Source organism: Microbulbifer yueqingensis (genome assembly GCF_900100355.1).
Lineage (GTDB): Bacteria > Pseudomonadota > Gammaproteobacteria > Pseudomonadales > Cellvibrionaceae > Microbulbifer > Microbulbifer yueqingensis.
Window position 1 is genome coordinate 367,995 of sequence record NZ_FNFH01000001.1, and the last position, 57,145, is coordinate 425,139.

General features: G+C 63.4%; 51 protein-coding genes (2 of these 51 only partly in view). 19 read left to right on the top strand and 32 right to left on the bottom strand.

Annotated features, from left to right (window positions below; translation table 11 throughout):
* Positions 1-274, bottom strand: the start of a protein-coding gene (locus tag BLT26_RS01675; RefSeq protein WP_091507186.1) for a VRR-NUC domain-containing protein. The gene continues 1,406 nt to the left of window position 1, outside the view; 274 of the gene's 1,680 nt are visible here — the first part of the coding sequence; the start codon lies at positions 272-274; its stop codon lies off the left edge, out of view.
* Positions 275-1,119: 845 nt separating this feature from the next.
* On the opposite strand from BLT26_RS01675, the gene BLT26_RS01685 reads away from it, so the two are divergent.
* The 3 genes from BLT26_RS01685 (at position 1,120) to nhaA (ending at position 3,827) form a co-directional block, all read left to right on the top strand.
* Positions 1,120-1,668 (top strand): DUF1444 family protein, encoded by a 549-nt coding sequence (locus BLT26_RS01685; RefSeq protein WP_091507191.1) that lies wholly within the window; start codon positions 1,120-1,122, stop codon positions 1,666-1,668.
* Between the two features lie 133 nt (positions 1,669-1,801).
* Positions 1,802-2,155 (top strand): hypothetical protein, encoded by a 354-nt coding sequence (locus BLT26_RS01690; protein WP_091507196.1) that lies wholly within the window; start codon positions 1,802-1,804, stop codon positions 2,153-2,155.
* Between the two features lie 322 nt (positions 2,156-2,477).
* Positions 2,478-3,827 (top strand): Na+/H+ antiporter NhaA, encoded by a 1,350-nt coding sequence (gene nhaA / locus BLT26_RS01695; RefSeq protein WP_091507199.1) that lies wholly within the window; start codon positions 2,478-2,480, stop codon positions 3,825-3,827.
* Between the two features lie 94 nt (positions 3,828-3,921).
* Here the strand turns inward: nhaA and BLT26_RS01700 are convergent, their stop codons facing one another.
* Entirely contained in the window at positions 3,922-4,233 is a 312-nt protein-coding gene (locus BLT26_RS01700) for a DUF3175 domain-containing protein (RefSeq protein WP_091507203.1), read from the bottom strand.
* Between the two features lie 318 nt (positions 4,234-4,551).
* Here BLT26_RS01700 and BLT26_RS01705 point away from each other — a divergent pair, with 318 nt between their 5' ends.
* Genes BLT26_RS01705 through BLT26_RS01715 form a run of 3 tightly spaced genes read left to right on the top strand, consistent with a single transcriptional unit; the run spans position 4,552 to position 8,461 of the window.
* Complete coding sequence (locus tag BLT26_RS01705; protein WP_091507206.1) at positions 4,552-5,472, top strand: HAD-IIB family hydrolase; 921 nt, start codon at positions 4,552-4,554, stop codon at positions 5,470-5,472.
* A complete protein-coding gene (locus tag BLT26_RS01710; RefSeq protein ID WP_091507210.1) occupies positions 5,469-6,692 on the top strand; it encodes a glycosyltransferase family protein in 1,224 nt (407 codons plus the stop codon). The genes BLT26_RS01705 and BLT26_RS01710 overlap by 4 nt, the downstream gene beginning before the upstream one ends.
* A 14-nt stretch (positions 6,693-6,706) precedes the next feature.
* The gene (locus tag BLT26_RS01715; RefSeq protein WP_091507213.1) at positions 6,707-8,461 is read left to right on the top strand and encodes a sugar phosphorylase; all 1,755 of its coding nucleotides are present in this window, start codon (positions 6,707-6,709) and stop codon (positions 8,459-8,461) included.
* 11 nt (positions 8,462-8,472) lie between these two features.
* Here the strand turns inward: BLT26_RS01715 and BLT26_RS01720 are convergent, their stop codons facing one another.
* From BLT26_RS01720 to BLT26_RS01780, 13 genes are all read right to left on the bottom strand, one after another.
* Entirely contained in the window at positions 8,473-9,708 is a 1,236-nt protein-coding gene (locus BLT26_RS01720; protein ID WP_175452995.1) for an MFS transporter, read from the bottom strand.
* Between the two features lie 24 nt (positions 9,709-9,732).
* On the bottom strand, positions 9,733-11,724 hold the full coding sequence (locus BLT26_RS01725; RefSeq protein WP_245720546.1) for a transglutaminase TgpA family protein: 1,992 nt from the start codon (positions 11,722-11,724) through the stop codon (positions 9,733-9,735).
* A complete protein-coding gene (locus tag BLT26_RS01730; RefSeq protein WP_091507220.1) occupies positions 11,724-12,722 on the bottom strand; it encodes a DUF58 domain-containing protein in 999 nt (332 codons plus the stop codon). The genes BLT26_RS01725 and BLT26_RS01730 overlap by 1 nt, the downstream gene beginning before the upstream one ends.
* A 4-nt stretch (positions 12,723-12,726) precedes the next feature.
* Positions 12,727-13,638, bottom strand: a complete 912-nt coding sequence (locus BLT26_RS01735) for an AAA family ATPase (RefSeq protein ID WP_091507223.1) — start codon at positions 13,636-13,638, stop codon at positions 12,727-12,729.
* Between the two features lie 240 nt (positions 13,639-13,878).
* The gene (locus BLT26_RS01740) at positions 13,879-15,063 is read right to left on the bottom strand and encodes an O-succinylhomoserine sulfhydrylase (RefSeq protein WP_091507227.1); all 1,185 of its coding nucleotides are present in this window, start codon (positions 15,061-15,063) and stop codon (positions 13,879-13,881) included.
* Between the two features lie 150 nt (positions 15,064-15,213).
* Positions 15,214-16,701: an amidophosphoribosyltransferase gene (purF, locus tag BLT26_RS01745; RefSeq protein ID WP_091507231.1), complete on the bottom strand. Its 1,488-nt coding sequence runs from the start codon at positions 16,699-16,701 to the stop codon at positions 15,214-15,216.
* Between the two features lie 43 nt (positions 16,702-16,744).
* Positions 16,745-17,239 carry a CvpA family protein gene (locus BLT26_RS01750; RefSeq protein WP_091507235.1) on the bottom strand — a complete coding sequence of 165 codons (495 nt, stop codon included), beginning with the start codon at positions 17,237-17,239 and terminating at the stop codon, positions 16,745-16,747.
* A 164-nt stretch (positions 17,240-17,403) separates the two neighbouring features.
* Positions 17,404-18,024: an SPOR domain-containing protein gene (locus tag BLT26_RS01755; protein WP_175452996.1), complete on the bottom strand. Its 621-nt coding sequence runs from the start codon at positions 18,022-18,024 to the stop codon at positions 17,404-17,406.
* Positions 18,011-19,267 carry a bifunctional tetrahydrofolate synthase/dihydrofolate synthase gene (gene folC, locus BLT26_RS01760; RefSeq protein WP_091507242.1) on the bottom strand — a complete coding sequence of 419 codons (1,257 nt, stop codon included), beginning with the start codon at positions 19,265-19,267 and terminating at the stop codon, positions 18,011-18,013. Before folC ends, BLT26_RS01755 begins: the two co-directional genes overlap by 14 nt.
* A gap of 115 nt (positions 19,268-19,382) precedes the next feature.
* Entirely contained in the window at positions 19,383-20,237 is an 855-nt protein-coding gene (gene accD, locus BLT26_RS01765) for an acetyl-CoA carboxylase, carboxyltransferase subunit beta (protein WP_091507245.1), read from the bottom strand.
* Between the two features lie 152 nt (positions 20,238-20,389).
* A complete protein-coding gene (trpA, locus tag BLT26_RS01770; protein WP_091507249.1) occupies positions 20,390-21,199 on the bottom strand; it encodes a tryptophan synthase subunit alpha in 810 nt (269 codons plus the stop codon).
* Positions 21,200-21,248: 49 nt separating this feature from the next.
* Positions 21,249-22,466, bottom strand: coding sequence for a tryptophan synthase subunit beta (gene trpB, locus BLT26_RS01775; protein WP_091507253.1), 1,218 nt, complete (start codon positions 22,464-22,466; stop codon positions 21,249-21,251).
* Between the two features lie 54 nt (positions 22,467-22,520).
* Positions 22,521-23,141, bottom strand: a complete 621-nt coding sequence (locus tag BLT26_RS01780; protein WP_091507257.1) for a phosphoribosylanthranilate isomerase — start codon at positions 23,139-23,141, stop codon at positions 22,521-22,523.
* A gap of 198 nt (positions 23,142-23,339) precedes the next feature.
* Here BLT26_RS01780 and BLT26_RS01785 point away from each other — a divergent pair, with 198 nt between their 5' ends.
* The 4 genes from BLT26_RS01785 to BLT26_RS01800 are packed head-to-tail and all read left to right on the top strand — an operon-like array spanning position 23,340 to position 28,536.
* Positions 23,340-23,744, top strand: coding sequence for a GntR family transcriptional regulator (locus BLT26_RS01785; protein ID WP_091507260.1), 405 nt, complete (start codon positions 23,340-23,342; stop codon positions 23,742-23,744).
* Positions 23,737-24,645 carry an ABC transporter ATP-binding protein gene (locus BLT26_RS01790; RefSeq protein ID WP_091507264.1) on the top strand — a complete coding sequence of 303 codons (909 nt, stop codon included), beginning with the start codon at positions 23,737-23,739 and terminating at the stop codon, positions 24,643-24,645. Before BLT26_RS01785 ends, BLT26_RS01790 begins: the two co-directional genes overlap by 8 nt.
* A 10-nt stretch (positions 24,646-24,655) precedes the next feature.
* On the top strand, positions 24,656-26,518 hold the full coding sequence (locus BLT26_RS01795; protein ID WP_091507267.1) for a hypothetical protein: 1,863 nt from the start codon (positions 24,656-24,658) through the stop codon (positions 26,516-26,518).
* On the top strand, positions 26,515-28,536 hold the full coding sequence (locus tag BLT26_RS01800) for an alpha/beta hydrolase family protein (RefSeq protein ID WP_091507271.1): 2,022 nt from the start codon (positions 26,515-26,517) through the stop codon (positions 28,534-28,536). The genes BLT26_RS01795 and BLT26_RS01800 overlap by 4 nt, the downstream gene beginning before the upstream one ends.
* Here the strand turns inward: BLT26_RS01800 and truA are convergent.
* The 7 genes from truA to leuC all read right to left on the bottom strand — a co-directional run bounded on the left by truA (position 28,533) and on the right by leuC (position 38,416).
* On the bottom strand, positions 28,533-29,426 hold the full coding sequence (gene truA / locus BLT26_RS01805) for a tRNA pseudouridine(38-40) synthase TruA (protein ID WP_091507275.1): 894 nt from the start codon (positions 29,424-29,426) through the stop codon (positions 28,533-28,535). The genes BLT26_RS01800 and truA overlap by 4 nt on opposite strands.
* Before the next feature lie 75 nt (positions 29,427-29,501).
* Positions 29,502-32,600 carry a FimV/HubP family polar landmark protein gene (locus BLT26_RS01810; RefSeq protein WP_091507279.1) on the bottom strand — a complete coding sequence of 1,033 codons (3,099 nt, stop codon included), beginning with the start codon at positions 32,598-32,600 and terminating at the stop codon, positions 29,502-29,504.
* A gap of 195 nt (positions 32,601-32,795) precedes the next feature.
* Positions 32,796-33,803 (bottom strand): Asd/ArgC dimerization domain-containing protein, encoded by a 1,008-nt coding sequence (locus tag BLT26_RS01815; RefSeq protein ID WP_091507282.1) that lies wholly within the window; start codon positions 33,801-33,803, stop codon positions 32,796-32,798.
* Positions 33,804-33,965: 162 nt separating this feature from the next.
* Complete coding sequence (asd, locus tag BLT26_RS01820; protein WP_091507286.1) at positions 33,966-35,081, bottom strand: aspartate-semialdehyde dehydrogenase; 1,116 nt, start codon at positions 35,079-35,081, stop codon at positions 33,966-33,968.
* 81 nt (positions 35,082-35,162) lie between these two features.
* Positions 35,163-36,236 (bottom strand): 3-isopropylmalate dehydrogenase, encoded by a 1,074-nt coding sequence (gene leuB / locus BLT26_RS01825; RefSeq protein ID WP_091507290.1) that lies wholly within the window; start codon positions 36,234-36,236, stop codon positions 35,163-35,165.
* A 93-nt stretch (positions 36,237-36,329) separates the two neighbouring features.
* Positions 36,330-36,977 carry a 3-isopropylmalate dehydratase small subunit gene (gene leuD, locus BLT26_RS01830; RefSeq protein ID WP_091507293.1) on the bottom strand — a complete coding sequence of 216 codons (648 nt, stop codon included), beginning with the start codon at positions 36,975-36,977 and terminating at the stop codon, positions 36,330-36,332.
* Positions 36,977-38,416 (bottom strand): 3-isopropylmalate dehydratase large subunit, encoded by a 1,440-nt coding sequence (leuC, locus tag BLT26_RS01835; protein ID WP_091507296.1) that lies wholly within the window; start codon positions 38,414-38,416, stop codon positions 36,977-36,979. Before leuC ends, leuD begins: the two co-directional genes overlap by 1 nt.
* Before the next feature lie 151 nt (positions 38,417-38,567).
* Here leuC and BLT26_RS01840 point away from each other — a divergent pair, with 151 nt between their 5' ends.
* Positions 38,568-39,470 (top strand): LysR family transcriptional regulator, encoded by a 903-nt coding sequence (locus BLT26_RS01840; RefSeq protein WP_091507299.1) that lies wholly within the window; start codon positions 38,568-38,570, stop codon positions 39,468-39,470.
* A 97-nt stretch (positions 39,471-39,567) separates the two neighbouring features.
* Positions 39,568-40,305, top strand: a complete 738-nt coding sequence (locus tag BLT26_RS01845; RefSeq protein ID WP_091507305.1) for a TIGR04219 family outer membrane beta-barrel protein — start codon at positions 39,568-39,570, stop codon at positions 40,303-40,305.
* A 73-nt stretch (positions 40,306-40,378) separates the two neighbouring features.
* On the opposite strand, the gene aroC is transcribed toward BLT26_RS01845, so the two are convergent.
* Together aroC and prmB are read right to left on the bottom strand one after the other, a co-directional pair.
* Positions 40,379-41,473, bottom strand: coding sequence for a chorismate synthase (gene aroC, locus BLT26_RS01850; RefSeq protein WP_091507309.1), 1,095 nt, complete (start codon positions 41,471-41,473; stop codon positions 40,379-40,381).
* A 130-nt stretch (positions 41,474-41,603) separates the two neighbouring features.
* On the bottom strand, positions 41,604-42,527 hold the full coding sequence (gene prmB / locus BLT26_RS01855; RefSeq protein WP_091507312.1) for a 50S ribosomal protein L3 N(5)-glutamine methyltransferase: 924 nt from the start codon (positions 42,525-42,527) through the stop codon (positions 41,604-41,606).
* Between the two features lie 166 nt (positions 42,528-42,693).
* Here prmB and folE point away from each other — a divergent pair, with 166 nt between their 5' ends.
* The gene (gene folE / locus BLT26_RS01860; RefSeq protein WP_091508709.1) at positions 42,694-43,233 is read left to right on the top strand and encodes a GTP cyclohydrolase I FolE; all 540 of its coding nucleotides are present in this window, start codon (positions 42,694-42,696) and stop codon (positions 43,231-43,233) included.
* 86 nt (positions 43,234-43,319) lie between these two features.
* Complete coding sequence (locus BLT26_RS01865; RefSeq protein ID WP_091507316.1) at positions 43,320-43,664, top strand: 5-carboxymethyl-2-hydroxymuconate Delta-isomerase; 345 nt, start codon at positions 43,320-43,322, stop codon at positions 43,662-43,664.
* A 139-nt stretch (positions 43,665-43,803) separates the two neighbouring features.
* Here BLT26_RS01865 and BLT26_RS01870 read toward each other — a convergent pair whose 3' ends face one another.
* The 7 genes from BLT26_RS01870 to BLT26_RS01900 all read right to left on the bottom strand — a co-directional run bounded on the left by BLT26_RS01870 (position 43,804) and on the right by BLT26_RS01900 (position 51,357).
* Positions 43,804-44,673 carry an alpha/beta hydrolase gene (locus BLT26_RS01870; RefSeq protein WP_091507319.1) on the bottom strand — a complete coding sequence of 290 codons (870 nt, stop codon included), beginning with the start codon at positions 44,671-44,673 and terminating at the stop codon, positions 43,804-43,806.
* 142 nt (positions 44,674-44,815) lie between these two features.
* The gene (locus BLT26_RS01875) at positions 44,816-45,271 is read right to left on the bottom strand and encodes a SixA phosphatase family protein (RefSeq protein WP_091507323.1); all 456 of its coding nucleotides are present in this window, start codon (positions 45,269-45,271) and stop codon (positions 44,816-44,818) included.
* A gap of 50 nt (positions 45,272-45,321) precedes the next feature.
* Entirely contained in the window at positions 45,322-46,005 is a 684-nt protein-coding gene (locus BLT26_RS01880) for a DUF4389 domain-containing protein (RefSeq protein ID WP_091507326.1), read from the bottom strand.
* Between the two features lie 7 nt (positions 46,006-46,012).
* Positions 46,013-47,053 carry an NAD(P)H-dependent glycerol-3-phosphate dehydrogenase gene (locus tag BLT26_RS01885; protein ID WP_091507329.1) on the bottom strand — a complete coding sequence of 347 codons (1,041 nt, stop codon included), beginning with the start codon at positions 47,051-47,053 and terminating at the stop codon, positions 46,013-46,015.
* 248 nt (positions 47,054-47,301) lie between these two features.
* The gene (htpG, locus tag BLT26_RS01890) at positions 47,302-49,221 is read right to left on the bottom strand and encodes a molecular chaperone HtpG (RefSeq protein WP_091507333.1); all 1,920 of its coding nucleotides are present in this window, start codon (positions 49,219-49,221) and stop codon (positions 47,302-47,304) included.
* A 110-nt stretch (positions 49,222-49,331) separates the two neighbouring features.
* On the bottom strand, positions 49,332-50,528 hold the full coding sequence (locus BLT26_RS01895; protein WP_091508712.1) for a serine hydrolase domain-containing protein: 1,197 nt from the start codon (positions 50,526-50,528) through the stop codon (positions 49,332-49,334).
* A 226-nt stretch (positions 50,529-50,754) separates the two neighbouring features.
* Positions 50,755-51,357: a peroxiredoxin gene (locus BLT26_RS01900; protein ID WP_091507336.1), complete on the bottom strand. Its 603-nt coding sequence runs from the start codon at positions 51,355-51,357 to the stop codon at positions 50,755-50,757.
* Positions 51,358-51,738: 381 nt separating this feature from the next.
* On the opposite strand from BLT26_RS01900, the gene BLT26_RS01905 reads away from it, so the two are divergent.
* The 3 genes from BLT26_RS01905 (at position 51,739) to bfr (ending at position 54,247) form a co-directional block, all read left to right on the top strand.
* Entirely contained in the window at positions 51,739-51,951 is a 213-nt protein-coding gene (locus BLT26_RS01905) for a bacterioferritin-associated ferredoxin (protein WP_091507340.1), read from the top strand.
* A gap of 150 nt (positions 51,952-52,101) precedes the next feature.
* Entirely contained in the window at positions 52,102-53,415 is a 1,314-nt protein-coding gene (locus tag BLT26_RS01910) for a DUF2254 domain-containing protein (RefSeq protein WP_091507344.1), read from the top strand.
* Between the two features lie 352 nt (positions 53,416-53,767).
* Complete coding sequence (bfr, locus tag BLT26_RS01915) at positions 53,768-54,247, top strand: bacterioferritin (protein ID WP_091507347.1); 480 nt, start codon at positions 53,768-53,770, stop codon at positions 54,245-54,247.
* Between the two features lie 346 nt (positions 54,248-54,593).
* Here the strand turns inward: bfr and grxD are convergent, their stop codons facing one another.
* Positions 54,594-54,926, bottom strand: coding sequence for a Grx4 family monothiol glutaredoxin (gene grxD / locus BLT26_RS01920; RefSeq protein ID WP_091507350.1), 333 nt, complete (start codon positions 54,924-54,926; stop codon positions 54,594-54,596).
* Between the two features lie 275 nt (positions 54,927-55,201).
* Between grxD and BLT26_RS01925 the strand changes: the two genes are divergently transcribed.
* Both BLT26_RS01925 and argF read left to right on the top strand, forming a co-directional pair.
* Positions 55,202-56,386, top strand: a complete 1,185-nt coding sequence (locus BLT26_RS01925) for an aspartate aminotransferase family protein (RefSeq protein ID WP_217631353.1) — start codon at positions 55,202-55,204, stop codon at positions 56,384-56,386.
* A 74-nt stretch (positions 56,387-56,460) separates the two neighbouring features.
* Positions 56,461-57,145: the 5' portion of an ornithine carbamoyltransferase gene (gene argF, locus BLT26_RS01930; RefSeq protein ID WP_091507355.1), read on the top strand. It continues 230 nt past the right edge of the window; the window shows 685 of its 915 coding nt (coding positions 1-685); its start codon is at positions 56,461-56,463; the stop codon falls past the right edge of the window.

The window sequence follows — 57,145 nt, forward strand, 5'->3', positions numbered from 1 at the left end:
CACACAGCGCCTCCGCCGCCGCGGGGAGCTGGTCGATTTCCGCGTAGGCCAGCTTGTGCTCGCGGAACAGCGCCCCCGCCGATGACGGCACCCCTTTGCGCGACAGCAGTCGTACATAGAGGCGCTGGCTGTTCGCCTCCAGCGCCCGGAACGTGACATAAAACTGGCGTTCACCCTCGGATAACAGCGGCCGATAGCGCTCGACCACAAAGTCCACGAGAGCGCGGAAATTGGTCAAATAATAATCCGGTGCCAGTTCGACGGGGGTGGCCATTATCTGCTGCTGGTTATTTGCGGAGGATTATGGTGGTATTCCGATGACGCAGGCTCGACAGGGCGTGAGGTATTGCGCCCTGTAGCGTAGCGGCCGGATACTGGATAAGCATACAGAACGCCCTGCGAGTGAACAATCGCCCGGCACGACCGGTCGGCCATCCGGGGTCCCGCTGACCGCTCGTAGAGATACAGTTAACCCGGGGCCGTATAACTAATGGAAAAGGGCTAATCGAAACACAATTTGCAGTTGCTCACCTGCAGGAAGGTTCCCCTCTCATATGAGCTGACCTCCCGCCTTCACTATTTCCAATGCCGCGCGCCGATAACGGATAAACGACTTGAGAACGCTGAGCATTTTGTCACTCCTTTTGGTCCTGCCAGGCTGCAAGGGCCAGTTTCAGGGCACCGTCTACTTTGGCCCCGAGGCCATGTTTTTCGTTCCCTGTGGAGAGGAAACACGCTATTGGCTTGAGACTGAAAGCTTTGATGCACCGGGATGGGACAAGGCACAGCGCGTCCTCAATGCGCAGCCGGAGTGCAGCCTTTCAACCATGCCATGTACGATGCAGCGGGTTGATATCAGGGCCCGGGCATCTTTCGGATTCATCGGGGACTATGGCCACCTGGACCAATATGATCGCAGCATTACGCTCAGGCATGTCTCGGCAGCCGGAGAGGCCGCCCAATGCGGTACGTGATCGATTGGCAGGCTTAAAGAGGGAAAGACGCTTGACGCTCTTCGGTCATTTGAGTGTACTGGCTGCTGGAATTTTAATCGCGGAAAACGTCAGGGTGCTCAAAAACCGGCTTACACCTCTAATGAGATGAGTTCCAGGAAGAGAGATGGATATCAAGAAAGCGATAGCTTATTTCAAACAAATAATACCAGGTGAGGGGCCATTGATTGTCGATATCCCCGACGACGACCAACCCTTTTGCCTGCCATTTTCGGAAGACATATCAATATTCTTCCTGATTGATAATGGCGACAACTATACACTGGTGCAAAACCGCGATTTAGAACGGCAAAACATTTCACCCGCCCAACTTTTCGAAATAGGCATCAACAATCTCGATAACATCAGGGAAAATGAGATTGAAGTCAGCAAACACAACGAAACCCTTATATTTAGCGGCAACGGCAACCTTGAGGCATCGTTGCTCCTGATTCCTGAATTATGGGATATAGGCCTGGAGTCCTTCTGCCCGAATGGTTACGTTGCCGCTATCCCGGCGAGAGATGTACTCGCTGTTTGCGACCGAAATGATTCGGAATCCATCAGTGAGTTACGGGAAATCATTGAGCGCGTATGGCCAGGTGGTGATCACCTGTTATCCAAGACACTGTTCGTACGCGAGAACGGCAGGTGGACGCCATCGGGCGAAATCTAATACGTAACAGCCAGCAGCTCGACTTGCTGCCTGGCTTTTAGGGCTGGAGACAGTTTTGAGATTTTTTGTTTTTTTACTGGCAACAACGCTCACCTGTTCGGCACATGCAGGGGGATCTTCAACGCCAGTAAAGATGCTGCAATTTGCCGTGTACGGAGACAACCAGTACCTGCTGGTAGTGGAACCCCTGGCCCGGAGAGAAGGGCTTGCAAGGGATCGTTTCATCGGCAGCTGTCCCGTGTTCACCGTTATTGGAACTTATGACGGTAAGGGGCTGCTGGAAAAAGGGTATCTTCCGACGGAGCAAGATCACCTTACGGCCATCGGCTACCTCAAGGACACTCCCCGGGAGCTCCGACTGGGGTGGATGGGCAGTGGATTCAAGCCATTGAACCCGGACTATCCCTGTGTCGTAGCCAGCCGGGCGCTGCAGCTGCTCGGGGATGGAGACCATACCCGGGTTATCTCCTGGTACAGCCCGACGTAGTTGACAGCATTCCCCTCTTGCTCGCCCCCAGCCAAATACCCGCCGCAGCTCGTCCCCGGCCTGTTCCAGTACCTGCCACCGATCATAGGGAAGGCTACTGGCGGCGGGATTGATCACAATACCCGAATCCCTGGATTCGCCTGGACTAGAATCGGGTGACCCGCTCGCTGCTCCCCATGTTGGCCATGGCTGGTGGCACTTCCAGAAGAACGAAACCCGGAAGTAGTGCGTGCAGTAACAGCAACAAAGACCACAAAGCCAAGCCGGGCACTCGCGCGCAGGTGTTTGCAAGATAAGCGTTTGTCGGGAAAAAAGTCTTTTTATGAATACCGAGAAGCAAGGAAGTCCTCCAAACACCCGATTACCCCGGCAGTCTATTGATCGGCTGGCGAGACCCTTTGTGCGCTTCCTCCATATTGAGTCCGCTGGAGGGACTGTCCTTCTGGTTTTCACTGTTGCCGCCATGGTGCTATCCAACTCACCCTGGGCCGCGGCGTTCGAGCACTTCTGGGAAACATCCATAGGCCTTCACATTGGCCCACTGGAATTGACACGTTCGCTGCGGGAATGGATCAACGATGGCCTGATGACGCTGTTTTTCTTTCTTGTCGCACTGGAGCTCAAACGAGAGTTGATTCTTGGTGAATTGAACAAGCCGCGGACCGCAGCGCTATCCATAGCTGCCGCCCTGGGTGGCATGGGTGTCCCCGCTGCGATATTTCTGGCCCTGCAGTCAGGACAATCCGGCGCGCATGGATGGGGCATTGTTATGGCAACCGATACGGCATTTGTTATCGGTTGCCTGGCGCTGCTTGGTTCGCGCATACCGCAAAGCTTGCGCGTGTTTATGCTGTCTGTGGCGATCGTTGACGATGTCGGTGCCATTCTCGTCGTCGCCATCGGTTACAGCAGCGATATTGCCTGGTGGCCGCTGGCGCTGGCCGGGCTTGGCGTAGGGGTTATACGCGCCATGGCAAAGCTGGGCTTTCGTGGCTTTACGCTCTACATACTGATAGGAGTGCTCATCTGGTTTGCAGTGGATGCCTCCGGGATCCACGCCACCATCACTGGTGTGATGCTCGGCCTGATGACTCCGGCACGCCGATGGGTGAGCGACGAACGATTGTACGCCATTTTAAGTCAGGTCATTGCGCATCCCGCCACCAGGGAAAGCAGCGGGGCCACAAGCGACCGACACACATTGCAAATGGCCGAAACTGCCGCACGGGAAACGCTGTCTCCGGTTGAGCGGCTGGAAATCGTGCTGCATCCCTGGGTGGGCTTTGTCATCATGCCCCTGTTTGCATTTGCCAACGCCGGGTTGCCGCTGACGTTAAAAGACATAGATGGCTTGCTCGCCGTGGCAATTTTTTCGGGTTTCGTATTTGGCAAGCCCGTTGGTATCCTGTTGTTCAGCTGGCTGGCTATACGCCTGCATATTGCGACTCGGCCTCCAGAGCTCACCTGGAAGTTACTCGTTGGCGGCGGCTTCCTGGCCGGAATCGGATTTACCATGGCGCTGTTTATCGCCAATATGGCTTTCGGCGAGAGCCTCATTGACAGCGCGAAGCTGGGAATATTCCTCGCATCGATCTTTTCTGCAGTGGCGGGACTTGTAATCCTGAGGTTTTTGCCTGCCCGTGAAGGGACCCCGGCAGGAGCGCAAGAATAAAAACCTGATCATCCCGGATGACTCTTGCACAGCATGAAGACCTCGCTTGTTCAGTAAAGCCTCCCAGCTAGGGACATCGGCCCACTGGCGCCGCTCACTCCTTGCCAAAAAGCCGCCGCAATTCCCCCTTGGCCTGTTCCAGCACCTGCCGGCGATCGTCGGGCAGGTTGCTGCCGGCACGGTTGATGTAGAAAGTGAGCATGGACATTGCGGAGCGATAGGGGTCGGACTTGCGCTGCTTGCTGGCATCGGCGGAGCGCTTCAGCGACTTTGCGATCTCGACCGGGTCATCCAGGGTGAATACTCCCTCCTCCAGGTCCAGCGCGTGGCTCTTGCGGGTCACCTCGCCCGACCACTTGCCTTCCCCTTCACCGCTATTCTTTTGCTTCCTTTTTTTATCCGCCATCCTGGCCTCCGTTCCCGTCGCCTCTGTCTCCCTTCACACTACCTTCCTCGTTCCTCCGGCCGAGACATCCAGGGTGGATTGCTACGCCAGCCCTTCGCACCCTTGCGGTGCATTACCTGCCCCGCGCTCGCCTCGACTCACCAAGTTGCAGCATCTTTCGAGTAAAGACCATCGATTACCGCGACAGGTAACGAATCACGTGCCACTGCGCACCCCAATGGCGCCTGCCGGCCCAGTCCCTGGCCCATAATTCCGGGCTGGCACTATTTTTGGATTGAATTAGGGCATTACCGCAGCAGTTACCGGGAAGCGGGGGCAATGACTCAAAAAGCGCTGGACAAACACTGGCTCATCGTCAGCGATCTCGACGGAACGCTGCTGGACCATTTCACCTATTCCCACGCTCCCGTGGATGCACTACTGCGGCAACTCGAGGCGAGCTCCGTCCCGGTAATCCTCAACAGCAGCAAGACCCGCGACGAGATGCTGGAAATCCGCCGTGAGCTGGATAACCGCCACCCGTTTATCGTGGAGAACGGCTCGGCAATTTTCATCCCCTCGGGGTATTTCCCGGATATGCCTGCCGGAGCCCGGGAGCAGGATGACTTCTGGGTACTCGAGCCGGGCCTGCCCCGCGAGCGGCTACTGGATCACCTGCAATCGGATGCGGAGGCACACGGGGCGCCCTACCTGGGTTTCTCTGCCGCGCCGGTGGAGGAGATTGTCAGCGCCACGGGACTGTCCCCGGAACAGGCGCGCGCGGCAAAGGCCCGCAGCTATTCCGAGCCCCTGCTGTGGCGCGGCAGCGAGGAGGAAAAACGCGATTTCCGGGCCCGCGCCAGCGACGCCGGGCTGGCCACCCTCGAGGGCGGCCGTTTCCTGCACCTGCTGGGGGACACCGACAAGGGACGGGCCACCCGGCAGCTGCTGGGCTGCTACCGCCGCGCGGCACCCGCCAGCTACACCCTGGTGGCGGCCGGCGACAGCCCCAACGACCTGGATATGCTCGAGGTGGCGGACATCGCCTTAATCATCAGGGGGCCCCACCGCGAGCCACCCCAACTGGAGGAGACCGATTCACGCCGTGTCCTCACCAGTCGCCTCGAAGGCCCGGAGGGCTGGCGAGAGTGTATCGAACAACTGATCCAGCCTCATTCGGGTAATGGCGACAACAACGAAGCCACAGCTACCCAACGTGAAAATACAAGAACGCCCAGGCCCCACAGGAGGCAACAGTGACCGACTTTTTCCAGAATGGCTCCATTACCACCCTGCACAATCTCTCCAATCGCCCGCTGGACGAGATGGAGCGGGAACTGATGGAGTTCTCCCGCCAGCGCCCCATGTCACTGCTGCTGCCCTCCCTCTATTCCGAACTCGAAGGCCAGGCGCTGCCGGCTATCCTGGAACAACTGAAGCAGGTGCCCTACCTGTCCGAGATTGTCATCGGCCTGGACCGCGCTGACGAGGCCCAGTACCGCGATGCCCTGCGCCAGTTCAGCGTGCTGCCACAACATGTGCGGGTACTGTGGAATGACGGCCCGCGCCTGCGCGAGCTGGATGCCAGGCTGGAGGAACGCGGCCTGGCGCCCCGGGAAGCGGGCAAGGGCCGCAATGTCTGGTACTGCCTGGGGTATATCCTGGCATCGGGTCGCGGCGAGGCCGTCGCGCTGCACGACTGCGATATCGTCACTTACAACCGCCTGCTACTGGCGCGGCTTTTCTACCCGGTCGCCAATCCCAATTTCAACTACGAGTTCTGCAAGGGCTACTATTCGCGGGTGGCCTCGGGCAAGATCAACGGCCGCGTCTGCCGCCTGCTGGTGACACCGCTGATCCGCACGCTGAAAAAGATCTACGGCAACACCGAATACCTCGATTACATGGACAGCTTCCGCTATGCCCTGGCCGGGGAGTTTTCCTTCCGCCGCGACGTAATCAACGACCTGCGTATCCCCAGCGACTGGGGCCTCGAGATCGGCGTGCTGTCGGAGATGCACCGCAACTATTCCACCAACCGGCTCTGCCAGGTCGATATTGCCCATCGCTACGACCACAAGCACCAGAAGGTCTCCTTCGACGATGAGCACGCAGGCCTCTCCAAGATGTCCATCGATATTTCCAAGTCGCTGTTTCGCAAGCTGGCCACCCAGGGCATCGTCTTTTCGACCGAGACCTTCCGCAGTATCAAGGCGACCTATTTCCGTATCGCGCTGGACTTTGTCGAAACCTACCGCAACGATGCCATCATCAACGGCCTCACTTTCGATATCCATCGCGAGGAGCAGACGGTGGAACTGTTCGCGCGCAACCTGATGAAGGCCGGGCAGACCTTCCTGGAAAACCCGATGGAGACCCCGTTTATCCCCAGCTGGAGCCGCATTACCAGCGCCGCGCCGGAGTTCCTGCAGGAACTCAAGACTGCGGTGGAAACGGATTACGAGGAATACGGAAGTTAAGCCGGGAAGCACCCATGAATGCATCGACCGACGACATGTCCATCCGGGAGTTGCTGCACAAGCGGCTCTGCGAACACCTTGCCGTTATCTATCCTGACCAGGACGGGGAAACGCTGGCGCACCGACTGATACAGATGATGCGGTTGCACGACCAGTGCCAGACCCCGATTGCCCACAAGAACCTCTGGGACCAGACCGACATACTGGTGATCACCTACGGCAATACCATCCGCAGGAGAAGCCAGCACCCCCTCAAGACCCTGCACCACTTCCTCAAGACCCACTTCACCATGCTGATCAACAGCGTGCATATACTGCCGTTCTTCCCGTATTCCAGTGACGACGGCTTTGCGGTGATCGACTACAAACAGGTGGACCCCTACCTGGGCGACTGGAACGACATTTTGCGTATCAGTACCGACTTCCACCTGATGGCCGACCTGGTGATCAACCACTGCTCCGCCGAACACCAGTGGTTCAGGAACTTCCAGGAAAATGTCTCGCCCGGCAAAGACTATTTCTTCTGTGTGAACCCGAACGAGAACCTCTCGGGCGTCGTCCGCCCGCGCACCACCCCATTGCTTCGCGCCGTATCCAATGGTGAGGAGACCTGTGCGGTGTGGTGCACTTTCGGCCACGACCAGATCGACCTCAATTTCCGCAACCCCGAAGTATTGCTGGAGATGGTGGACATCATCCGCCTGTACCTGGATATGGGTGTGCGCATCTTCCGGCTCGATGCCGTCGCCTTCCTGTGGAAAAAGATCGGCACCAGCTGCATCAACCTGGAGGAAACCCACGAGATAGTGCGCCTGCTGCGGACCCTGATCGAGCACGCCGACCCCAACGCGGTCATCATCACCGAGACCAATATCCCCAACCGGGAGAACCTGTCGTATTTCGGTAACGCCAACGAGGCCCACTGTATCTACAATTTCTCGCTGCCACCGCTGTTGCTGAACACCCTGGTTTCGGGCAGTTGCTTCCACCTGAAGAACTGGCTGATGAGTATGCCCCCGGCCCAGAACGGCACCACCTACCTCAACTTTATCGCCTCCCACGACGGCATCGGCCTGCGCCCGGTGGAGGGCCTGCTGAGCGACGAGGAACAGGAGGGGCTGATCCAGGCCATGGAGAACTTTGGCGGGATGATCTCCTGGCGGGCACTGGACGACGGCAGCCGCAAGCCGTATGAAATCAATATCTCGCTGTTCGATGCCATGCGCGGCACCACCAGCGGCGAGGACGGATGGCAGCTGGAGCGCTTCATCTGTGCCCATGCGATCATGCTGGCACTGGAGGGCATACCCGCTTTCTACATCCACAGCCTGGTGGGCACCACCAACGACTATGAGCGGGTACTGGAACACGGGCACAACCGCGCAATAAACCGGCGCCAGTGGCGCGAGGAGGAGCTGAACCAGGAACTCGCCAACCCCCTCTCCCACCATCACATTGTCTTCAATCGCCTGCGACGGCTGATCCAGGTGCGCCGGGACCAGCCCGCCTTCCATCCCAACGCCACCCAGTTCACTTTGCACCTGGGAGACCAGGTTTTCGCCTTCTGGCGCCAGAGCCTGGATCGCCGGCAGAGCATATTCTGTATCAACAATATTTCCGACGAGGAACAGTGCATCACCCTGTCGAGTATCAACCTTATCGGGACAGATAACTGGAAGGATTTGATCGGCGACGAGGTGCTCGAGGATATGCTCGGCTGCGTTACCCTCGCCCCGTACCAGACCATGTGGATCAGCAACCGCTGGTAAACAGCCGGCAACTAGCCGGGCCGCTGTGCCACCCGCAGGCGGCGCAGGGCGCCGTTGAGGGTGGCCAGTGCAAAGGCCAGGAAACTCAGGATGCCGGCCCACAGCAGCGTGGTGAGCGGCGCGGCAAATTCACTCACCACCCCCGCGCCCAGGGCCCCCAGCGCGGCGCTGCCAAAAAGCGCCAGTTGGTAGATGGAAATGATACGGCTGCGCACCTCTGCCGGCGCCAGCAACTGGACGATGGCGCGGCCGAGCGCCGCCGACGCCGCCGCCACCGCGCCCCAGCACAGGCACAGCAGCATCAAACCCAGCGGTGTGGGCCCGATACTGATTCCCACCAGCAGTGCGGCGCTGTATAGCAGGCACATCAGGATACCCCGCCCCGGCGTGCTGCCCTGCCCCCGGCGCAGCATCGCCACCGTCGCCAGCACGGTCCCGGCGACGAAGGCCAGCTGCAGGGTGGCGTAGTAGCTGGCTCCGCGGCCGTAGTCGGCGGCCAGCAGCGGCAGCACCACCAGGAAAACCCCGATATGGACAAAGCCATTGAAGGCCACCAGCACAATCAGCTCGCGCAGTGGCGGGCTGCGCCAGGCCTCTTCCAGCCCCTCGCGGATGAGTGCCAGTGGCAATACCTTCTCGAAGGGCCTGGCCGCGGTGCGAAAACGCAGGGAATACAGCAACAGTGCCGCTGCCAGCAGCACGCCGACCTGCAGCGACAGCAGCGGCCTGACACCCCACTGGTCAAAGCGGCTCGCCAGCAGCATGCCCACGGCCTGGCCGCCGTACTGGGCCAGCATCATCCAGGTGACGGTGGCCTGCACGCGGTGGTGGGACACCTCCGCGGCGTCCCGGTGGGCGCTGCGCTGTACCAGGTTGTCGCGTGCGGGTTGCAGGAAGGCGGTACAGATGCCGAGGCTCGCACCGTACAGCAGCAGCACCAGCAGGTCCGGCAGCCGCAGGCTGAAATACCACAGCAGCGCGCCGTGGCAGGCGGCCAGGCCCAGGCAGGCAAGCGCCGACACCGTGGCCGCGTCGCGCCGGTCGGCCAGCACGCCGCCGAGCAGCAGGAACAACAGGTTGGGCAGCAGTACCGAGGCCTGCACCCAGCCCAGGTGCAGCGCGGGCAACTCCACTACGGCCACGGCGATCCACGGCAACAGGATCACCTGCAAGCCAGTGGCGAGCGAGGTGCAACCGTAGCCCAATAGGAATGCGTGTAATCTCCCCGGCAAGCTGGCAAGCGACATCAATCGAACCTGAATTCCCCTGAATTAACCCCGCCGCACCAGCGGCCAGAACCCCCGCAGCAGGCGACGCAGCTGCTTCATGGCTGCGGGATCGTCGGCGTAGGCGGCGCGCTCGTAGGCGGTCGTGATGCTCGCCGCCATGGGCCCAAGCCGCGGGCGTTCGCGCGCCACCCGCTTGGCAAAATCCCGTGGTGCCTCGCCGCTTTCGCGCTCGATACCGGACCGTGCCAGGCGACGGCAGAAGCGTTTATACAGCCGTTCGGCCGGAGGCAGTGGGCGGCCCCGGCCGGCCAGCCACAACCAGCCCCAGATCCCAAGCAGCGCCATTGCCGCGGGCAGGCCCACCAACAGCGCCAGGCGCGGGGCGCTGATCTCGCCGAGCAGGTCGCGCAGCAGGTCCTGCTGGCGCTCGCTGTCGAAGCTGATCACGGTGCGGTACCACCGATAGTTGATCATATCCCACTGCAGTCGCAGCCGGTTGAGGAGCGGGATGCGGTGCACGGGCAGCAGCGCCTCGCGCATGAATTCGTCAGCGGCCGCCCGCTGCAGGCCATCGCGGATACGCTCAGGGGACACCGCCCCCGTGGGATCAATGCGATGCCAGCCGCGTCCCGCGCTCCAGATTTCCGCCCAGGCATGGGCATCATACTGGCGCACCAGCAGGTACTGCTCGCCCTCCACCCACTCGCCGCCCTGGTAACCGGCCACTACCCGGGCGGGCACGCCCGCCGCCCGCATCATGAAGACATAGCTGCCGGCAAAGTGCTCACAGAAGCCGCGCCGGGTGTCGAAGAGGAAAGCGTCGACCGAGTCCCGCCCCAGCCGCGGCGGCTCGAGGGTGTAGGTGAAACTCTCATTGAAAAAGCCCAGTATCTCGGCAGAGATTTCACCGGGCGAGAGGCCCCGCTCGCGCAGGCGGGAAGCCCAGGCCCGCGCCCGCGGGTTGCCGACGGGGGGCAATTGCAGGTTGCGCCGGCGCTCGAATTCACTGAGCGCCGGTTCGCCGGGAAGGGAGTCACGGGGCCAGGAGTGCACGTCGTAGGCCAGCCGGCTGTATACCGGTTCGGACCGCACCAGCCGGTCATCGGCGGTCTCGCCCACGCCGCCGGTCTCGGAGTGCGGGCGCGCCATGGCGAACAGCCAGCGGTTGTGGGTGGGCTCCTGGATCACCTGGTAGCGGTAGCGCGGCCCCACCTCCGGCAACGCCCGCTCGCTGTCGCGCCAGGTCACCCGGCCGCCCTCGCGGGGATCCACACCGAAGCCCTGGGTCCAGCGGCGACCGTCAAAGTCGGAATATACCAGGCCGCGCCAGTAACGCTGGTCCGGTGGCGGCACGGGGCCGTCAAAAGTAATACGCAGGGCCGGCTCGTCGGACTGGGAAAGCCGTGCAAAGTCCCCCGGCGACATGCTGTCGGAAACGCCGGTGGAGGCGGACGCGCTGTCCTGGGGCACGGCCCACAGGGGTCCGAGCCGCGGCATGACCAGGAACAGCAGCAGCATCAGCGGCACCGACTGGGCCAGCAATCGCGACGCCAGGCCCAGCGCACGGCGGGGCCGGGCACTGGGCCCACCCGGCTGGGCCGCCAGTGCGGCTGTGACCACCAGCACCGCCAGTGTGCCGTAAACTGCATGGGGAATACCCTGCTCGAACACAAACAGGGTGGCCGCCACGAAGTAGGCCAACAACAGGCTGAGGAAGGCATCCCGCCGGGTGACCAGCTCGAGGTTCTTGAGGGTAAAGGACACCGCCAGTAGCGCCACCATGGGTTCCAGCGCGAACCACTGCCGGTAGGACAGGACCAGCCCTGCCAGCACACCCGCCACCGCCACCAGCTTGAAAGCGCGGCCCGGCAGCGGGCGCCGGCCGCGGGACACTTCCGCCCGCCAGTAGACCGCCGCAATCCAGCCCGCCACTATCCAAAGGGGCAGGCGCGCGAAATGCGGCAGCAATACCGCCAGCTGCGCGGCAAATATCCACAGCAGGCTTTCCCGCGGCAGCAGGTCCCGGTAAGTCATCACACCCCCTGGACCGGGAACAGGGCCAGCGCGGCCAGCAGCCGGTCGCGGTGGCTGGGCCCAAGGCCGGGTTCGATGGCCCTGCCCGGCAGGCGCAGGCCGTACGCCAGCTGTTGCCGGTCCGCGTCCAGCACCCACTGGCACAGGTTGCCGAGACGGGTCTCGATATCGCGGCCAGCCAGCAGGTCCCACTCCAGCCACAGGCGGCTGTCCACGCCGCTCTCGTAATCCTTGCTGTGCAGGCCGCGGCCGGCGGCAAACTGCTTCCACGCCACCTGGCGTGGAGAGTGGCCCAGCTGGTATTGGCGCAGGCCGGCAAAATCATCGCCGCCGCGTCGCTTCTGCTCGCTCTCGCCCTCTGCCAGGGCGGCGCCCAGCGGCAGGGGGCCGGCCGGCCGGGGCTGCGGGTAAACCAGGAATTCCACGTCCAGGTCGATCCAGCTCCAGCAGCGGAACAGGCCCAGCGGGAAGCGGGTCTCTATCCGCAACCGCGGCGCGCGCACCCGCCCCCTTTCCATCACCGGTAGCGCGACCTCCACCTCGACCGCACCTTCTCCGGGCACCTGTACTGTCACCGGGTCACCGGCCGGCCAGCCCAGCTGGATATGCTCGCCCCGTCGGTCGCGGTCCCGGGCCAGTGCCAGCCGCGCGGTGGCGAAATCACCCGCGAAGGCAGTGCCAGCCTCCAACAGCCGGATTTCTATGCCGGAAAGGTTGGCAAAGGTATGCAGCGGCAGGACCACGAACAGGCTCGCCAGCAGGAAGGCGAGCGCGAACACCAGGTTGTTTTCGTAATTCGTGCCCAGCAACCACAGCAGCACGATCACCAGGGCAAACGCGAGACCGGCCCGGGTGGGCAGGATAAACAGCTTGCGGTGGTCCAGGGTCACGGCGCGGGCAGCGGGTGCCCGGCGGCTTAGCCAGGCGGAATGCAGGGCGCGCCAGCGCCGGCTCCAGGTGTCGCCCTTTTCGTCTCGCACGGCGTCGGGAATGGCCATAGGTTCAGGCCGCGATCACGTCGACCTGGCGCAGGAGGCGCTCCACCAGCTGGGCACCGTCGCCGCTGTCGCTGTGGAGCCGGTGGCCGGCCACCGCCGGCAACACCGCCTGTATGTCCTCCGGCAGGACGTGGCCGCGGCCGTGGATCAGGGCCCATGCCCGTGCCGCGTGCAGCAGCGCCAGGGCGCCGCGCGGCGACAGGCCAACCGGGCATTCCGGGCTCTGCCGGGTGTGCTGGACCAGTCGCTCCAGGTAGTCCAGCAGGCTGTCGGATGCCTTCACCTGGCCCACCAGCTGCTGCAGGCCCGCCAATCCGGCCCGGTCCACCCGGGGGCGCAGTTGCCGCAACTGCTGGCGCGGGTCCACACCCTGGAACAGGGCGCGTTCGGCCTCGCGCGTGGGATAGCCGAGGCTGATTCGCATCAGGAAACGGTCCAGCTGCGACTCCGGCAGGCTGAAGGTGCCGGACTGGTGCAGGGGGTTCTGGGTGGCGATGACGAAGAAGGGCTGCGGCAACGGGCGGGTCTCGCCGTCCACGCTCACCTGGCGCTCCTCCATCGCCTCGAGCAGGGCGCTCTGGGTCTTGGGCGAGGCGCGATTAATCTCATCAGCCAGCAATAGCTGGCTGAAGACCGGGCCCTCGTGAAAGCGGAACTGTCCACTGTCGCGCTCGAAAATCGATACGCCGACAATATCAGCCGGCAGCATATCGCTGGTGAACTGGACCCGCTTGTAGGACAGGCCCAGCACCTGTGCCAGCGCGTGCGCCAGGGTGGTCTTGCCCATGCCGGGCAGGTCCTCGATCAACAGGTGCCCGCGGGACAACAGGCAGGCCAGGGCCAGTTTGACCTGGTGTTCCTTGCCCAGTAAAACCTTGCCGACATCGGCGACCAGGGTGGAAATAATCTTTTGCACGGCTAATCCATTACTGCTCGGTTTTTCTTGCTTCCGCTTACCCGGTTATCGGCCTCAGTCGCGGGACTGGCCGATGCGGCCGCGGGTTTGCCCCCGTAAGGCGCGCAAATACGCTTTCGCTGCGCCCTTGCCGCCGGATACGGATAAAACGGCTGTACCAGTTTCTAATCATAGGTCGCCCGACCGGGGACTCCGCGCCAGACGTCACAAATCGCGCCAGCCCTGCCCCCTGGGGCCGGCTCAGTCGAGCGCTGCCAGGCCGCGGGCCAGGTCGCGCTGCAGGTCCTCGACGTTTTCCAGCCCAACGGACACGCGGATGAGGTTCTCGGTGATACCGGCGCGGGCCTTGTCTTCCTCGCTCAGCCGGCCGTGGGTGGTCGTCGCGGGATGAACAATGGTGCTCTTGGCGTCGCCCAGGTTGGCCGTGACCGAGAAGATCCGGCAGGCATCGATCACCTTCCAGGCCTCTTCGCGGCCGCCGCGCACGCGGAAGCTCAGCACCCCGCCAAAAAACTTCTGCTGGCTGGCCGCGAGGATGTGGCCGGGGTGACTGGGCAGGCCGGTGTAATTGACCTTCTCCACCGCCTCCTGCTCGTTCAGCCACCAGGCCAGCGCCAGCGCGCTGTTCGAATGGGCCTGCATCCGCAGGCTCAGGGTCTCCAGTCCCTTCAGGAACACCCAGGCGTTGAACGGGCTCATGCTGGGACCGGCAGTGCGCAGGAACACCACCAGCTCGTCCATCACTTCCCGGCGCCCGACCGCCACACCGCCGACGCAGCGGCCCTGCCCGTCCAGGTACTTGGTGGCCGAGTGCACCACGATATCAGCGCCCAGCTCCAGTGGCCGCTGCAGCGCCGGTGTACAGAAGCAGTTATCCACCACCAGCTGCGCCCCGGCACTGTGGGCCAGGTCCGCCAGCTGGCGGATATCCGCCACCTCGCACAGGGGGTTCGACGGGGTCTCCATGAACAGCAGCCTGGTGTCACCGTCCAGGGCCTCCTGCCACGCCTGCACATCCGTGAGGTCCACGAAGGCCACGCGCACGCCGAACTTCTCCATGTAGCGGGTAAACAGCGCCGTGGTGGTGCCGAACACGCTGCGCGAGCAGATCACCTTGTCGCCGCTTTTCAGCAGCGCCATGCACAGGCTGAGGATGGCCGCCATGCCACTGGAAGTGGCTACGGCCGCCTCGCCACCCTCGAGCGCGGCAATACGCTCTTCAAAGTTTCGTACGGTGGGATTGGTATAGCGCGAATAGACGTTGCCCGGGGACTCACCGGAAAAGCGCGCGGCGGCCTCGGCAGCCGAGGGAAACACATAACTGGAAGTGAGGAACAGGGCCTCGGAGTGCTCCCCTTCCGGCGAGCGTACCTGCCCGGCCCGCACCGCCAGGGTCTCCAGAGAGTAATCGTCGTCTTCGAACATAAACCGTCCCGGGTACTGATGAGGCTTGAACGGTGAATGATGAACGATGGCGACAGATTAATAAACTGCCTGGTCGCTCTCTGTGCGTGCAGTTGGCAGCAAGGGGGAAGTGATGGCGGGCGGGCACAGGGCCCGCCGCCGGCAGGAGGGTCAGAGAGAGGTCTCGTTGCCCTTCTCGTTCTTGGCCTCGTCATTGCGGGAGGCGTGCAGCTGCTCGAGGTACTCGTCGTCCACATCACCGGTGATGTAGTTGCCGTCGAACACCGAACAGTCGAACTGGTCGATCTTCTCGTTGCCCTCCGCCGAGCACTCGACCAGGTCCTCGAGATCCTGGTAGATCAGCCAGTCAGCGCCGATCTCCTCGCAGATCTCCTCGGTGGTGCGGCCGTGGGCAACCAGTTCCTGCGCCGATGGCATGTCGATGCCGTAGACATTCGGGTATTTCACCGCGGGCGCAGCGGAGGCGAAGTACACCTTGGCCGCCCCGGCCTCACGGGCCATCTGGATGATCTGCTTGCAGGTGGTGCCGCGCACGATGGAATCATCCACCAGCAGCACGTTCTTGCCGCGGAACTCAAGCTCGATGGCGTTGAGCTTCTGGCGCACGGACTTCTTGCGCTGCTTCTGTCCCGGCATGATGAAGGTGCGGCCTATGTAGCGGTTCTTCACCATGCCCTCGCGGAATTTCACCCCCAGGTTGTGGGCCACCGTCTGTCCGGCGGTGCGGGCGGAATCCGGGATGGGAATCACCACGTCGATGTCGTGGTCGGGTCGCTCGCGCAGGATCTTCGCTGCCAGGTGCTCGCCCTGGCGCAGGCGCGCCTTGTGCACCGATACGCCGTCCATGATGGAATCCGGGCGGGCAAAGTAGACGTGCTCGAAGATACACGGGTTGAGTGAGGTGTCCTCGGCACAGATCTCCGAATGCACGGTGCCGTCCAGTTCGATGTAAATGGCCTCACCCGGCGCGACGTCCCGCACCAGGGTGTAGCCCAGCACGTCCAGCGCCACAGACTCGGAGGCCACCATGTACTCGGTGCCCTTGTCGGTCTCACGCTTGCCGTAGACCAGCGGGCGGATACCGTGCGGGTCGCGGAAGGCGACGATGCCGTAACCCACGATCAGGGCCACGCAGGCGTACCCACCGCGCACGCGCTTGTGCACCGCCTTCATGGCCGTGAAGATGTCCTCGGCCTTGGGCTGCAGCTTGTGCTGCTTGTGCAGCTCGTGGGCGAAAACGTTCAGCAGTACTTCGGAATCGGAATCGGTATTGATATGGCGCAGGTCCTGGAGGTAGATCTCCTCCACCACCTCACGCACGTTGGTCAGGTTGCCATTGTGGGCCATGGCGATCCCGTAGGGGGAATTCACGTAGAAGGGCTGGGCCAGCGCCGGGCCGGAGCTGCCGGCGGTGGGGTAGCGCACGTGGCCGATACCGAAATTGCCGGCCAGCCGCTGCATGTGCCGCGCGCGGAACACGTCCCGCACCAGGCCGTTGGCCTTCTGCTGGTTCAGGCGGTCCCGGTCGCAGGTTACGATGCCGGCGGCGTCCTGGCCGCGGTGCTGCAACAGCGTGAGAGCATCGTACAACTGCAGGTTGACGTCACTCTTACCGACGATACCGACAATACCACACATAGTTTTAGCCCTACTGGTCGAAAGGGGCGGACGCTCCGCCCGGTTAAAACAAGTCTGCGAAGAATTTCTGGATTCCTTCGGCCGCTTCCCGCGCATGGTCCTCGAAGGCAAGGAAATGGGGAATCAATGCCGATTCCTGCCACCAGGGGTCCTCCTCCACCGGGATCAGTCCCGGAGCCAGGATCAGCAGCGCCAGCACGATGATGGTGCCGCGCAGCAACCCGAACACCATCCCCAGGGTACGGTCGGTACCCGACAGGCCGGTGGCCTCGACGAACGCGGACAGTGTCATATTCAGGCCGGCACCGGCCAGCAGGGTAAATATGAACAGGATGGCGAAGGCGGCGATCATCTGCAGGGAGGGAGTATCCACCAGCCGGGACAGCAGCGGTGCGAGTTCGTCGCGGAACATCATGGCGATCACAAAGGCGGCCACCCAGGTAAGGAGAGAGAGGACTTCGCGCACGAATCCCCGGCTGAGGCCAATCAGCGTGGAAATGGCCACGATTACCAGGATGGTCCAGTCAGCCCAATTCATTCAACCTACCTGCCTCGGCAGCTGCCGCGAGAAGCGCGCATTCTAACTTACCCGGGAGGGCGCGTGAAGCTGCGCGCAAAAATGCAGTTGGTTAGGAGCCACAACCCAATGTCTGCCCGGTTCCGCAATCAAAATCCACCCAACCGGGACCGAACAGTCCCTCATCAGGCACTGAAGCGCAGCACCAGGGTCTGCAGCTTGAGCAGCTGGTCGAGCTCGCGCTTGACCGTGCGGGCATCGGCCTTGCTGGTCTTGGGACCGACAAAGACACGGGTAAAGCGGCCCTTGTCAGTGCTCACTCCGCGGGTGAAGGCCTTGTAGCCCTTATCCAGCAGGCGGTCCCGGAGCGCCCTGGCCTGGCTCTCGCGGCTGTAAGAAGCCACCTGCACCACCCAGGCTACGGGCAGCCCTTTCGCATCGAGCACCGGCTCTCCCGCGGCGGGTGCACTGTCGGCCCCCTCCCCTTCCGGCTCCTGCGGCCCCGACCCGGGCCGGGCGGGCGCGTCGGCCGGCTCCGCGGCCAGTTCCGGCTGGAAGGTTTCATCGGGGTGCGGGGCCGGAGCCGCGTCCGCCACCGGCTCGGGCTCGGCAATGCGGATGGGCTGGATATCGGGTTCCGGGGGAATCTGGGTGGTGACGTCGATGTAGCGGGCACCCTCGCGGTCGAACAAAGACGGAAGGAATATTACCGCGAGCGCAGCCAGCACCAGCGCGCCCACGATCCGTTGCTTGAAGCCATCGTCCAGTCGCCCCCGCTTGGCCGGGGCGCGATCACGACTCGCCATCGATGTCATCTCGTACGTGTTGTAAAACTTCTGCAACGGTAAAGAAAGAACCGAAAACAAGCAACCTGTCCGCGCTGCCAGTGTCTGCGACCAGCCGGTCCAGTGCCCCGGCCACGGCCGGGCAGTCAGCCGCCACCCGCTCTGCCGTTACCCCGGCCGCCGCCAGTGCGGCCACCAGCGCCTCGCAACCCGCGGCACGCGCATTGCCCGGCAGCAGGGCCGGGCACCATTCATCGACCACCTCCGCCAACGGTGCGAACAGTCCGGCCAGGTCCTTGTCCGCCATGGCCGCGACCAGCGCGCGGGTCCGGCCGGCAACCGGGTGGTCTGCCAGCCAGCGCGCCAGGTAGGCCGCGGCGGCGGGGTTGTGTCCCACGTCCAGCAACAGCTCCCGGCCGCGCCAGTCCAGGCGCTGGCAGCGGCCCGGCAGCTGCAACCCGGCCAGCACCTCCTCGACGCCGCTGCCCGGCAGGGCATCCAGCACCAGCAGCGCGGTCAGCGCCGCGGCGATACTGGGGCGCGGTAGCGCCGTCGTCGCCGGCAGGGTTATTTCGGTCGCACCAAAGCGATAGCGATCGCCGTCGAGGGCGAATTCACTGCCGATGAAATACGCCTCGGCTCCCATACTGCCGGCGGCCGACACCACCGACAGCGGCGGCTCCGGGTCGGCGCAGACGAAGGGTGCACCCGGGCGCAGGATGCCGGCTTTCTCGCGCCCGATCACCTCGCGGTCGTTGCCCAGCCAGGCCTCGTGATCCACCGCGACACTGGTGATCACCGCCAGGTCCGCGTCCACCAGGTTGACTGCGTCCAGCCGCCCGCCCAGCCCCACTTCCAGCAGCGCATATTCGACACCGGCGCGCCGGAATAGCCACAACGCCGCCAGTGTGGTGAATTCGAAATAGGTCAGGCTGGTATCGCCGCGCGCGGCCTCCACCGCCTCGAAGGCGGCGACCAGGTCGGCATCGCTCACCTCGCGCCCGCCGATGCGCACCCGCTCATTGAACCGCAGCAGGTGCGGCGAGCTGTAGGCTCCGGTGCTGTGGCCACCGGCCAGTAACAGCGCCTCGAGGGTGGCGACGCAAGAGCCCTTGCCGTTGGTGCCGGCCACCGTGATCACCCGCGGTGCCGGCCGCTCCACGCCCAGGGTGCTCGCCACGGTGGCCACGCGGGTCAGGCCCAGTTCGATTTCCGTCGGGTGCAGCCGTTCCAGCCGCTCCAGCCAGAGTTGCAATTCGGTCATGGATTACCCCGTGTCAGGATGGTATTTGCATCAGTATGCCGGCAGCTGGGCGCCGGTAACAGGGGAGAGATAGAGAGATCGGGGGCGCGCCGGACGGCCGCGCCCCGGGCCGGCGTCAGGCGCCAGACAGCTTGCCCAGCAGGCGGGCGATGGTAGTGCGCATGTCCCGGCGGGGAATGATCATGTCGATGGCACCGTGGTCGAGCAGGAATTCGCTGCGCTGGAAGCCCTTGGGCAGCTTCTGGCGGATCGTCTGCTCGATGATGGCGGGGCCGGCAAAACCGGCGCGGGCACCGGGCTCCGCCGCATTGATATCCCCCAGCAGCGCCAGGGACGCGGACACGCCCCCGTACACCGGGTCGGTCATGACCGAGATGTAGGGCACCCCGGCCATCTTCATTTTCTCGAGTACCGCGGAGGTCTTGGCCATCTGCATCAGGGAGATCAGGGCCTCCTGCATGCGGGCGCCACCGGTGGCGGAAAAGCACACCAGGGGGATTTTCTCTTCCAGCGCCAGCTGGGCGGCGCGGGTGAAGCGTTCACCCACCACGTAACCCATGGAGCCGCCGTGGAAGGCGAACTCGAAGGCCACCGCCACCAGCGGCTTGCCCTCCAGGGTGCCGCGCATGGCGATCAGGGCATCCTTCTCACCGGTGGCTTTCTGCGCCTGGCTCAGGCGGTCCTTGTACTTCTTGACGTCCTTGAACTTCAGGCGGTCCACCGGCACCACGTCGGTGGCCAGCTCTTCGCGGCCGTCCTCGTCCAGGAAGACGTCCAGCCGGCGCCGCGCGCCGATGCGCATGTGATGGTCACACTTGGGACAGACGTCCAGGTTGCGCTCCAGCTCCGGGCGGTACAGCATGGCGTCACACTTGACGCATTTCTTCCACACCCCCTCCGGGACCTTGCTGGCGCCGGGACGGCGCTCGGTGCGAATGACCGCGGGAACGATTTTTTCTAACCAGCTCATCTTGTTTCCAAATCCCGATGCTTTTTCAGGGCCAAGCGCTGTCCTTGGCCGATGGCTTTGTGGGCGAGAATTAAAACACTAACACCATTTACCGGTGCGGCCAGTTCAGCCGCTGACGGCGGCTTTCTGGCCAGCCAGTCACAACTGTGAAATCAGGCATCCAGGGCGGTGCGGATCTCCCCGGTGATTTCCGCCACCGCATCCCGTGCGGCCGCGCCATCACGGGCCTCGCCGATCGCCGACACCAGTACGCTGCCGACCACCGCGCCGTCGCCCGCCTCACTGACTGCCCTGGCCGAGGCGCCGTCCTTGATACCGAAACCGACGCACAGCGGCAGGTCGGTAAAGCGGCGAATCCGCCCCAGGTTTTCGCGCACCGCCTGGGGGTCCAGGTTGCCGGCACCGGTGACGCCCTTCAGCGAGACATAGTAAACAAAGCCGCTGGCGAGCCGCGTGATGGCCTGGATCCGCTCTTCACTGGTGGTGGGCGTGAGCAGGAAGATATTGCGCAAGTTGCGCGCGCGCAGCAAATCGCTCAGCGGACCGGCCTCTTCCGCCGGCAGGTCTACGGTCAGCGCGCCGTCCACGCCGGCCTCCAGCGCCGCATCGGCGAAGCGCTCCGCACCCATCCTCTCGATCGGGTTGGCATAGCCCATCAGTATCACCGGCGTGTCGCTGTCTTCCCGCCGGAACTCCCGCACCATCTCCAGGCACTGGCGCAGCGAGGTGCGGAATTCCAGCGCGCGCTCGTGGCCGCGCTGGATCACGGGCCCTTCCGCCATGGGGTCAGAGAAAGGCACCCCCAGCTCGATCAGGTCGGAGCCGGATGCCACCAGCTGGTGCATCAGCGGCACGGTATTTTCGGGGCCGCCGTCGCCGGCCACCAGGTAGGTCACCAGCGCCTTGCGGCCCTCTTCGCGCAGCCGGGCAAACCGGCGGTCGATTCTGTTCTGTTGTGTCACTCGCTCAATTCCTGTTGCTTCGCACTGCTGCAAACCTGTGGCCGGTGCCCTAGACCTCGATACCGTCGATTGCGGCCACGGTGAAGATATCCTTGTCGCCGCGCCCGGACAGGTTGACCACGATGTTCTGGTCCGGCGACATGCCGGCGGCCAGTTTCAGCGCGTAGGCCACCGCATGGCTGGACTCCAGCGCCGGCAGGATGCCCTCCTTGCGGGTCAGGGTGCGGAAGGCGCTGAGGGCCTCCTGGTCGTCGGCCACCACATAGTTCACGCGGCCGATATCCTTGAGCCAGGCGTGCTCGGGACCGACGCCCGGGTAGTCGAGGCCCGCGGACACGGAGTGGGTCTCGATAATCTGGCCGTCCTCGTCCTCCATCAGGTAGGTGCGGTTGCCGTGCAGCACACCGGGCACGCCCTTGTTCAGCGGGGCGGCGTGGCGCCCGCTGGCCAGGCCCTCGCCGCCCGCCTCGACACCGTACATCTTCACGTCGCGGTCATTGAGGAACGGGTGGAACAGGCCGATGGCGTTGGAACCGCCGCCGACACAGGCCACCAGCGCATCCGGCAGACGGCCGAATTCTTCCAGACTCTGGGCGCGGGCCTCGCGGCCGATCACCGAGTTGAAATCGCGCACCAGCTGCGGGTATGGATGCGGGCCGGCGACGGTGCCGATGATGTAGAAGGTGTCGTCGACATTGGTCACCCAGTCGCGCATAGCCTCATTCATGGCGTCCTTGAGGGTCTTGGACCCGGACTGCACCGGGATCACCTCGGCCCCGAGCAGTTTCATGCGATAGACATTCGGGGACTGGCGCTTGACGTCCTCGGCACCCATGTACACCGCGCACTCCAGTCCCAGGCGCGCGGCGACGGTGGCAGTGGCAACGCCGTGCTGGCCCGCACCGGTTTCTGCAATAACACGGCGCTTGCCGCTGTGCTTGGCCAGCAGCGCCTGCCCCACGGTATTGTTCACCTTGTGGGCACCGGTGTGATTGAGATCCTCGCGCTTGAGCCAGATACGCGCGCCGCCGGCCTCAGCCGTCAGGCGCTCGGCCAGGTACAGCGGCGAAGGACGGCCAACGTAATGGGCCAGGTCGTAATCGAACGCCGCGCGGAATTCCGGGTCGTCCTTGAGGCGGCTGTACATTTCCTGCAGCTCGTCCAGGGCTCCGATCAGCGTCTCGGACACGAAGCGACCGCCGAAGGGACCGAAGTGTCCGCCCGCATCGGGAAATGCTGAATAATCTACTGGCTTCTGATCGCTCACTCTAACTGCTCCTGTTACACCTGGTCCCGTAGCTGTTGATTTGGTGGCTGGCACTTATCCGCCGCCCGCCTGCCGCGCCGCGGCAATGAATGTGTAGACCCGGTCGGCATCCTTGCGCCCGGGCGAGGACTCCACCCCGCCGCTGACGTCGACGCCCTGGGGATGCGCCTGGCGTATCGCCGCGGCGACATTGTCCGGGGTCAGCCCGCCGGCCAGCACGATCTGCTGGCCGCTGTCCTGCGGTACCCGCTGCCAGTCGAAGGACTCGCCGGTGCCCCCCGGCACGCCCGGGCGATAGGCATCCAGCAGGAAGCCGCGGGCGCCCGGATGCCCGGCCATGGCGGCCAGCACATCCAGGTCCTCTTTCATACGCAGCGCCTTGATATATGGACGTTGGAACTGCTCGCAATATTCGGCCGGCTCATCGCCGTGGAACTGCAGCAGGTTGAGAGGCACTTTCGCGAGCACCTCGTTGACGGTGTCGGCGCTGGCATTGACGAACAGTCCCACCAGGGTGAGGAACGGCGGCACCGCCGCCGCAATCGAAACCGCCTCGGGCGCGGTGACACAGCGCGGGCTGTGCTCGTAAAACACCAGCCCCAGGGCATCCGCCCCGGCTTCGGCAACCATCGCCGCGTCTTCCGCGCGGGTTATACCGCACACTTTCACTTGCATCGCGTTACGCAACCGACCGGTGGTTCAATCAAAAAGGGAGTCAGCGATACTAGCAGATTGGCGCCGGCCGCGAAATGCGGCCCCATGACGATCCCCTGCCTACCATGCCCGCCAAAGGCATGACCGTCCCGCTTGACAGCCGCTCCCACAACTCCTACTGTACCACCACACACAGCACACCTAGAACGGAAGCGGGAAATGATAAAGATAAATACGGGCGACTCGCGCCCTATCTTCCGCCAGATAGTCGATAGCATCCGCCGGCAAATTGCCACAGGCGAACTGGAGCCCGGGAGCAAGCTGCCCAGCGTACGCGGACTGGCGATGCAACTGACCGTGAACACCAACACTGTCGCCAAGGCCTACAGCGAGCTGACCGCCCAGGGCTGGGTGGAATCCCGTCCGGGACTCGGACTGTTTGTCTCCAAGCCACGCAAGCTGTTCAGCGACCGCGAACAGGAGCGCCGCCTGAACGAAGCCATCCAGCAGTTCATCAACCAGGTAATCGGCCTGGACTACGACGCAGGGCAACTGCTGGAGCGCCTGGAGCGCGAAATCAAGGCACTGGAAAAGGGTCAGGGGAGGAGTGCCGGCAATGAGTGAGTTCGCCATCCGCACGCAGGGGCTCTGCAAGCACTACGGGCGCAAGCGGGTCCTGCACAACCTGAGCCTGGACCTTCCCCGTGGCGGTATACACGCGCTGGTTGGCAGCAACGGCGCCGGCAAGTCCACCCTCTTCCGCCTCCTGCTGGGCTTAACCGAACCCAGCAGTGGCAGCTCAGAGATACTCGGCTGCGAAAGCTGCCAATTGACCCCCGCATTGCGCGGGCGCATCGGTTTTGTCAATGAGGAGCATACGCTGCCCGAGTGGATGCGGGTGGAAGCTGTAATGGAAATGCAGCGCAGCCTTTACCCCCAGTGGCGCGAGGCCACCTACCGCGAGGTGCTGGGCAATTTCGATGTGCAGCCGGGGCAGCGGGTGAGTGAATTATCCCGCGGCGAGCGCGCTGGTTTTAACCTGTCCCTGGCGCTCGCCCAGAGTCCGGAGCTGCTGATACTGGACGAGCCCACCCTGGGCCTGGACGTGGTCGCCAAGCGCGCCTTTCTCGAAGCCCTGATGTTTATCGGCACCGACTCCGGCTGCACCATTCTCTACTGCTCACACCAGATGGAGGAGATAGAGAGAGTCGCCGACAACCTGCTGATTATGGAGCGGGGCGAACTGAAGTCCGTATCTCCACCGGACGAATTCAGCGCCCGGGTGCACCACTGGATTGTGGAGTTCCCGGAGCGCCCCCCCGCCAATAACGAAATCCCCGGACTACTGCAGCTACGCCGCATCGACGACAGCTATCAGCTGACGGTGCTAGACGCCGGCGAGCCGCTACAGCAATTCCTGCAAGACCGCGGTGCCAGGGTCCACTGCAAACTTCAGGTGAGCCTGGATGAGGCGGTAAACAGCTACCTGGCAAAAAACCACCGCACTGCACAAGCTGCACAATAAGGAATAAAAAATGTGGAACCTGATCAAATGCGAATGCCTGCGCTTTCGCAAATGGGCCCTGGGCCTGACCGCATTACACTTGCTGCTGCTCGGCTACCTGTATATCGGCGGTGCCCTGCGTCCTTCTGAGCCCGGCATCGCCTATAGTGCGGCCATACTCTACGCGCTGGTGGGCCTCGCCTTCGGCCTGGTGCAGGTTGGCGGCTACCGCCGTCCCAGCCAGTGGGTGTTCCTGGTGCACCGCCCGCTGGCGCCGGCGCGCATCTGGCTGTCGTTGGTGGCCGCGGCCCTGCTGCTGATCACCATCGCTATCGTCGCTCCACTGTACCTGGTCCTGCTGGGTGTAGACTTTGGCAGCGCACAGGATTTCGACCTGCGGTTTTACCTGTTACCGCCCTACCTGTTCGGCCTGGTGTTTTCCTTTTACCTCTGCGGCACTTTTGTTTTACTGAGCAGCTCCCGTGCCGCGCTCCTGGTGCTCGCTTTGCCAGCGTTGTTCCTTACCAGGGAAGCGGGGCTCTGGATTTTCCTGCCACAGCTGGCGGTGATTGGGCTGCTGTTGTGGCTCAACCGTTGCGCATTCAAACCCGACCAGAAAGCGCAGCCAAAATCGGCCGCCGCATTGGTGCCCACGGCGCTGGCGATACAGTGGGGACTCTACTACACACTTTACGCAGTCGCGTCCCTGACCTTCCAGTTTGGCCAGATGGCCCTGAACCAACACCCGAACTCAAATCCCGTGCCGGATACCCCTCACAGTATTGTCGGCATGGAAGACACCGCGGCCATGCAGTACGCCTTTGGCGAGAATGAGGCCCCCCTCCTGAAGAGGGAGCTTGCCATCGCTGAAGTGCACCGGGCCTACGCTGGGTGGAACCACTTTCCCTTCCCCCAGCAGCTACCCTTTGCGGATCGTGGCGGCTATCTGCTCGACAAGGCCCGCAACGTCCAGTGGCATTTCAGCCACGACCGCATGCTGTTTAAAGGAATCAATAGCCGCAGCGGTGCCGACGCCGGCTGGATGGGCCGCAGCGGCAGGATCTACCCTTCCACCGACGGCATGGCTGCGGATGAATATTTCCGCGAGATTCCACTGGTGGTCGATGAAACCACCCTGGTGACCCCCCGGGAGCTTTACCGTGCGGATTTCGACAGTCGACGCCTGGAACTGCTCCACGCCCTGGAGAACGACGAGGAATACCGCAGCGGCCCGCAGCTGGAAGGAAAAATGGCCGTCGCCATCAGCAACCGCAACCTGTATTTCTTCGACGCCTTCAGTCTTCGCAACGGGCACGAACTACTGCAGCCGGATGCTACCGTCGCACTGCCCGGCAGCATCGACAACCTGCATTCGATTTATGTTGCGGAGCTGGCTGACGGCTATGCCGTCAGCTTCCTGTACGGCACCTACGAGCGCCAGGGCTGGTCTCCGGCACTACTGGTGAGTGGGCTGCTGCCGCTGGGCGGGGAATTTTCCGATACCAGCACCAGACCCTTGCAGCCCTCCTTCTCCGACTGGTTTATCTACAAGCAGTACCTGATTTCCCCGCTGCTGGCTTACTTGAGCAAGGCAACCTGGTCGGCGATAGAGCCCCGCCACGAAGGCTCGGTTTCGCTGCACACCCTGCTTTCCCGCCCGATACCCGTCCAGGTGCGCACCGCCATGCTGGTTAGCGCCCTGCTCTGCGCATTGCTGACGGCCCTGCTCTCCCGCCGTACGCAGTTGGAATCCAGAGGGCGCGCCATCTGGATCACCTGCAACGCATTCACTGGAATCCCCGGGCTGCTGACCTTCCTCTGCCTGAGCGAATGGCGCGAAGCGGACCGTGACCAGGCAGCAGCGGAAGTTGCACAGAGAGCACAGCTGGCATGATCCGCTCAATCATTCTCGCCACCCTGCTCTTGTACGTTACCCCGCCCGTCGCATCGGAGCTGCCAGCTGAGCTGGCGGGCGCTGTGGCGACCAGTGAATCCGCAGAGCCGGCAAAATTGCTGCCGAGGCAATTCTTCCTCGCACAACCCGAAATCGCCCTGGCACGGCTTTCGCCAGACGAAAGTCGGGCGGCAGTAATCACCCGCGAAGGACAGGACTTGACCCTGTACCTGCTGGAACTCAACAACGGCAGGAAAATTGAGCGCTTCCGCAGCAAATCCCTGCGCGACGTGCGGTGGTCCGGAGACAGCCAGGTGCTGTTCCTGAAAACCGACCAGGGCCTGGCCGCAGCCAACGCAGGCAGCGGGCGCCCCCATTTACTGGTACGCCTGGACACGGATAAAGAGGAATCCTTTCTGGGCGTGGCACCGAGAGGCGCAGCGGCTTTCGTATCACTGCCGGCCAAACGGGGCGGTCACGAAATCTACCGCCTGGAAGTGAACGGCGAGCGGGAACTGCTCTTGCACACCGAGCACCCGGTCCGCGACCTGCTGGCCGACGAGACGGGTATCCGCTACCTGCGCCTGGTGGAGGGCGATGCCCATACCCTGGTCCAGCTTATCGGCAACAAGCGAAGAAAGGTCTTCCAGTGCGATTTTCTCGATGCGTGCGAACTCCTCGGATCGAGCGGCGACAAACTGTTGCTGCGCAGCGACGGCGACGGCCAGTACCGGCGACTGCTGCAGCTGGACACCAGCTCCGGAAGTGTGACCGAACTACACCGGGACCCGCAGGGTATCGCCAGCCTCGACACAGTGCAGATTGCCCGCGATGGCCGAACCCCGCTGATCGCCAGTTACCGCAGTAATTACCGCCACAACTACGGCCTGGGCGCAGCCACGCAACGGGTAGGCGAACTGGAGCGACAATTTGCAGGCAGCGACCTGGAGATCGCGGCCCACAGTGCCACGGGTAATTGGCTGGTTCGCGAAGAGCGTTCCGATTACCGTCAGCCCCGCTATTTTTTATTGCGGGCCGGAAGCCAACAACCCGAACGCATACTCAAGGAGTTCCCGCATGAACAGATCATTGGTGATGAACGCCAGTTATCCGCAAAGATCCCGTTCAGGTTCACCGCCTCCGATGGCCTGGTAATCCACGCCTACATCAGCCTGCCCAGCGGCGGCGACCTGTCCCGGGCACCGATAATCGCCCGTCCGCACGGCGGTCCCTGGAACCGGGTGGATTCCGGAGCGGATGTTTTTACCCAGTTTCTCGTCAACCGGGGCTATATCGTGTTTGAGCCCAATTTCCGCGCTTCCACTGGTTATAGCCGCGATTTCGCCCTGGCCGGCCGCGGCGAGTTCGGCAACGGGCGCGTGCAGCAGGACATATTGGACGGCCTCGACTTTTTATTGCAACGGGGCATCGGCGATGTGCAAAAGCAGGCTATCGTCGGTCACTCCTTCGGCGGATTCTCCGCTTTGACCGGGCTGGTGTTCACCCCGGATCGCTTCCGCGCTGGCCTGGCCGCCTCGCCTCCACCCGACATGGTGAGCGCGGTAATTGCTTACGGTAAACGCCTCGGCCTGCGCGCCAACGGTATCAGCTGGTCCAGGTCCCTCGAGGAACTGGTGGGGGAGCTGGGCAATCCGGAGTTTGTTGCACAACTGAGAGGCCAGATGCCCGGCGCCTACCCGGAGCGGGTAAAGAGGCCGCTGCTGGTAATTGCGGGCGGTATGGACGAAAGGGTGGATCGCCGGCGGGTAAAAGGCTTCGTTTCCCGTGTGCAGGAAAGTGGAACCGATATCTGGTTTCTGCTGGACAGGGACGAGGGCCATATTTTCCAGAAACCCCTGGCGCGGGAAGCCTACTTATACATGGCGGAAACCTTCCTCGCCCGCTACCTGGGTGGCCGGCACCAAAGGGAGACCTCGCCGCCCCTGCAAAGCTACTTGCGGCAAACACTGCTCACAAACGGTGGTCGGGAGAGAAATGCGACAGCGAACCGGAATTAAACCGGCAGCCCGCCCAGGGGTAACGGCACCAGCAGCGGGCCGGGCTCGTGGGCGGGTAGCCCGAATTCCGCTGGATACTGCACATTCACCAGGTAGAGCCCGAAGGGCGGCGCCGTGACGCCGCCGGCGGTGCGATCGCGGGCCGCCAGCACCTCACCGACCCATTGCGGCGCCCGCTCACCGCGCCCCACCGCCATCAGTACCCCGGTGATATTGCGCACCATATGGTGCAGGAAGGCGTTGGCGCTGATCTCCAGTACGATCAGTTGCCCCACCCTGGCGATATCCAGCCGGGTAATGTCCCGCACCGGGCTCTTGGCCTGGCACTGGCTGGCGCGGAAGCTGGTGAAGTCGTGACGGCCGACCAGGTACCGGGCACCGGCGCGCATGGCCTCCAGGTCCAGCGGGTGCTGGGTCCAGGTAACCTCGGCGGCGGCCTGGGCCGAGCGGGTCGGCGCGCTGTGGATCAGGTAGCGGTAACTGCGCGCACGGGCGGAGAAGCGGGCGTGGAACTGAGGTGACACCTCCCTGGCCCAGTGCACCCGCACTGCGTCCGGCAGTTTCGTATTCACGCCCTCAACCCAGGCGCGCGTCGGTCTCACCGCACCCGTGTCGAAGTGGATGACCTGGTTGGTGGCGTGAACGCCGGCATCGGTGCGCCCGGCACAGACCAGTGTCACCGGCTCGGCGGCTATCGTGGACAGTGCTTTTTCGAGGTAGGCCTGCACAGTGGCGTCTGCGGATTTCTGCTTCTGGAAACCGTGCAACCGGGCCCCGCAATACTCCACCCCCAGGGCGATACGACGCAGGCCCTCCGGCAACCGCTCGCCGGGGGGAATCTCGCCGTTGGGCTTGTAATGCCAGTGATTGTGCGGTTTTTCGCGCTGCATGGGTTCCTACTTTCTTTACATGGCGCCATAAAAAAACCCCGCAGCCAGTGCGGGGTTTTCCTCAGCGGCAGCGGGTCAGGAAATGCGCTCCAGCATTTCGCGGGCGCGCGTCTTGTACTCGTCGCTGCCCTCTTCCGCCACCTCGGCAAGAATATCCCTGGCGCCGTCCTTGTCACCCATATCCACATATGCCTGGGCCAGTTCCAGCTTGGTGCCAAGCTCGTCGCTGCCCTCGAGCAGGTTGAGCTCGGAATCCAGGTCGCTGCCCAGGTCAAAATTCAGGTCGCCGAAGGCGCCGCCGGTATCGCTGCTGGCGGCCGGCTGCGTTGCATCCGAGGAAGGAGTTGTGGATTCAGCCAGCTCCAGCTCCGGCTCAGGTTCCGCTGTGAGTGTAGCGTCTTCCTCTGCGGCACCGCTGCCGGCATTCAGTTCGCCGTCAAACTCGTCCAGGTCGATGGAGTCCAGGTCCAGCCCGGAGCCGAGGTCGTCGCCGAAGCTGTCGTCAAAGTCGTCCAGCGACAGTTCATCAACCTGGTCCGACGCAGCGTCCTTGTCCTCAGCGGTTACTTCGCTGTCAGTAGCTGCAGAGCCGAATTCCAGGTCACCGCTGGATTCCTCTTCCTCCATGGGCGACAGGTCCAGGTCGAAATCCAGTCCCGCATCTTCTGCCGTGGTCTCGCCCTCCGCGGCGCCGGTCCCGGCACTGCCAAAGTCGTCATCCAGGTCCAGGGAGAGGGAATCGAGTTCGTCACTGGCAGGTTCTGCAGAATCGCCTGTCTCCGCTTCGCCGCCCAGGTCCAGGTCGCCGGACATCAGGTCGTCGAAATCGAAGGAGTCACCGCTGTCGCCGGACTCTGCACCGAAGCCCTCCGCATCGCCGAGGTCGCTGCCCAGGTCCAGGTCGAGGGAGAAATCCTCTTCATCAGAGGACCTGGAATCGGAACCGAAGTCGCTCTCCTCACCAAGATCCATGGTCAGGTCGTCCAGTAGGGAGCTGTCCCCCTCACCGGCCTCACTGCCACCGGCGGAGTCACTGCCACTGCTGAAATCAGAGCTGAAGTCCTCCTCATACGAGCTGCTCAGGTCATCGAGCTGCATCGCCTCGAGGGACTCGCTGGTGAATGTCTCGTCGCCACCCTCAAAAGGTGCCGCGCCGTCGATGCTCTCGCGCAGGCGGGCGGCGCGGTCTGCGGCCGGGCCATCGCTGACGCTCAGGAGCTGTCGGTAATGATCGTCGAACTTGTCAATATTCTGCTGGTGCGCGTAAACCTCGAGCAGCATCAGCCTGGCATCCACATGCTGCGGATCCTTTTCCAGCCCGGACACCAGCTTGGCTTCCGCATCGCTGTACTGGCCGAGGGACAGGTGGATCTCCGCCTCGGACACCGGATCGCCGGTGTCGACGTCCTCAAACTGGTCCATGTCGAAGTCATCACTGGTCTCGAACGACTCCACTGCGGCCAGGTTCTCGTCCTTTTCCTCGATCTCGGGGGCATCGGCAAGTGCGCGCTCCGCGGCCATGTCGGCCTCGACCTGGCGCATCGCCTCTTCCTCTTCCTTGCGGCGGCGCCAGCTCATAAAGCCGACCACGCCCAGCAGGAAGACACCGGCGCCGATACCGATCAGCTGGATATTCTCCATCAGGCGCTCGAGCAGGGTCGGCTCCTGGCTGGTCTGCACGCTCACCACACGGTTGCGCGCGTCTGCCGGCTGGCTGTCGGCCTCAGTCGCAGCAGTCTCCTCAGCAGCGGTGGTCTCATCGCTGCCCTGGTCAATGGCTGCTGCTTCGCTCCCGACGGTGCTGTCGGTGGCCACGTTCTCTTCTTCCGTGGATTCGGCACTGTCGGTCTCTTCGCCAGCGGCGCTCGACTGCTGCGCCGCGGCCTGGATCGCTGCCATCTCCTCGTTGGAGACCTCCACCAGCTGCTCCATGGTGTCGATCTGCTCGTCGAGTTCGGAGATACGCTCCTTGAGTTCCTCGTTCTCCAGGCGGGACTTGTCCAGTTCCTCCTCGGTAACGGCCAGTTCGCCCTCGAGCGCCTCGCTGTCCTCGGCACCGCTGCCGGAGCCGGACTGGACCGATTCGTTGTCACCCGGTGCCGCCAGGCTCACGCGGCCCTCGACGGCCTCAGTGGCAGTACTGTCACCGGAGGCAGCGCGCGCATCCAGGGGGGCCCCGGTCGCGGCTTCGCCGGTGCCGGTGCGCTGGCGCCAGGCATCGTTCTGCGCAGCCACCTGCGCTACGGCATCGCCACGGGAAACGGCGCGCACCTCGCTGATATCCGGCAGCCGCAGCACGGCCCCCTTCTTCAGCAGGTTGATATTGCCGTTGATGAATGCCTCGGGGTTCAGGCGCTGGATGGCGAGCATGGTCTGCTGCACCGTGACATCGCCGTGGGTGCGGTTGTCGCGGGCAATCTCCCACAGAGTCTGGTTGGCCGACACCGGGCCGTAGACCTGGCTGCTGGCGCTTTCTGCAGCGCTGGGCTCGCGCTGCAGCTCCATTGGCTCTTCGGCGGCCGGCTGCTGTGCCTCTGCCGGCGGCTGCGCTTCCGGTTGCTGTTTTTCCGGCTGCTGTTTTTCCGGCTGCTGGGTTTCTGGTTGCTGGGCTTGCGGTCGGGGCTCTTCGGCCACCTCGCGGGTCGGTCGCGGCGCCTGCTCCTGCACCTGGGGACGCGGTTCGGGGGCGCGGGTGGTCTGCGGTGGCGCAGGCTGGCGGCGCACCTGCTGGCGCTCGCGCTCGGCGGCGCGCACCGGCTGCTGGGCCGCGGTGGTGGAGAAGGCCGGCAGGTCCATCAGCAGGGTATATTCACGCAGCAACCGGCCACTGGGCCAGCGTGTTTCCACCAGGAAATTCAGGAAGGGCTCGCGAATTGCCTTTTTGCTGGATACGCGAATCACCGGCTGGGCACCGGAATAATCCACCTCGAACTGCAGGTCGGTCAGGAGGTAGGAGCGATCGACACCCGCTCGCTCGAAATCCTCCGGGCTGGCGAGACGCACCTTGATCTCGCCCTCACCCAGGCCGCGCGATTGCAACAGAGAGATTTGTGCTTCGAGGGGCTCGTTGAGTGTCGAATTCAGTTTTATCTCACCCAGACCGAGCGCCAGAGCCGCGTTGCCACTCAGTGCGCTGACCATACCCACAGCAAGCGCCAGCTTTCGCACACGCATATCCGATTCCCTTTATTGTTAGAATCCCCGGTTAACCGCGGGCAATCGCCCGCACAGCCCGGTCAACTGTACATTAATTATTCAACTAAGTGGCTGTCACTCGGACGGCCGCTCACCCCTGGCGATTAGTTCGCCAACCCCAAGTAAAAGTAAAGTTGAGAATAAACCTTCACTGTAGCGGCTAAGTATTAAATATCAGTGGTTTTTTAGCAACAATTGGACAATCTGTACACAGTTGATTGCCAGGTCTTTGCGCAAATTGTCGGACACTGCACAAAAGTTGACCTGCCGCGGGCTCAGCAGGCTCTGCCGCAGTCGCCCGACGAAGGTGATGTCGCTCCCCACCGCTTCCGCCGCCGAGGGTCGCTCGGCCAGTTTCAACCCGGTGCCATTGCGCAGCAGCCCGCGCAGCTGGTCCAGGTCCGCCTCCTCCTTCAGCACCACGCGCAGGTTGGCCAGCTGCCCGTGGAATACCGACGCGGTGTTGATACAGGCGTCCACCGCGATGTCCTCGCCCAGCAGGCGGCGCAGGTCGTGAACCAGCGCCAATTCGCTTAAATTGTGACCACTCTCCAGCAGCGCCTCGCTGGAGCTCAGCTGGTTGAAGGCCAGGCGGTGGCCCACCGCGGGGTCCACCTCGGCCTCCTGGCCGTTGAACATGCGCGCTGTCTGCGCCGCCATGGAATCGACCGCGGCCTTGCCCAGTGCCGATACCGGCTGGTTGAGCTGTACTTCCACGGCCTGCAGGCGATCGCGAAGCGGCAGCAGCGCCTCGGCAACCATGGCCGCCCCGGCGGCCGGCAGCGCCACCACATGCCGCTCGGCAGCGGCAATCTCGCCCGCATTGAGCAGGGGGTTCACCACCGCCACGCTCTCGTCGCCGCGCGAGTTGTCAGAGGCATCCACCACCCAGGCGCCGGCGGATTCCGCCGCCGCCAGTGCGGCACGGCCGGCATCGCCGCCCTTCAGCAGTACCACCACTTGCTCCGGCCCGAAGGCGAACTGCCCGAGGTCCTGCACGGTGATGTTGCGATTGGCAAATACCTGCTGCTCGACCTCGCTGTCCTCTTCCTCCAGCAGGCGCAGCTGCTGGGGCAGCACTGTCTTGCGCTCCTCGAGGATCTCCAGCAGGGGGGTGAAGGCGGCGTTATCGACACCGACGATGACCAGTTCGCGCTTGGTTTCCGGCGTATTCTCGGACATGGCAGTTCAGTTCCTGGATTGGAGGGGATCAGAGAGCGCGCGATTATACCTGCGCGCGCCACAGGTGAAAGTCACCGGGGGCAGTCCGGCGACACTGCCAGAACGCAAAGGGCCCCGGCGGGAATACTCCCGCCGGGGCCCGGCAAGCGGTGGCAAAAGCGCTTACAGCTTGCCCAGTAGGATCAGCAGTACGCGGCGCAGCGGCTCGGCGGCCCCCCACAGCAGCTGGTCACCCACGGTAAAGGCATTCAGGTACTCGGGACCCATGTTCAGCTTGCGCAGGCGGCCGACCGGGATATCCAGCTTGCCGGTCACCGCGGTCGGGGTCAGCTGCTCCAGGGTAGCCTCGCGCTCATTGGGTACCACGTTGACCCAGTCATTGGCGCCGCCGATCAGCTGCTCGATGTCGCCCATGGGAACATCCTTCTTCAGCTTCACGGTGAAGGCCTGGCTGTGGCAGCGCATGGAACCGATACGCACGCAGGTGCCGTCCACCGGCACGGGGCTGTCGGTACCGAGGATCTTGTTGGCCTCGACCTGGGCTTTCCATTCCTCGCGGCTCTGGCCGCTCTCCACCTGCGTATCGATCCACGGCAGCAGGCTGCCCGCCAGCGGCGCACCGAACTCGGCGGTGGGGAATGCGGTGGAACGCATGGTATCCGCCACCTTGCGGTCGATGTCGAGGATGGCGCTGGCCGGGTCCGCCAGCTCACTGGCGACGCCGTCACGGATGGCACCCATCTGGGAGATCAGCTCGCGCATGTGCTTCGCGCCGGAGCCACTGGCAGCCTGGTAGGTCTGGGCAGAGACCCACTCCACCAGGCCTTCCCTGAACAGTCCGCCCAGGCCCATCAGCATCAGGCTGACAGTGCAGTTGCCGCCGATATAATTCTTCACGCCGGCGTCGATGCCGCGGTCGATCACACCGCGGTTGACCGGGTCCAGCACGATCAGGGCGTCGTCGTCCATACGCAGGCTGGAGGCGGCGTCGATCCAGTAGCCGTCCCAGCCCTTCTCACGCAGCTGCGGGTAGACCTTCTTGGTGTAGTCACCGCCCTGGCAGCTGACAATCGCGTCCAGCTCCCCCAGCGCGTCGATATCAAAGGCGTCACCCAGCGGGGCCACTTCGCGGCCGATGTTCGGCGCCTTGCCGCCGGCATTGGAGGTAGAGAAAAATACCGGCTCGGCGATATGGGCGAAATCGTTCTCTTCCAGCATGCGACCCATAAGGACGGAGCCGACCATACCGCGCCAGCCAATAAAACCTACTTTTTTCATTTCAATAATCCTGTAATTCCTGTGTGTCCGGTTCGCCTGCGAACAGGCTCCTGCAAAGTTGGATTGACCTTGTTATTGAAATTAGAAAGCGGCCACCACTGCTGCGCCCATTTCCGCGGTGGATACCTTCCTGCTTCCCTCAGTGTAGATATCCGCGGTGCGCAGTCCCTGGTCGAGCACCTTACTGACGGCCTGCTCGATGGCATCCGCCGCCTCTGACATGTCCAGCGAGTAACGCAGCATCATCGCCGCCGACAGGATGGTCGCCAGCGGGTTGGCGATGCCCTGGCCGGCAATATCCGGTGCCGAACCGTGGCACGGCTCGTAGAGCCCGAAGCCGGTCTCGTTCAGGGAGGCCGACGGCAGCATACCGATGGAACCGGTGAGCATGGCGGCGGCATCGGAGAGGATATCGCCGAACATATTGCCGGTGACCATCACGTCGAACTGCTTGGGCGCGCGCACCAGCTGCATGGCCGCGTTATCCACATACATGTGGGTCAGCTCCACATCCGGGTATTCGGGTGCCAGCCGGTCCATCACCTCGCGCCACAGCACAGTCACTTCCAGGACGTTGGCCTTGTCCACCGAGCAGAGCTTACCGCCGCGCTTCTGCGCCGCCTCGAAGGCCGTACGGCCGATCCGCTCGATTTCGGATTCGCTGTAGACATAGGTGTTGTAGCCCTGCTGCTCGCCGTCGGCAAGCAGGCGGATACCGCGCGGCTCGCCGAAGTAGATGCCGCCGGTCAGCTCGCGCACGATGAGGATATCCAGGCCGGATACAACTTCCGGTTTCAGCGAGGAAGCTTCGGCCAGCTGCGGGTAGAGGATGGCCGGGCGCAGGTTGGCGTACAGGCCCAGGCGGCTGCGGATCTTCAGGAGCCCTTTCTCCGGGCGAATCTCCCGCTCCAGCGTGTCCCACTTGGGGCCGCCCACGGCGCCCAGCAGGACGGCGTCGCACTCGCCGGCCCGCTCGAGGGTCTCGTCGGTGAGCGGCTCGCCGTACGCATCGATGGAGGCGCCGCCAATCTGGCCCTGGGAAAAGTTCAGGCCCAAGCCGAATTTCTTGTCTGCGGCTTCCAGTACCGCCACCGCCTGCTCGACGATTTCCGGGCCGATACCGTCGCCCGGGAGGATCATGATGTTCTTGCTCACGAAATTACCTTTTCCTGTGCGGGACACCAGTGCTGGTGCCCATATTCAATTCTTGTTTTTCACGCCGGCGCAATCCGGCATGGCCGCCGATAGTTACTTGACCGCGTCAAACAGCCACGGCGCCTGCTCGCGACGCTTCGCCTCGTAGGCGCTGATCGCGTCGGCATCCTCGAGGGTGAGGCCGATATCGTCGAGACCGTTCAGCAGGCAGTGCTTGCGGAAGCTGTCCACCTCGAACGGGATGGTGGTGCCGTCCGGCTTCACCACCTGCTGCTGTTCCAGGTCGATGGTCAGCGCATAACCTTCCTGCGCGTACATTTCCTCGAACAGCTGCGCCACGGTGTCCTCGTCGAGCACAATCGGCAGCAGGCCGTTCTTGAAACAGTTGTTGAAGAAGATATCGGCGAAACTGGGCGCGATGATGGCGCGGAAACCGTAGTCATCGAGCGCCCAGGGCGCATGCTCGCGGCTCGAGCCGCAGCCGAAGTTCTTGCGTGCCAGCAGCACCGAGGCACCCCGGTAGCGCTCCTGGTTGAGCGGGAAGTCGGGGTTCAGCGGCCGCTGGGAGCAGTCCTGGCCCGGTGCGCCCTCGTCGAGGTAGCGCAGCTCGTCGAACAGGTTGGGGCCAAAGCCGGTGCGTTTGATCGACTTGAGAAACTGCTTGGGAATAATCAGGTCCGTGTCCACGTTGGCGCGGTCCATGGGTGCAACCAGGCCCTGGTGTTGGGTAAAGGCTTTCATCAGGCAGTCTCCCCTGCAGCTACAAACTCACGCACGTCGACAAAGTGGCCGGCCACTGCAGCGGCCGCGGCCATGGCCGGGCTCACCAGGTGGGTGCGGCCACCGTAGCCCTGGCGCCCTTCGAAATTGCGGTTGGAGGTGGACGCGCAGTGCTCGCCCGCCCCCAGCTTGTCGGCATTCATCGCCAGGCACATGGAGCAGGACGGCTCGCGCCATTCGAAACCGGCAGCGGTGAAAATCTCGTGCAGGCCCTCTTGCTCGGCCTGCGCCTTCACGGACTGGGAGCCGGGCACTACCAGCACCTGCTTGACGCTGTCGGCCTTGCGGCGGCCTTTCGCCACTGCCGCCGCCGCGCGCAGGTCCTCGATGCGGGAGTTGGTGCAGGAACCGATAAACACGCGGTCGAGCCTGATATCGCCGATCGCCTGGCCGGCACTGAGTCCCATATACTCCAGCGCGCGCTCGATACCGGTGCGGCGGGTCTGGTCCGCCTCGGCAGCCGGGTCCGGAACCCGTGCATTCACGGAAGCCACCATTTCCGGCGAGGTGCCCCAGCTTACCTGCGGCTCGATTTCTTCCGCCGCCAGCTCCACCACGGCATCGAACACCGCATCGGCGTCCGAGTGCAGGCGGCTCCAGTTTTCCACTGCCCGCTCCCACTGCTCGCCTTTCGGTGCATAGGGCTTGCCATTCACGTAGTCGAGGGTGACCTGGTCCACCGCCACCATGCCGGCACGGGCGCCTGCCTCGATAGCCATGTTGCAGATGGTCATGCGGCCTTCCATCGACATGTTGCGAATTGCCGAGCCACCGAACTCGATGGCGTAGCCGGTGCCGCCGGCGGTGCCGATCTTGCCGATAATGGCCAGCACCACATCCTTGGCGGTGACGCCCGGGCCCAGCTCGCCGTCGACCCGCACAAGCATGTTCTTCATCTTCTTCTGGATCAGGCACTGGGTGGCCATCACATGCTCCACCTCGGAGGTGCCGATGCCATGGGCCAGCGCACCCAGGGCGCCGTGGGTGGAAGTGTGGGAGTCACCGCAGACCACGGTCATGCCCGGCAGCGTGGCACCGGTCTCCGGACCGATAACGTGCACGATGCCCTGGCCCGGCTCGTTGATGCCGAACTGGACCACCTCGAAGTCGTTGCAGTTCTCGTCCAGGGTTTGCACCTGGATGCGCGATACCTCGTCGCGGATACCGGCAACACCCCCGGCGCGCTCGGCGCGCTCGGAGGGCACGTTATGGTCGGGGGTGGCCACCAGGGAGTCCTTGCGCCACAGACCACGACCGGCGAGCCGCAGCCCCTCGAATGCCTGCGGCGAGGTCACCTCATGGATGAGGTGGCGGTCGATGTAAATCAGTGCGGTGCCGTCTTCGCGGCTCTTGACCAGGTGGTCCTGCCAGAGTTTGTCGTAAAGCGTCTGCCCGGCCATGGCCGTCTCTCCTCAGTCTTGTGATCGACGCAGTCTAGGCGGGGCGATACATAACATCAATTTATATTTATTATAAGAACATGTCGCTTTTGGAATAATTGCGTTACCCTGCCCCGACACACCCAGCGGCAGCGACCCGAGCGGAGGAACCATGGAAATCCAGTGGCTGAAGGCCTTTCTCAGTATTGCCGAGCAGGGCTCAGTGTCCGAGGCCGCCGAGGCGCTGCACCTGACCCAGCCCGCCGTCTCCAAGCGGCTGGCGGCACTCGAGCAGCAGCTCGGCACGCCCCTGTTCGACCGCATCGGCCGCCGCCTGCAGCTCACCGACGCCGGCCGTGCCCTGCTGCCCCGCGCGCGCCATATCCTCAATGAGGTCAGCGACGCCGAACGGGAGCTGCGGTCCCTGGGCGGCGAGGTGACCGGTAGCCTGCGCATCGCCACCAGCCACCACGTGGGCCTCCACCACCTGCCGCCGGTACTCAAGGAGTTCAGCAACCGCTACCCGGATGTGGCACTGGACATCGATTTCGTCGATTCCGAGCAAGCCTACGAGGCCCTGATGGCCGGCGAGTACGAGCTGGCGGTGGTGACCCTGGCCCTGAAGGAATACCCGAACCTGGAGGCCCGCGTAATCTGGCCCGACCCCTGCGTGGTGGTGGCCGCGCCCGAGCACCCGCTGGCGCAGACGCCGGGCCTGGACCTTGCCGACCTGGCCCGCTACCCGGCCATACTGCCCGACCTCAACACCTATACCGGCCGGCTGATCAAGCGCGAGTTTGACGCCCAGGGGCTGAAGCTGACTGCCAAGCTGGCCACCAACTTCCTCGAGACCATCAAGATGATGGCCGGGGTCGGCCTCGGCTGGAGCGTGCTGCCCCGCACCCTGGTGGACGACAGCCTGGCCGTGCTGCCGGTGGAGAAACTGAACATCCTGCGCAACCTCGGGGTGATCAATCACCGCGCGCGCACCCTCAGCAACGCCGCCAGCGCGTTGCAGCAGCTATTACTTCAGGCTGCGGCGGAAAACGGCCCGCAAGCAACCCGCAAAAAGTAGAGACGGGTCACAGAATTACCCGCTAATCCATCGCCGGCGGCCGACCGGCCACAAAAAAAATAGTAAACTAGGCGCCAATTCTAATAAGGAGGCAACAATGAAAAAACTCAGCCTGGCCATTTGCATGGCACTCACCAGCGGCGCCGCCAGCGCCGATACCATCCTTGGTCTCGACGCCAGCGCCGGCGTATGGATGCCGTCCTACAGCGGCAGCGTCGGGGTGGACCAATTCAGCATCGAGGAATTCCAGCCCGCCGAGGACAATGTCACTTTCCTGCAGGCCGCACTGGAGCATCCGGTACCGCTGGTCCCGAACATCATGCTGTCCCACAGCGCCATCCAGACCGACGGCTCAACCCGCCTGGAGCGGTTCGTCACCTTCGGTGACGAGACATTTATTGCCGGCACCGACGTCGCCACCAACCTGGACCTGAGCCACACCGACGCCACCCTCTACTACGAGATCCTCGACAACTGGGTGAACCTGGACGTGGGCCTGACCGCGCGCCAGTACAAGGGCGAGATGCAGGTTGAGAGCGCCATCCAGGCCGAGAACATCGAGCTGGCCGGCGTGCTTCCGATGGCCTACGGCATGGCCCGTTTCGACCTGCCCTTCACCGGCTGGTCCGTGGTCACCCAGGGCAATGTGACCGGCTACAACGGCGATACCCTGACCGACCTGACCGCCAAGGTGCGCTGGGACTTCGCTCCGGGCCTGGATATGGCCCTCGAGGGCGGCTACCGCAGCATGACCCTGGAGCTGAAGGAACTGGACGAGCTGCAGAGCGACCTGGAAATCAGCGGCCCCTACCTGGGCCTGAACCTGCACCTGTAACCGGGCAGCAGGCAAATGAAAAAGGCGGCCAACTGGCCGCCTTTTTTATACCTGCCCGAACTACCTGTCACTGCTACTGGCTGCCCACGGTCACCACCCCGGGCTCCACGTCAGCATTCTGGGCCCGCTGGCGCAGCATATGGTCGATCAGCACCAGCGCCGTCATGGCCTCGGCGATGGGGGTCGCACGGATGCCGACGCAGGGATCGTGGCGTCCCTTGGTGACCACCTCGATCGGGTTGCCGTGGATATCGATGCTCTTGCCGGGAATACGCAGGCTGGAGGTGGGTTTCAGAGCGATATGGGCCACGATGTCCTGGCCGCTGGAGATACCGCCAAGCACGCCGCCGGCGTTGTTGGAGAGGAAGCCCTCCGGGGTGATCTCGTCCCGGTGCTCCGTGCCCTTCTGCTCCACACTGGCAAAGCCGGCCCCGATTTCGACCCCCTTGACCGCATTGATGCTCATCAGGGCGTGGGCCAGGTCGGCATCCAGGCGGTCGAAGATCGGTTCGCCGAGGCCTGCCGGCACGCCGCTCGCGTGCACCGAGATACGCGCGCCGATGGAGTTGCCCTCCTTGATCAGTGCCTGCATATAGGCCTCCATCTCCGGCACCTTGTCGGCGTCCGGGCAGAAGAAGGGGTTCTGCCCCACCTGCTCCCAGTCGAGCTTCTCGACGCGGATGGGTCCCAGCTGCGACAGGTAGCCGCGCACCTCGATACCGTAGCGCTGGCGCAGCCACTTCTTGGCGATCGCCCCGGCGGCGACACGCACGGCGGTCTCGCGGGCGGAAGAGCGGCCACCACCGCGGTAATCGCGGATGCCGTATTTCTGCCAGTAGGTGTAGTCGGCGTGGGCCGGGCGCACCTGTTCGGCGATGTTGGAGTAGTCCTTGGAGCGCTGGTCGGTGTTCTCGATCATCAGGCCGATGGGCGTGCCGGTGGTCCTGCCCTCGAAGACGCCAGACAGGATCTGCACCTCGTCGGCCTCGCGGCGCTGGGTGGTGTAGCGGGAGGTTCCCGGCTTGCGGCGGTCCAGCTCCAGCTGGATCTCTTCGGCACTGATCTCCAGTCCCGGCGGGCAGCCGTCGACAATACACCCCAGCGCCGGGCCGTGGCTCTCGCCAAAAGTGGTGACAGAGAACAGTTTGCCGAAGGTGTTGCCGGACATAAGTTTTGCTTCCGTGGCTCGCAGGTATCAGTGAATTATCCCGCCCGCACCCCGATTCGGGGCCGGCCGCAGGAAAACATAGCGCAAAGGCGCGCCATTATAGAGGATTGCGCCGGCCGGCGCTGCTGTCTCAACCCGCCCCGAAACAATGGCGATAGGCCAGCAGGTCCTCGCGGCTGATAACGAACACACCGTGACCGCCATCGGCGAATTCCGGCCACAGGAACGGCACCTCGGGGAAGGCCGCCTCCAGGGCCTCCCAGCTGTTGCCCACCTCGCATACCAGCAGGCCATCCGGCTGCAGGTGATCGGCGGCCTCGCGCAGCAGGCGCCGGGTGAAATCCAGCCCGTCCTCGCCGGAGCCAAGCGCAATCTCCGGCTCGGCCCGGTACTCCTGGGGCATTTCTGCCAGGTCGCGGGCATCCACATAGGGCGGGTTGCAGACGATCAGCTCGTAGCTGCACCCCTCCAGCTCGCCAAACATGTCGGACTGCACCGCCCTCACCCGCTCATTGAGCTGGTGGCGATTGATGTTGGTCTGCGCCACTTCCACCGCACCGGAAGAGATGTCACTCAGGTCTACCCGCGCTTCCGGGAAAGCCTCGGCGCAGGCAATGCCTATACAGCCACTGCCGCAGCACAGGTCCAGGATTGCCCGGGGTTCCACCTGCAACCAGGGCTCGAAACCGTTGCGGATCAGTTCCCCGATTGGCGAACGGGGCACCAGCACCCGGCTGTCCACATAGAAGGTCATGCCGCAGAAGTGGGCCTCGTGGGTGAGGTACGGGGCCGGCAGGCGCTCCTGCACGCGCCGTTCGAGTATCGCCATTACATCGCGGCGCTCCTCCATGGTCAGCCGTGCCTGCAGCACCTCCGGCTTGCTCTCCATGGGCAGGTGCAGGGTGTGCATCACCAGCAGCAGGGCCTCGTCCCAAGCATTGTCGGTGCCGTGACCGAACCAAAGCCCGGCCTCATTGAACCGGCTGGTTCCCCAGCGCACATAGTCCAGCAGGGTGTGCAGTTCGTGCAGGGACGCCTCACGCTTCTCGATCATTCACTCTATCCTTCTTTCACTGGGGGCAGGGATAGCCCGACGGGGACTGATCCACCCGCCCGCAAGCGGGGTATAATGGTGCCTTACGGCGGATCTTTACTCAAAGATGACAAAAGCTTAGGGTAGCGCACCCGCCCCTCGGGCTGAGATATTGGAACTGGACCAGATGAACGAACACTACGCGCAAATTATTGAGGCAATCGGTGAGGATCCGCAACGCCCGGGCCTGCGGGACACCCCCAAGCGGGCCGCCAAGGCGATGCAGTACCTGACCCAGGGCTACCAGCAGTCCCTCGACGAGATCGTCAACGACGCCATCTTCCCCTCCGACTGCAGCGAAATGGTCCTGGTCAAGGATATCGAGCTCTACTCCCTGTGCGAGCACCACCTGCTGCCGTTTATCGGCAAGGCCCATGTGGCCTATATCCCCAACGGCAAGGTGCTGGGCCTGTCCAAGGTGGCGCGCATCGTCGACATGTTCGCCCGGCGCCTGCAGATCCAGGAGCAGCTGACGGTGGAGATCGCCGAGACCCTGCAGGATGTCACCGGCGCCGCCGGCGTGGGCGTGATCATCGAGGCCAAGCATATGTGCATGATGATGCGCGGCGTGGAAAAGCAGAACTCGGTCATGAAAACCTCTGCCATGCTGGGCTCATTCCGCAGCCAGCAGGCCACCCGCACCGAGTTCCTGTCCCTGATTCGCTAAAATGCGGTAATACCACCCTATCCCCAACGAGCGGCACAGGGAGGTGTCGCACGCCCGCCGGCGTCACCCTGTCACGGAGAGAGACCATGCCCCACCTGGTAATCGAATACGCGGAAAAGCTGGAAGACAGCATCTCCATCCCCGCCCTCGTGAGTACGGCCCAGGAGGCCATGCACCGCTCGGGCCTGTTTGCGCCCCACACCATCAAGACCCGCGCGCTGCCTTACCGGCACTTTATTGCCGGGGAGAAGGGAGGCAGCTTTATCCACGCCGAGGTACGCCTGCTGGACGGGCGCGACGAACGCGAGCGCGAAGCGCTCAGCTCGGCGGTCTTCAATGCCCTGTGCCAGTTCGCCGACGGGGTGCCGGCGGTGACGGTGGAAGTGCGGGAGATGGACCCCGCGTGTTACTCCAAGCGCCTGCCGTTCTGAGTCCGCGCAGCCGGCGGTTTCTATCTGTAATCCTTTAGTCGCGGCCATGGGCCGCTCCTACGGTGCTAGCTGGCCTGTGGCCGCCCGGCGCCGTGATTGATCGCGGCCAGCGGCCGCTCCTACGTGAAATTGCGCCGGGTTATTCGCCGCGCAGGAAGGGGCCGAACCACTCCGCAATCTCTTCCGCGCCCTCTTCCATATGCAGGTGGTGGCCGCCGTGCATCTCGCGCACCGCAATATTGGAATAGCCCTGCAACAGCGGTTGCATTCGCTCGGCCATGCCCTCGATGCCGTCCAGGGCCAGCACCAGCCGGACGGGCACGTCCGCCTCGTGGATCCGGTCCAGGAAGGCGCGCACCTGGTCGTCGGTGAGCTTGGCCGTGGAGGTGGCCTTCAACCGCGGGTCACTGCTCCAGGTGAGCCCTTCGCGTCCCGGGCGCGTGCCTCGCTCGACAAGGGCGCGGGCCGCCGCCTGTGACAGCTTGAACATACCGTTACGCCGCGCCTCGGTGGCTTCCGCCAGGCTACTGAACTCGCGCGGCCGCACGGCACCGTACCGGGCCCGCTGGGCAATGGCGCGGGCGAGGATCTCCGGTGCCTCCCCTGCCGATGCAGGCGGCGGTACCAGGCCGTCGATCAGCGCCATTCGCTCGATGCGCCTGGGGAAGGCGCCCGCGGCCAGCATGGAGGCCACCGCGCCACGCGAGTGCGCCAGCAGGGAGAAGCGGCGCCAGCCCAGTGCTTCGGTCACCCCCACCACATCCTCCACTTCCTCCCAGATGTTGTAGTTGGCATCGTATGAGCGATGGTAGCTCCGGCCGTGGCCGGCCATGTCGATCGCAACCAGGTCGATACCCTCCAGCAACGGGGCGAGCCGGTCGAAACTGGCGCAATTATCAAACCAGCCGTGCAGCGCCAGCACCGGCACTCCATCGGGATCACCCCAGCGGCGGGCGGCAATGGTCCGGTGATTGAAGTCGAGGGTGATTTCGCGGGGAGTCTCAGTCATAGGGCAACATCTTTGAATAGCAGCCGCTGATGTTGCAGGGGCTGCTACGCGGAAGCAATGACTTCCGGGGACAGGAAGGGTGGTCGATTGTGTGCACCGGGACAGGCTTGCGCCGGCTCCGGCTGCGCGGCGATCGCTTAACTCAGGCTTCCGGGTGCTGCAGCCACGACAGCTCGGCGCAGCCGTCGGCCCACACCTCCGACTCCAGGCAGGCCAGGCTGGCAGTACCCAGAGAGTGGGCACCGGCACTGCCACAGAGGTCGTTCACCAAAATGCTGGCCAGCGGGTTGTGGGTCACCAGCAAAAGCGGAAAGTGTGCCGCGCGTCCCAGCGCATCGAGCACTTCCTGCGGGTCGGTATCACCCACCAGGATCGGTTGCGTGTCCACCCGCTGTCGCAGGCGGCCGGCGACGATCTGCGCGGTCTGCTGGGTGCGTACGAAGGGACTGGCCCAGATCGCCCGCACCTGTGCCAGTTCGTCGGCGCGCCGGTCGCAGATCCAGGCCACCTGGGCCCGGCCGCGATCGGTGAGCTGGCGCTCACTGTCCTCGCCCACCATGGGCTCGGCCTCGCCGTGACGCAGAATCAGTAACTGCACTGGAAACCTCCATGTCGTCCGCGGGTCGCCCCCCACCGGCGAAGGTGTCACTATTTCTCGTTGTCGTCGTCCCTGGCGGTGTCCTTGCCGGCGCTGCTTTCGGTTGCAGTGCTCTTGCTGGAACTGTCACTGGAGCTGCTCTTGCCAGAGCTGCCTTTCGCCGATGCGCTCTTGCTGCCGTTGCGCTTGCTGCCATTGCCCTTGCTGCCGTTACCCTTGGTAGCACTGGAGGCGCTGCTCTTGGCGGAGGTGGATTTGGCGCTCGAGGACTTGCCTGACTTCTCCTCCTCGCGCTCTTCCTCGTACTCGCCCTCGGTACCGAGCTCGACCGGCACGTAGGCACCCGCACCCTTGCTTTTCTCTTCCCTGGGCACATCTTCGTGCCCGGCCTTGCCTTCGCTGACTACCTCGCCTTCCACTTCCTCGGCACTCTCGTAACCGGACAGGTCTTCCACATCGGATTCCGGCCACTCGGCAAACGGGAAAGGCTTTTCCTCGGTGTTGTACACCAGGAACTGCAGCGTCTGGTATACGTAGGAGGCGATCTGGTCCCCCAGCCGGCGCAGGTTGCCATTGGGCTCGCCGGTGAAAATCGAGAACAGGAACTGCAGGATCACCACTGCCAGCATCACGAAGCCGGCGATTTCGAGCAGGACCACGAACAGCACCATGTACAGCAGGCGCATCCAGTGGTTGCCGGAGGTGAGGTTGTCTTTCAGCTCTTCATTATCCATATGATTTCTACCCTTGGGGTTTAGCCGAATAGGCTACATCGAACGTTTGTGCACCCGACATCAAATCGCGTATTACCTCCGGAATCGGGCGCTCTTCAAATAATATGGCGTGAATTGCGGAAACCAAGGGCATGTAGACGCCCAATTCATCCGCTTTGTGCTTGATCAGGCGCACGGTGTTCACGCCCTCGGCCACCTGGCCGATTTCCGCTACCGCCTCTTCCAGCGCGCGGCCGCGCCCCACCAGGTAGCCCACCCGGTAGTTGCGGCTCAGGTCCGAGGAGCAGGTGAGGATCAGGTCACCCACGCCGGCCAGGCCGATAAAGGTCATGGGGTCGGCGCCCATTGCCTCGGCAAAGCGCATCATTTCGGCCAGGGCGCGGGTGATCAGCAGGCTGATGGTGTTCTGCCCGCGGTCGAGAGCCACCGCCATACCGGTGACAATGGCGTAAATATTCTTCAGCGCACCCGCCAGCTCGACACCGAAGACGTCATTGCTGGAATAGACACGGAAAGTCTCGGAGTGGAGCGCCTTCTGGATGCTGCTGCACAGCTCATCATGCTCACTGGCGATCACCGTGGCAGTGTAGTGCCCCGCGACAATTTCTTTCGCAAAGTTCGGGCCGCTCAGCACGCCCACGCGCATGTCGGTGGTTTCCTCCCGCAGGATATCGCTCATCAGGTGGAAACTGTCGTGCTCGATGCCCTTGGTGGTGGAGATAAGCATGGTACCCGGAGAGAGCAGAGGCGCCACACGACGCACCACTTCGCGGAACGACTTGCTGGGAATGGCGACAAACACGATCTGGCATCCGGCCAGCGCCTCCTCCAGGTCCGCGGTGATCTTCAATTCCGGGTGCAGGGTCACGCCGGGCAGGTAATAGCGGTTCTCGCGCAGGTTGCGGCAGCTCTCCGCGCGCTCCGGGTCGCGCATCCACTGGCGAGTGTCGTGGCCGTTACCGGCAACGATGTTGGCAATGGCGGTACCGAAACTGCCGCCGCCCAGTACGGCGATGGAAAAGGGCGTAGAAGTTTCCGTCTGTGTCATACCGATCCGATGGGATTGAATTGGGAAAAACAGTCTTTGTTGTGATCCAGCGGATTATAGAGGGCGAGTCAGGCGAGCCCAACGAAGGCAGGAAAAAAAAGTGGTTTTCGGTCAGATTCCACACAACCGGGGTGATCCGGCAGGCAAATCGGGTAAAAGTTGGCCAGCACTGTGGCCGGCGTTGACTGGAAGGGGCAGGCAGGATGCAGGGGCGGCAGACCGCCGCCCCTGCACAGGAGGCTTTAGCCTCAGGCGTTCAACTCCAGCAGCAGCGCGTTCAGGCGACGCACGTAGTCGGCCGGGTCCGCCAGCTGGTTGCCGGCGGCCAGGTTGGCCTGGTCCAGCAGTATATTGGTGAGGTCCGCGAAGCGGTCCTCGTCCTGCTCCTGGTCCAGTCGCTGTACCAGCGGGTGGGACGGGTTCAGCTCGAAGATCGGCTTGGCCTCCGGCAGGGATTGCCCCGCCTGCTCGAGGATACGGCGCATCTGCGGGCCCAGGTCCTGCTCGCTCACCACCAGGCACGCGGGCGAATCCACCAGGCGGGTGGTCGCACGCACTTCCTCAACGCGGTTCTCCAGCACTTCCTTGACCCGCTCCACCAGCGCGCCGGCATCCTTCTCGACCTTCTCGCGCTCGGCCTTGTCCTCGTCGGTCTCGGCTTCGCCCAGGTCCAGTGCGCCCTTGGCCACGTCCTGGAACGGCTTGCCGTCGAACTCGTGCATATGGCCGGCGAACCACTCATCCACCTGGTCGGTGAGCAGCAGCACCTCGATGCCCTTCTTGCGGAACACCTCCAGGTAGGGGCTGGACTTGGCGGTGGCGAAATTGTCGGCGGCCACGTAGTAGATGTACTTCTGGCCGTCCTTCATGCGACCGACGTAATCCTCCAGCGACTGGTCCTGCTTCGGCTCGTCGGTGTGGGTGGTGGAGAAGCGCAGCAGCTTGGCAATCTTCTCCTTGTTGGCGAAGTCCTCTGCCGGGCCTTCCTTGAGCACGTTGCCGAACAGGTCCCAGAACTTCTGGTATTCGTCCGCGTCCTTTTTCGCCAGCTTGGACAGCATGTCCAGCACGCGCTTGGTGAGCGCACTCTTGATGGCGTCGGTATTGCGGTCCTTCTGCAGGATCTCGCGGGACACGTTCAGCGGCAGGTCGTTGGAGTCCAGCACACCCTTGACGAAGCGCAGGTACAGCGGCAGGAACTGCTCGGCATCGTCCATGATGAAGGTGCGTTGTACGTACAGTTTCAGGCCGCGGGAGGCGTCGCGCTGGTACAGGTCAAAGGGCGCACGAGCGGGGATGTACAGCAGGCTGGTGTAGTCCAGCGTGCCTTCCACGCGGTTGTGGCTCCAGGTCAGCGGGTCGTCAAAGTCATGCGCGATGTGCTTGTAGAACTCGCGGTACTCCTCCGCCTTGATGTCGCTGCGCGGACGGGTCCACAGGGCCTGGGCGGCGTTGACCGCCTCGAATTCCGGCGCCTTGTCTTTCTTCTCTTCTTCCTCGCCCTCGGCAGCGGGGCCCTGCTCCTTCAGCATCTCCACCGGGATGGCGATGTGGTCGGAGTACTTCTTGATGATGGAGCGCAGGCGCCAGCCATCGGCAAATTCTTTTGCATCATCTTTCAGGTGCAGCACCACGCGGGTGCCGCGGCTCGGCCACTCGACATTCTCGATGGTGTATTCGGCCTCGCCGTGGCACTCCCAGTGCACGCCCTGGTCGGCGCTGGCACCGGCGCGGCGCGTGAATACCTCCACCTTGTCGGCGACGATAAATGCGGAATAGAAACCCACACCGAACTGGCCGATCAGGTGCGCATCCTTCTGCTGGTCGCCGGTGAGGTTCTGCAGGAAGCTGGCGGTACCGGAGCGGGCGATGGTGCCCAGGTTCTCGATCACCTCATCGCGGCTCATGCCGATGCCGTTGTCGGTGATGGTGATGGTGCCCTCTTCCTTGTCGAACTCGATGCGGATGCGCAGGTCGGGGTCCTCTTCGAGCAGCTCCGGCCTGGCCAGGGCCTCGAAGCGCAGCTTGTCGGCGGCGTCGGAAGCGTTGGATACCAGCTCGCGCAGGAAGATCTCCTTGTTGGAGTAGAGCGAGTGGATCATCAGGTGCAACAGCTGCTTGGCTTCCGTCTGGAAACCGTGGCTCTCTTTCTGGGCCTCGACGGTCATGGATTGGTCTCCCCTGTCACTAGATTCGGAACAGAGGGCAATATTGGGCCGCGGCGGCCTGTTTCAAGGGCCGCGGCGGCGGGAGGTCCGGGGAGGGAGGTGACCGGCCGTTATTCGCCGGCCAGGGCGGTGGAGAGGGCTCCGTTGCCGGTGATATCCACCACGAAGTTGGCAGTCAGGTCGGAAATGACGCGCGACTCGGCGTTCATCAGGATGGCGATGCCGATCTTGAGCTTTTCCGAGTAGGCCACCGCGGCGCGGAAGCCGGCCACCCAGCCACCGTGGTAGATGATGCGGTCGTCACCGATAGTGTACAGGCGCCAGCCCAGGCCGTAGCCGGCGTGGGACAGGTAGTCGCGCCAGATGCGGTGGCGCATGTGGCGACGGGTCTCCACCCGCTCGGTGGTCATGTCGGCGATCACTTCCGGCGACAGCACCTTGGGGTAGTAGCCCATCTGGGCCTTCAGCCACTGGGCCATGTCCGAGATACTGGCATTGACGCCCGCGGCCGGCCCCGCCAGGTAATACTCGCGCTCCACCTTCACCGGGCGCCAGCCGCGGCCGGTCTGGATGTGGGGGGCCGCGCGGTTATCGGAGGCCATGAACTTCTCCCAGCCCAGGGAGGCATTCTCCATGTCCAGGGGGGTGAAAAAGCGCTCCTTCAGCTGGCGCTCGTAGGAGACACCTGTGGCCTTCTGGATCACGTCCTCGATCAGGCTGAACAGGACATTCTGGTAGCCGTAGCACTTGCCCGGGGTACAGCGCGGGTCGATATTGGCGAACTTGGGCAGGATCTTGCTGAGCGGCTGGTCATCTTCCAGGTAGTTGTCGTAGGCATTCGGCGTGAGGCCCGAGGAGTGGCTCAGCAGGTGCTGCACCTGCAACTGCTTGGACAGGGACGGGGTCTTGAAGCGCAGTTCGGGCACATAGCGCACCACCTTGTCGCCCCAGTCGAACTTCTGCTCGTGCTCCAGCACCGTCGCCATGCTGGCGGCAAAGGTCTTGGAGACGGAGGCGAGACGGAAAACGGTGTTGCGGTCGACCTTGGCCCGCTTGCCCTTGATCCGTACACCATGGGTGTTCATGGCCACCACCTCGTCGCCGCTGACGATCACGTAGGCGGCACCGGGCACCCCGCTTTTCTTCATCAGGTGCTGGAAGTAGCGGTCGAATTCTTTCGCACTCGCATTGATGTCCGCCGCCGAGGCGGGCAGCCACAGGCCAGCCAGCACCAGGGCCAGGGAACAACGGAGGGCGCGTGAAGCACGCCAGCCGAGGATATATGAGATCAGGATCGAGGGTTTCATGCCGTACTTCAGGCCGCCGCGGCAGGTCACAGTATTTACGTATAAGACTAGCAGCCCGCGGAAAAATTCGACCGCTGTGCCGCCTGTCACGAAAACAGAGACATTGTAATCACAAATCGCGTGCTCTGCATCGGCTTTAGCCTGTGGCACAGGCACAAAAAAACCGCCCCGGGGGGCGGTTTCGTGCCTGTGCGCCGCGCCCTGCGGGGGCGCGGGGCCGATTGGCTTACAGCTTCTCGGCGTTCTCGCTCAGGTAAGCAGCAACGCCTTCCGGAGAGGCGTTCATGCCCTTGTCGCCTTCCTGCCAGCCTGCCGGGCAGACTTCGCCGTGCTCCTGGTGGAACTTGAGCGCGTCGACCATACGCAGCATTTCGTCCACGTTACGGCCCAGCGGCAGGTCGTTGACCACCTGGTGACGTACCACACCTTCCTCGTCGATCAGGAAGGAGCCACGGAAGGCCACACCGCCCTCGGACTCTACGTCGTAGGCCTGGCAGATCTCGTGCTTGACGTCGGCAACCAGGGCGTACTGAACCTGGCCGATACCGCCGTCGTTGACGGAGGTGTTGCGCCAGGCGTTGTGGGAGAACTGGGAGTCGATGGAAACACCGATCACCTCAACGCCGCGCTTCTTGAACTCCTCGAAGCGGTGGTCGAAAGCGATCAGCTCGGACGGGCACACGAAGGTGAAGTCCAGCGGGTAGAAGAAGATCACTGCCTTCTTGCCCTTGATGGTCTCGGCCAGGTTGAAGTCCTCAACGATCTCGCCGTTGCCCAGTACCGCGGCAGCGGTGAAGTCCGGAGCAGGTTTGCCTACCAGAACTGCCATAAAAGCCTCCTCATTCCAGTGTTGGATTGCTGATTAAAACGTCGATGCGGTCAATTTATAATCAAAACTTATAAATTGATACGGACTTGATAGTGGTGCGCAATGATACACAGCACCCCCGGCCAGTCCCATAGAAAATTTATATGGTGTCGATAGCGGCTTCTTCAATGCGCCGGCCCGCATTTTCTGCTCGCCGCCTGGCGACTCCCCCACCGCTTCCCGACCCCTGCGTCGCAAATCACCCTGTGGGTCACAAACTCGTCAGCTAGAATGAAAACTGAGCGTTCGCAGAACCTTATTGACACTCATTCTCAATTGCAATACGATCTGCGCATCGTTCTTATTTGGGCCAGTTTGCGCCAGTTTCAGGGTAGTACCGCGATGTACGTATGTATCTGTAAAGGCATCACCGACCGCCAGATCAAGGAGGCGGTTTACGACGGCTCCACCTCGGTGAAGGCCCTGCGTCGCCAGCTGGGCGTATCATCCCAGTGCGGCCGCTGCGCCGAGCTCACCCAGGAAATCATCGAGGAAACCATGGGCGGTGGCATTGTGGCCAACGCCAGCAACGGCCTGTTCTACTCCGCCAGCTGAGCCCCTGTCTCTCCCCGGGCGACCACACTGGTCGCCCAGGTCGGTCGCCCGGCCCATCCCCTGTCCGTGTCGCCAGACTGTGCCCCGGCGCAACAGTACGCAAATAGGTTCTAAGCTAAGGAAACCTTCTGCGGCTACCTGCGGGACACCATGCGGCAATACCTCCTGCACCTGAGCGAAAAACTGCGCACCAGCTTCCTGACGGTACCGGCCACCATGATCGTGGTCGCGATACTGCTGGCCTCGCTGCTGCGCCTGCTGGACAACTGGTACGACCCCGCCGGCTTCACCGGCCTGGACTGGCTCAGGATCCGGGACGCCGAGAGCGCCCGCGCCCTGCTCTCCACCATCGCCGCCTCCACCATCACCGTCGCCGGTACCGTCTTCTCCATTACCGTGGTGGCCCTCACCCTCGCCTCCAACCAGTTCGGCCCGCGCGTGGTGCGCAACTTTGTCCGCGACCGCAGCACCCAGGTGGCGCTGGGCATATTCCTGGCCACGTTCGTCTACGCGCTGGTGACGATCCGCAGTATCGATGTGCTCAGTGACACTAATCGAAGTTACGACCTCGCGGTGCACGCCGGGGTATTCCTGGCCCTGGTCAGCATCGGTTTCCTGGTGTTCTTCATTCACAACGTGGCGCAGACCATCCAGGTGGACAACATCACCCACCAGATCAACAAGGAACTCCACGCGGCAATCGCGCGCGAGTATCCCAAATCCTGGTCTGACGCCGAGGGCGAAAAATTCGATGAGGAACGCCTCGACCTCGGCAGTGGCTGGGTCAATATCCCCAGCGGCAGTGGCGGCTATGTGCAGCTGATCAACAAGCCGGCACTGAAGGCACTGGCGGAGAAATACGACTGCTGCCTGCACATCACCTGCCACCCCGGCGCCTACATTACCCACTGGGGAGTGATCGGCCGCGTCTACCAGCCGCCGGCAGAGATGGAGGAGTTGATTCACGGCACGCAGTGGGCTGTGGAAATGGGACCGGTCCCCACTGCGGAACAGGATATTGTTTTCTCCATCCGCCAGCTGTCGCAGATCGCCGTGCGCGCCCTCTCGCCGGGAGTCAACGACCCCTTCACCGCGTACACCTGTGTCGACCGGCTGGTGGAAGGCCTGGGTACCGTCCTGCAGCGACCGGAGCCCCCCAACTGCTTTGCCGATGACACCGGGCGCCTGCGACTGATCACCTGCGAACTCAGTTTCTCCGACCTGCTGGACGCCTCGCTTGATGAAATCTGTGAGCACGGGCGTGCCAACGGCGTGTTTGTCCGCCACCTGCTTGCCTCCCTGCTCAGGCTCAGCAGGGCCTGTGGCCGCGGTGATGATCGCAGCGGCCTGCTCGCCTATGTAAAGGGACTCGAGGAGGACTGTGAGATTTTTATCGAAAGCAGGAGAGACCTGGAGAAAATTAAATCCACCGTGGAAGAAATCACCGCGCAACTCACCAACTGAGCCACTCCCCCCGCTGCGAATATGTCCATGGCTGCAATTCAGGCTTACCGGAATTTTCCTTTGCGCCTGCTGCCACTGTGACCGGCCTCGCGAGCGCAGCCGCCCTTCTTAACAGGAATCGTTTTCGTTCCGCTTATCGGCCAAATTTGCGTTAAACCCTTTAAATACAGGGTCTGCGCGCACTTCCACCGCGCTTGACTTGCCACAGCCAGCACCGCAAACTCCACCGGATAAACGCCGGCCGCCCTACAATAAAATTCAAGGAAGGCTGCCGGCGTGCGGAGACAACCAATTCACAACAGGACTTTCCCGCGGGTGCTTACCCGGCAGTGCGGGCACAGGAGCAGAAGCTATGAAAGGCGATCCCAAGGTTATCGAACACCTGAACAAGGCGCTGGGCAACGAGCTGGTGGCCATCAACCAGTATTTCCTGCACGCGCGCATGTACGACAACTGGGGCCTGAAAGAGCTGGGCAAGAAGGAATACGACGAGTCCATCGACGAGATGAAACACGCCGACTGGCTGATCGAGCGTATCCTGTTCCTGGAGGGCATCCCCAACCTGCAGCACCTGGGCAAGCTGCTGATCGGCGAAAACCCGAAAGAGATGCTTGAGTGCGACCTGAAGATCGAGTCCAAGGCCATCCCCGACCTGCGCGACGGCATCGCCTATTGCGAATCCGTGCGCGACTACGGCAGCCGTGAGCTGCTGGAAAAAATCCTCGAGTCCGAGGAAGAACACGTCGACTGGCTGGAGACCCAGCTGGAGCTGATGGACCGGGTGGGCATGCAGAACTACCTGCAGACCCAGATGGAAAAAGCCTCCGACTGATCCCTTCGGCGCGGGCCTGCAAACGCGCAGGCCCCTGCTGCCCTCCCCCTTCTTTCTCCCTTATTCACGTCGCTTCCCGCCCTTCCGTGCGAGAATCCGGCTTACGTCCGTACCGGAAACCCGGCGCCACTGGATGCCGGCCTTCGCCGGCATGACGAGAATAAACGGCCCATGTAACGCGCCATCCCGCTGGACCGGCTCACCGGCGCAGGCCGGGATCCAGTATCAGAGTGCGGGCGCAGTGCAATAAGCGGAGCGGTTGTAGGGAGGGGAAATCACCTCCGGGCGGGCATAAAAAAACCGCGGACATTGCCGCGGTTTTTTTATGGGCGTAACGGAGCGAGACTTACTCGTCGCCCTCGCTCTCTGCCGCGGCCTCCTCGACCATGGTCTTCAGCTCACCGCTCTCGTACATCTCCATGATGATGTCGCAGCCGCCGACCAGCTCGCCCTTGATCCACAGCTGCGGGAAGGTGGGCCAGTTGGCGTACTTGGGCAGCTCGGTGCGGATATCCGGGTTGGACAGTACATCGACGTAGGCGAAGCGCTTGCCGCAGGCCATCAGCGCCTGGGAGGCGCGCATGGAAAAGCCGCACTGCGGTGCGTTGGGGCTGCCTTTCATGTAGAGCAGGATGTCGTTCTCGGCGATCTGCTGCTTGATGTTCTCCAGTGTATCCATAGGGATGTCTAACCTCGGGTAGTGGTACCGGTCATTGAATTTGGGGCGCCGCGCCGCTGCCGGCTGTCGCGCACAGGGCGGCATTGTACCCCAGGGCCTGCTAACACTAAAAAGGGCATTTCCCTGCTTCCGCGGCTATCACTCCCCCACCCTTGTGGTAGTATTGCCGGCCAGCCCGGGGAAACTGCGGAATACGATAATCCTAGCAGCATTTTCTGCGGCACCCAGAAATCATCGGCCCATTAGCTTGGCCCATAAGCAGAGGAGACCGCGGCGTGGCCACCCCCGCATTGATGCAGAATTATGGCGAACGGACCCTGACCCTGGTCAGGGGCGAGGGCAACTATGTGTGGGACGACAGCGGCCACCGCTACCTGGACGCCATTGCCGGTATCGCGGTATGCGGCCTCGGGCACTGCCACCCGGCGGTGACCGCCGCACTGCAGGACCAGGCCCACACCCTGCTGCACGTATCCAACCTGTACAACATTCCCGCCCAGGAACAGCTGGCCGACAAACTGGTGGCCGTGTCGGGCATGGACAATGTGTTTTTCTCCAATTCCGGTGCCGAGGCCAACGAGGCCGCCATCAAGCTGGCGCGCCGGCTGGGCAGCGAGCGCGGCCTGGCCTGCCCGCGCATCGTGGTAATGGAGCAGGCCTTCCACGGCCGCACGCTGGCCACCCTGACCGCCACCGGCAACGAGAAGGTGCAGCAGGGCTTCGGGCCGCTGCCCGAGGGCTTCCTGCGGGTGCCCTTCAATGATGTGGAGGCCATCGAGGCGCTGGCAGCAGAGCACGACGACATAGTGGCGGTGCTGGTGGAACCGGTGCAGGGCGAGGGCGGTGTGCGCGTGCCCGACAGCGATTACCTGCGGCGGCTACGCGAGCTCTGCAACCGGCACAACTGGCTGCTGATGCTCGACGAGATCCAGACCGGCAACGGCCGCACCGGCGAGTTGTTCGCCTACCAGCACGCCGGCATACTCCCCGATGTAGTCACTACCGCCAAGGGCCTCGGCAACGGCGTGCCCATCGGCGCCTGCCTGGCCAGTGGCGTAGCGGCGCAGCTGTTCGGCGCCGGCAGCCACGGCTCCACCTTCGGCGGCAACCCGCTGGCCTGCCGGGCCGCGCTGGCAGTGCTGGAGACACTGGAGAGCGAGCGGCTGGTGGAGCGGGCCGCGGCGCTGGGCGACAGCCTGCTGCAGCAGCTGCGCGTGCAGCTGGGCGGCTGCGACGCGGTACGCCAGGTACGCGGGCTGGGCCTGATGGTGGGCATCGAGCTGGACCGCCCCTGCGCCGAGCTGGTGCAGCAGGCGCGCGCCAGTGACCTGCTGATCAACGTCACCGCCGGCAATGTGGTGCGCCTGCTGCCGCCGCTGACGCTGAGTGACAGCGAATGCCGCCAGCTGGCCGATACGGTAAGCACCCTGATACTGCAGTTTGTGCGCAGGGCCGCCTGAGCACCGGGGCACACACCAATACAAGACCAGGTCGGATTCGACCGAACGCCAGAACAAGGAAGGAGACCAGACCCATGGCGACCAGACACTTTCTCACCCTGATGGACCTGTCCCGGGAAGAGCTCAATAGCGTGATCGAGCGCGCCATCGAGCTCAAGGCGCTGCGCGCCCAGGGCATCGCCACCGAACCCTTCCGCGACAAGGTACTGGGGATGATCTTCGAGAAGTCCTCTACCCGCACCCGCGTGTCCTTCGAGGCGGGCATGGCGCAGATGGGCGGCCACGCCCTGTTCCTGTCCCCGCGCGACACCCAGCTGGGCCGCGGCGAGCCGATCGAGGACAGCGCCCGGGTGATCTCGCGCATGGTGGACATGGTGATGATCCGCACCTTCGGCCACAACGTGCTGGAGCGCTTCGCCGAGTACTCGCGGGTGCCGGTGATCAACGCCCTGTCCGACAGTTACCATCCCTGCCAGCTGCTGGCGGATATCCAGACCTTCGTGGAGCACCGCGGCAGCCCCGTCGGCAGCGTGGTGGCCTGGGTGGGCGACGGCAACAACATGTGCCACTCCTATATCAACGCCGCGCGCCAGTGCGACTTCGAGCTGCGCATCGCCTGCCCCGAGGGCTACGAGCCCGACGAATCCATCCTGGCCGCCGCCGGCGATCGCGTGACTATCGTGCGCAAGCCCGAAGACGCCGTGCGCGACGCCGACTGGGTGGCGACCGATGTCTGGGCCTCCATGGGCCAGGAGACCG

What these genes read in the sequence shown, in the direction of transcription:
- BLT26_RS01840 (WP_091507299.1), top strand. Translation starts at nt 38,568, where the DNA reads ATGGAAATCCAGTGGCTGAAGGCCTTTCTCAGTATTGCCGAGCAGGGC.
- BLT26_RS01870 (WP_091507319.1), bottom strand. Translation starts at nt 44,673, where the DNA reads ATGACTGAGACTCCCCGCGAAATCACCCTCGACTTCAATCACCGGACC.
- truA (WP_091507275.1), bottom strand. Translation starts at nt 29,426, where the DNA reads ATGCAGCGCGAAAAACCGCACAATCACTGGCATTACAAGCCCAACGGC.
- accD (WP_091507245.1), bottom strand. Translation starts at nt 20,237, where the DNA reads ATGAGCTGGTTAGAAAAAATCGTTCCCGCGGTCATTCGCACCGAGCGC.
- BLT26_RS01700 (WP_091507203.1), bottom strand. Translation starts at nt 4,233, where the DNA reads ATGGCGGATAAAAAAAGGAAGCAAAAGAATAGCGGTGAAGGGGAAGGC.
- leuC (WP_091507296.1), bottom strand. Translation starts at nt 38,416, where the DNA reads ATGGCCGGGCAGACGCTTTACGACAAACTCTGGCAGGACCACCTGGTC.
- grxD (WP_091507350.1), bottom strand. Translation starts at nt 54,926, where the DNA reads ATGGATACACTGGAGAACATCAAGCAGCAGATCGCCGAGAACGACATC.
- BLT26_RS01715 (WP_091507213.1), top strand. Translation starts at nt 6,707, where the DNA reads ATGAATGCATCGACCGACGACATGTCCATCCGGGAGTTGCTGCACAAG.
- prmB (WP_091507312.1), bottom strand. Translation starts at nt 42,527, where the DNA reads ATGATCGAGAAGCGTGAGGCGTCCCTGCACGAACTGCACACCCTGCTG.
- folE (WP_091508709.1), top strand. Translation starts at nt 42,694, where the DNA reads ATGAACGAACACTACGCGCAAATTATTGAGGCAATCGGTGAGGATCCG.
- BLT26_RS01795 (WP_091507267.1), top strand. Translation starts at nt 24,656, where the DNA reads ATGTGGAACCTGATCAAATGCGAATGCCTGCGCTTTCGCAAATGGGCC.
- BLT26_RS01785 (WP_091507260.1), top strand. Translation starts at nt 23,340, where the DNA reads ATGATAAAGATAAATACGGGCGACTCGCGCCCTATCTTCCGCCAGATA.
- BLT26_RS01910 (WP_091507344.1), top strand. Translation starts at nt 52,102, where the DNA reads ATGCGGCAATACCTCCTGCACCTGAGCGAAAAACTGCGCACCAGCTTC.
- BLT26_RS01905 (WP_091507340.1), top strand. Translation starts at nt 51,739, where the DNA reads ATGTACGTATGTATCTGTAAAGGCATCACCGACCGCCAGATCAAGGAG.
- bfr (WP_091507347.1), top strand. Translation starts at nt 53,768, where the DNA reads ATGAAAGGCGATCCCAAGGTTATCGAACACCTGAACAAGGCGCTGGGC.
- BLT26_RS01705 (WP_091507206.1), top strand. Translation starts at nt 4,552, where the DNA reads ATGACTCAAAAAGCGCTGGACAAACACTGGCTCATCGTCAGCGATCTC.
- BLT26_RS01845 (WP_091507305.1), top strand. Translation starts at nt 39,568, where the DNA reads ATGAAAAAACTCAGCCTGGCCATTTGCATGGCACTCACCAGCGGCGCC.
- BLT26_RS01810 (WP_091507279.1), bottom strand. Translation starts at nt 32,600, where the DNA reads ATGCGTGTGCGAAAGCTGGCGCTTGCTGTGGGTATGGTCAGCGCACTG.
- BLT26_RS01755 (WP_175452996.1), bottom strand. Translation starts at nt 18,024, where the DNA reads ATGGCGAGTCGTGATCGCGCCCCGGCCAAGCGGGGGCGACTGGACGAT.
- leuD (WP_091507293.1), bottom strand. Translation starts at nt 36,977, where the DNA reads ATGAAAGCCTTTACCCAACACCAGGGCCTGGTTGCACCCATGGACCGC.
- aroC (WP_091507309.1), bottom strand. Translation starts at nt 41,473, where the DNA reads ATGTCCGGCAACACCTTCGGCAAACTGTTCTCTGTCACCACTTTTGGC.
- BLT26_RS01900 (WP_091507336.1), bottom strand. Translation starts at nt 51,357, where the DNA reads ATGGCAGTTCTGGTAGGCAAACCTGCTCCGGACTTCACCGCTGCCGCG.
- htpG (WP_091507333.1), bottom strand. Translation starts at nt 49,221, where the DNA reads ATGACCGTCGAGGCCCAGAAAGAGAGCCACGGTTTCCAGACGGAAGCC.
- purF (WP_091507231.1), bottom strand. Translation starts at nt 16,701, where the DNA reads ATGTGTGGTATTGTCGGTATCGTCGGTAAGAGTGACGTCAACCTGCAG.
- BLT26_RS01780 (WP_091507257.1), bottom strand. Translation starts at nt 23,141, where the DNA reads ATGCAAGTGAAAGTGTGCGGTATAACCCGCGCGGAAGACGCGGCGATG.
- BLT26_RS01865 (WP_091507316.1), top strand. Translation starts at nt 43,320, where the DNA reads ATGCCCCACCTGGTAATCGAATACGCGGAAAAGCTGGAAGACAGCATC.
- BLT26_RS01685 (WP_091507191.1), top strand. Translation starts at nt 1,120, where the DNA reads ATGGATATCAAGAAAGCGATAGCTTATTTCAAACAAATAATACCAGGT.
- BLT26_RS01720 (WP_175452995.1), bottom strand. Translation starts at nt 9,708, where the DNA reads ATGTCGCTTGCCAGCTTGCCGGGGAGATTACACGCATTCCTATTGGGC.
- BLT26_RS01690 (WP_091507196.1), top strand. Translation starts at nt 1,802, where the DNA reads ATGCTGCAATTTGCCGTGTACGGAGACAACCAGTACCTGCTGGTAGTG.
- BLT26_RS01800 (WP_091507271.1), top strand. Translation starts at nt 26,515, where the DNA reads ATGATCCGCTCAATCATTCTCGCCACCCTGCTCTTGTACGTTACCCCG.
- BLT26_RS01790 (WP_091507264.1), top strand. Translation starts at nt 23,737, where the DNA reads ATGAGTGAGTTCGCCATCCGCACGCAGGGGCTCTGCAAGCACTACGGG.
- asd (WP_091507286.1), bottom strand. Translation starts at nt 35,081, where the DNA reads ATGAAAAAAGTAGGTTTTATTGGCTGGCGCGGTATGGTCGGCTCCGTC.
- BLT26_RS01750 (WP_091507235.1), bottom strand. Translation starts at nt 17,239, where the DNA reads ATGAATTGGGCTGACTGGACCATCCTGGTAATCGTGGCCATTTCCACG.
- BLT26_RS01885 (WP_091507329.1), bottom strand. Translation starts at nt 47,053, where the DNA reads ATGACACAGACGGAAACTTCTACGCCCTTTTCCATCGCCGTACTGGGC.
- BLT26_RS01740 (WP_091507227.1), bottom strand. Translation starts at nt 15,063, where the DNA reads ATGTTCGAAGACGACGATTACTCTCTGGAGACCCTGGCGGTGCGGGCC.
- BLT26_RS01725 (WP_245720546.1), bottom strand. Translation starts at nt 11,724, where the DNA reads ATGACTTACCGGGACCTGCTGCCGCGGGAAAGCCTGCTGTGGATATTT.
- BLT26_RS01815 (WP_091507282.1), bottom strand. Translation starts at nt 33,803, where the DNA reads ATGTCCGAGAATACGCCGGAAACCAAGCGCGAACTGGTCATCGTCGGT.
- nhaA (WP_091507199.1), top strand. Translation starts at nt 2,478, where the DNA reads ATGAATACCGAGAAGCAAGGAAGTCCTCCAAACACCCGATTACCCCGG.
- folC (WP_091507242.1), bottom strand. Translation starts at nt 19,267, where the DNA reads ATGACCGAATTGCAACTCTGGCTGGAGCGGCTGGAACGGCTGCACCCG.
- BLT26_RS01880 (WP_091507326.1), bottom strand. Translation starts at nt 46,005, where the DNA reads ATGGATAATGAAGAGCTGAAAGACAACCTCACCTCCGGCAACCACTGG.
- BLT26_RS01895 (WP_091508712.1), bottom strand. Translation starts at nt 50,528, where the DNA reads ATGAAACCCTCGATCCTGATCTCATATATCCTCGGCTGGCGTGCTTCA.
- BLT26_RS01730 (WP_091507220.1), bottom strand. Translation starts at nt 12,722, where the DNA reads ATGGCCATTCCCGACGCCGTGCGAGACGAAAAGGGCGACACCTGGAGC.